Genomic DNA, 56,049 nt, shown 5'->3' with positions numbered 1-56,049 from the left:
TGGTGATCTTCGGCGTGACCGGTGACCTGTCCCGCAAGAAGCTGATGCCGGCCATCTACGACCTGGCCAACCGGGGCCTGCTGCCGCCGGGCTTCGCGCTGACCGGGTTCGCCCGCCGCGACTGGGAGAACGAGGACTTCGCCCAGGTCGTCTACGAGGCGGTCAAGCAGCACGCGCGGACCCCGTTCCACCAGGAGGTCTGGGACCGGCTGGCCGAGGGCATCCGGTTCGTGCAGGGCACGTTCGACGACGACGACGCGTTCGACCGGCTCGCGCAGACCGTGCGCGAGCTGGACGAGCAGCGCGGCACCGGCGGCAACCACGCGTTCTACCTGTCCATCCCGCCGGACGCGTTCCCGGTGGTGTGCAAGCAGCTCGCCCGCTCCGGGCTGGCCAGCCAGGACGGCGACTCGTGGCGGCGCGTGGTCATCGAGAAGCCGTTCGGGCACGACCTGAAGTCGGCCCGTGAGCTCAACCAGATCGTCAACGACGTCTTCCCCGAGGAGTCGGTCTTCCGGATCGACCACTACCTCGGCAAGGAGACCGTGCAGAACATCCTGGCGCTGCGGTTCGCCAACCAGCTCTACGAGCCCATCTGGAACTCCAACTACGTCGACCACGTGCAGATCACCATGGCCGAGGACATCGGCCTCGGCGGCCGCGCGGGGTACTACGACGGCATCGGCGCGACCCGCGACGTGATCCAGAACCACCTGCTGCAGCTGATGGCGTTCACCACCATCGAGGACCCGGTGTCCTTCCAGCCCAAGGCGCTGCGCACCGAGCGGATCAAGGTGCTCTCGGCGACCAACCCGGTCAAGCCGTTCGACGAGACCACCGCCCGCGGCCAGTACGTCGGCGGCTGGCAGGGCGGGCAGAAGGTGCCCGGCCTGCTGGAGGAGGAGGGCTTCCCGCCGGACTCCAAGACCGAGACGTTCGGCGCGATCACCCTGGAGATCCAGACCCGCCGCTGGGCCGGGGTGCCGTTCTACCTGCGCACCGGCAAGCGGCTGGGCCGCCGGGTGACCGAGATCGCGGTGGTCTTCAAGCGGGCCCCGCACCTGCCGTTCGACCAGACCTCCACCGAGGAGCTGGGCGAGAACGCGGTGGTCATCCGGATCCAGCCGGACGAGGGCATCACCATCCGGTTCGGCTCCAAGGTGCCCGGCACCACGATGGAGGTCCGGGACGTCACCATGGACTTCAGCTACGGCCGGGCGTTCACCGAGTCCTCGCCGGAGGCCTACGAGCGGCTGATCCTGGACGTGCTGCTGGGCGAGCCGTCGCTGTTCCCGGTGGCCGAGGAGATCGAGCGGTCCTGGGAGATCCTCGACCCGATCCTCGCGCACTGGGCCTCGAAGGGCCGTCCGGACCCGTACGAGCCGGGCGACTGGGGGCCGAGGTCGGCCGACGAGATGATGGCCCGGACCGGCCGCAAGTGGAGGCACCCGTGATCATCGACATGCCGTCGACGAACACCTCGAAGGTCAACTCCAAGCTGGTGGAGCTGCGCCAGTCCGGCGGCGCGGTGGCGCTGGGCCGGGTGCTGACCCTGGTGATCGTCACCGACGACGGGGAGAAGACCGAGGAGGCCGTCGAGGCGGCCAACGACGCCAGCCGCGAGCACCCCTGCCGGGTGATCGTGGTCGCGCGGGGCGCCCGCAAGGCCGCGTCCCGGCTGGACGCGCAGATCCGCATCGGCGGTGACGCGGGTGCCTCCGAGGTGGTCGTGCTGCGCCTCTACGGTGAGCTGGCCGACCACGGTGACACCTGCGTGATCCCGTTGCTGCTGCCGGACTCCCCGGTGGTGGCGTGGTGGCCGTCCGAGGCGCCGCAGATGCCCGCCGACGACCGGATCGGGCACCTGGCGCACCGCCGGATCACCGACGCGGCCACGGACAAGAACCCGATCAAGGCCCTGGACCAGCGCCGCGGCTCGTACACCGCGGGCGACACCGACCTGGCCTGGACGCGGCTGACCCGGTGGCGCGCCTACCTCGCGGCGGCATTGGACCTGCCGCCGTACGAGAAGGTCAGCGCGGCAACGGTGGTGGGCGAGGCCGACTCCCCCTCGACCGATCTGCTGGCGGCCTGGCTCGCGACGTACCTGAAGATCCCGGTCAAGCGCGCCAAGGGCACGGCGCCGGGCATCAACTCGGTGACGTTGCAGCGCCGGTCCGGGTCGGTGGAGCTGATCCGCCCCGACGGCAAGGTCGGCACGCTGGAGCAGCCGGGCCAGCCATCCCGCCGGGTGGCCCTGTCCCGCCGCTCGGTGACCGACTGCCTGGTGGAGGAGCTGCGCCGGCTCGACCCCGACGAGGTCTACGAGGCCACGCTGAAGAACCTCGACAAGGTCACCCGCGGCCGCACCACCACAACCCCGGCGAAGGCCCCCAAACCGGCCACCCGCCGTGCCGTGAAGGCCACCAAGTAGGCAAGAGCAGACCCCTCGTGAGCGGCTCACGAGGGGTTTCTTGCCGATGGTTTGTTCGGGTTGTTCCGAACAAATAGAATCCGCAGCATGGACGAGCACGGGTTCGCCGATCGGCTGGGGCGGTTCTTCGAGGCCAACGGGTTGCCGCGGGCGGCCGGGCGGGTCATGGGGCGGCTGCTGGTCTGCGACCCGCCCGAGCCGACGTTCGACGAGCTCGTCGAGGCGGTGGGCGCCAGCCGCAGCACCGTGAGCGTGGCGGCGCAGCTACTGATCCGGCTGGATCTGGTCGAGCGGTTCAGCGTGCCCGGGCAACGGCGCGACCGCTACCGGCTCCGGGACGACGCCTGGACCTCGATGCTCAAGCAGGACATCGCGGCGGCGCGGCAGTTGCGGGCGCTGGCCGACGACGGCCTGCGGGTGGTCGGCTCCCAGCCTCCCGCCCGGCAAGCGCGGCTGCGGGCCATGCGGGAGTTCTCCGTGTTCCTCGAGGAGGCATACACACCCATCCTCGCCGAGTGGGAGAAGCGGACATGACCCGCGCGGAACGGTTGCTGTACCACCAGATCCACCCCGCGAAGCTCGCCACGGACGTCGCTACCTCATTCGCGTCCTGCTGGCTGCTATGGGAGGCGCAGTGGGTCGCCGCGGTGGTGGTGGCGTTCGTGCCGTCGGTGGTCATGACGGCACTGCTGGTGTGGCAGGCCGATCTCGAGCGGTTACGCGATACTCCGGCCGGTCGTTATGTCGCCGGGTTCATGACCCGGCGGGTCGAGGCGGTCCGGTTCGGCGGGCAGATCGTCATGTGGGCCGGTGCGGCCGCGCACGTTCCCTGGCTCGTGCCGTTCGGGTTCATGGTCATCGTGTTCGCGTGGCTCGGCGGCTTCTGGACCACGTGACGCCATGGCCTCCCGGCCGCCTCTGAGCCACAAGTCGAGGATCATCGAACCGGTCATCGCGCCACCCCCCAGGCGGTTTCGCCCAGTGTACGGTCAGCGGCTGCCAATCGAGAACCTCTACGTGGCCGACGAAACCGCCCTCCACGAGGTCCGTTCCTCAAACCGGCAGGGAATCCTCATCCGCTCGTCGAGCTGGCGGAACAGGGCGTTGTGGATCGGGCCGCCGATGACGATCAGGTTGCCGCCCAAGGAGTTCGCCTGGAACTGAGCAGACGTGCAGACCGCGTCGACCGCACAGCCGAACTGTTCCACACGAGAGCAGGGACGGCCCGAGGTTTCGGTCGTCCCTGCTCGCTACTTCGGTTACGCCGCGACGGGAGCAGCGGCGGTGGCCGGCTCCAGCGCGAGGTTCAGCACCTCACGCACGTCGCTGACCAGGTGCACGGTCAGCTCCTTGAGCACCGACTCCGGCACGTCCTCCAGGTCCGGCTCGTTCCGCTTCGGCAGCAGGATCGTGGTCAGGCCCGCACGGTGGGCGGCCAGCAGCTTCTGCTTGACGCCACCGATCGGCAGCACCCGCCCGGTCAGCGACACCTCACCGGTCATCGCGACCTCCGAACGCACCGGGCGGCCGGACAGCAGCGACGCCAGCGCCGTGGTCATCGTGACGCCCGCACTCGGGCCGTCCTTGGGCACCGCGCCCGCCGGGACGTGGATGTGGATGTTCCGCTCGGACAGGTCGCCCACCGGCAGCTCCAGCTCGGCGCCGCGGGACCGCAGGTAGGACAACGCGATCTGCGCCGACTCCTTCATCACGTCGCCCAGCTGACCGGTCAACGTGACACCGGTGTGCCCGGTCTCCTTGTCGGACAAGGAAGCCTCGACGAACAGGACGTCACCGCCGACGCCCGTCACGGCCAGACCCGTTGCCACACCAGGAACCGCCGTGCGCTCACCCGACTCCGGCGTGAACTTGGGGCTGCCCAGGTACTCCTTGAGGTCCTTGGGTCCGATGTGGACGGTTTCCTGCTCCTGCTCGGCCACCGCGAGCTTTGTGGTGACCTTGCGCAGCACCCGGGCGATCGCGCGCTCCAGCTGCCGCACCCCGGCCTCACGGGTGTACTCGCCGGCCAGCAGGCGCAGCGCCTCGTCGTCGAACGTGGCGTCCTCGGCGGTCAGGCCGGCCCGGTCCAGCTGCCGGGGCAGCAGGTGGTCGCGGGCGATGACGACCTTCTCGTCCTCGGTGTACCCGTCCAGCTGCACCAGCTCCATCCGGTCCAGCAACGGCCCCGGGATGGACTCCAGCACGTTCGCCGTGGCCAGGAACACCACGTCGGACAGGTCCAGCTCGACCTCCAGGTAGTGGTCCCGGAAGGTGTGGTTCTGCGCCGGGTCGAGCACCTCCAGCAGCGCCGCGGTCGGGTCGCCGCGGTAGTCCGAGCCGACCTTGTCGATCTCGTCCAGCAGCACGACCGGGTTCATCGTGCCGGCCTCCTTGACGGCCCTCACGATCCGGCCGGGCAGCGCGCCGACATACGTCCGGCGGTGACCGCGGATCTCGGCCTCGTCGCGGACGCCACCCAGGGCGACCCGGACGAACTCGCGGCCCATGGCCCGCGCGACCGACTCACCCAGCGACGTCTTGCCGACACCGGGCGGGCCGACCAGAGCCAGCACCGCACCGCTGCGGCGGCCCTGCACCACGCCGAGGCCACGGTCGGCACGGCGGCGACGGACGGCCAGGTACTCGACGATCCGGTCCTTCACGTCGTCCAGGCCGGCGTGGTCGGCGTCCAGCACCGCACGCGCGCCCTTGATGTCGTAGGAGTCCTCGGTCCGGTCGTTCCACGGCATGTCCAGCACGGTGTCCAGCCAGGTCCGGATCCAGCCCACCTCGGGCGACTGCTCGGCGGTCCGCTCCAGCTTGTCGACCTCGGCCAGCGCGGCCTTCTCGACGTGCTCGGGCAGGTTCGCGCCCTCGACCCGGGCCCGGTAGTCCTGCTCCTCGGAGGCGGGCTTGCCGTCCAGCTCGGCCAGTTCCTTGCGGATCGCGGCCAGCTGCTGACGCAGCAGGAACTCCCGCTGCTGGCGCTCCATGCCCTCCTTGACGTCCTTGTTGATCGTCTCGGCGACATCCAGCTCGGCCAGGTGCTCCTGGCCCCAGGTGACGAGCTTCGCCAAGCGCTCGGTCACATCCGGGGTCTCCAGCAGCCACAGCTTCTGGTCCTCGGTCAGGTAGGGGGCGTACCCGGCGAGGTCGGCCAGCGCGGCCGGGTCGGTCACCTGCTTGACCTGGTCGATCACCTGGTAGGCGCCCCGCCGCTGCAGGATGGCGGTCACCAGGTCCTTGTACTCCTTGGCCAGCTCACGGGCCTTTTCACCGACGGGCTCGTCCAGCACCGTCGCCTCGACCCACAGCGCCGCACCAGGCCCGGTGGTACCCGAGCCGATCCGGGCGCGGCCGGTCCCCCGGACCACGGCGGCCTGCTGGCCACCGGGCAGCCTGCCGATCTGCTCGATCTCACCGACGGTGCCGGCCTTGGCGTACTTGCCCTCTAGTCGCGGTACCAGCAGAACCTTGGACTGGCCACTGGCCTGCGCGGCGTCGATCGCGGCGCGTGCCTCCGCCTCGGCGAGGCGCACCGGCACGACCATGCCCGGCAGCACAACCACGTCGTCCAACGGCAGAACCGGGAGGTTCAACGTCTCGCTCACGGCTGTCACGTCCTCTGCATAGAAGATTGAGTCTGACCTGCTCAACTTCGTAGCTCGTCGAATGATTCCACCGTTCGCTCCGAGCGATCACAGGATGTGCCACGCTGGCCCGATGGGGATGAGTGCGGCCGAGTTCGACCGTTGGTATGCCGATCACGCCGTGTCGCCGGCCGCCGACGAGCTTGTGCAACGTGTGCTCGGTCTTCCGCCGCAGGTGCAGTCCACCAGTCTGCTGAGCTGGGACGCGCTCGACGAGGTCGTGGCGGCGCTCGACCTGCACGACGGGCAGGTCCTGCTGGATCTGGCCTGCGGCCGGGGCGGGTACGGGCTGGAGATCGCACGCCGTCGTGGTGCCCGGGTCACCGGGGTGGACTTCTCGGCGGTCGCGATCGAACAGGCCCGGCGCCTGGCCGACGCGCTGGGGCTGGCGGACCGGGCCGAGTTCCGGGTGGGTGAGCTGACCGCGACCGGACTCGGTGCGGCGTCGGCCGACGCGGTTCTCGTTGTGGACGCCATCCAGTTCGCCGACCCGGCAGTGGACGCGCTCCGGGAGTGCCGCCGGGTTCTTGTCCCGGGCGGGCGCGTGGTGATCACCGGCTGGGAGGCCCTCGACCCCACCGACGAGCGGCTGCCGCCGCGCTTGCGGCAGCTTGACCTGGCCGAGCAGCTCGCGCGGGCCGGGTTCGCCGATGTGCGGGTCACCAGCAAGCCCGCGTGGCGCGTGGCCGAACGAGCGTTGTGGGAGGAGGCGCTCACCGTCGACGCGGGCGACGACCGCACGTTGCGGTCGATGCAGGACGAGGCGCGGCAAGTGCTGGCCTCCTTCGACGGGCGGCGGCGGATCCTGGCGACCGCGACCGCGTAGGAGGCGGTGGGCAGGCGTCCGGGGGCTGGGAGAAAATGGCGGCCATGACTGCACCCCAGGTCGTCGTCTTCGCCAACCCGGACCTGCTCGCCGCCGCCACGGCCGCCCGCCTGATCACCCGGCTGACCGACATCCAGGCCGAACGGGGGTCGGCGTCGCTGGTGCTGACCGGTGGGCGGACCGGGACCGCTGTGCTCGCTCACCTGCTGGCCGCGCCCGCGAAGGACGCGGTGGACTGGTCGCGCATCGACTACTACTGGGGCGACGAGCGGTTCCTGCCCGCCGGTCACCCGGACCGCAACGAGACCCAGGCCCGGGAGGCGTTCCTCGACCATGTGAACGCCGACCCGGCCCGGATCCACCCGATGGAGCCGTCCGACGGCCGGTTCGGTGACGACCCCGACCAGGCCGCGGCGGCCTACGCGGAGCTGATGCCGGACGACTTCGACGTGTTCCTGCTGGGTGTCGGCGAGGAGGGGCACACCGCGTCGATCTTCCCGTCCTCTCCAGCGGTGTTCGAGACGTCGAAGGCCGTCGTCGCGGTTCGTGACTGCCCGAAGCCGCCACCCACCCGGGTGAGCCTCACGTTGCCCGCGATCCGGACCGCCGACGAGGTCTGGTTGCTCACCACCGGCGACTCCAAGGCCGACGCGGTGGCGTCCGCCCTGGGTGGCGCGACCGAGGTCGAGATCCCCGCCGCGGGCGCCCGCGGGGTGAGCCGGACGTTGTGGCTGCTGGACCGGACCGCGGCCGCCAAACTTTCGTAGGGGTGCCGGAAAACGGCGATCTACGTGGGTCTAAGCTCGGTGCCCTCGTACTCGTTGATACGAGACCCCTTTGACGGATATTGCATACATAACCCCTGGTTGCGGGTTGTGCATATCGGTGTGCTGTCGATCGGCCGTGTCCTAGCTTCGAGGGATGTCCGACGAATCGGGGATCCGCGTCCTGGCCGGGCGGTACCGGCTGATCACGCGGTTGGGGCATCGGATGATGCGTGGCTGGGACACGCATCTGCGTCAGGTTGTCGCGGTCCGGTTGTTCCCGCCGCCGGATGGTTCCGACCAGGTGGTGGAACGGGCCAGTGCGTTGCTTGAGCTGGCGCATCCGGGTCTGGTGCGTGTGCTCGACGCCGGGAACGCCGACGGTGAGCCGTTCCTGGTGGTGGAGTTCATCGCCGGCACGACGCTGAAGGCGCGGCTGGCCGAGGGCCCGTTGCCGCCCGAGGTGATCGGGCCGATGGGTGCGCAGCTCGCGAAGGCGTTGGCGTACGCGCATTCCCGCGACGTCGTGCACCGGGACATCAGGCCGGGCAACGTGTTGCTGGGTCCGGGCGACGAGCCGTACCTGACCGACATCGCCCTCGCCGAGACCCCCACACCCGCCTACGTCGCCCCCGAACAGATCGAGGGCAGGCCCCCAAGCCCAGCGGCGGACATCTACGCGCTGGGCTTGGTGCTGTTGGAAAGCCTGAAGGGACAGGTGGAGTACCGCGGCGATGACATCGCCACGATGCGCGCGCGGCTGACCCACCCACCCCGGATCCCGCCGGACCTGCCGCTGACCAAGGCCCTCGAGGCGATGACCGCGGCCGACCCCAGTGACCGTCCAAACGCGACAGAGTGCGTCGACCTGCTGCAGGGTTACTCGCGCAAAGCCCGGGTACAGACCAGAACCGTGCTGATCGCCGCGGTGAGCGCCGCCGTCGTCGCCACCGGCGTCGCGTTCTTCGTCAACCAGTCCGACCACAATCCCCCACCCCGCCAGGCAAGCGTCGAGGAACCCCTCCGCCAGGCACCCCCACCCCGCCGCGCGCCGACAACCGGAGCGACGCCCGCGGGCCCAACGGTGTCCGACGCCTCAACCCCCGTGGTCCAGGAACGCCCCATCGCCACAACCACCACCCCAGCAGAACCACCACCCCCACCTCAGCAGCAACTCAAACCCCCACCCCAGCGAACCACGATCACCTTGACCGACAGCAACAACGACGTCTACGTCTACGACCCCCAAGACAACCAGGCCGAGGACCAAGACAGCGAGTACCAAGCCGTGCTGCCCCAGGTGAAGAACCCGCCAAACTGGTACAAGGCGCTGCAGCACTACTGGAAGGTCAAGAAACCCAGGAAGAACAAAGAGACCACCGCCCCACCGCCTCCCTCGTGAGCGGCGCACCGCCCACGAGGGAGGCGACCAGGGCGCCCACTCCCTGAAACAAAGTCGTGCCCTGAGGCCAAACCGGCCTCAGGGCACACTTCTGTTGAACTGAAGACCCGAGGCAGTTCAGGTTCACCGATGGAGCCAAAGGCCCAAGGCGGCTCGGCTTGCGGGTGTGGCCGGATGATCTGGCCGAGTTGAGCCACTTCTGGTGCGGCAGCGCGATTTTGTGCGGGGTGGCGGCGCACATAAGCTTGTCCGCGGGGCAGGTCGCCAGACCTGCCCCCTTTTGTTCTGCCCGTGCGCCGCAGGGGTCCCCGCACAAAATCGCGCTGCCGCACCAGAGCCCCGCCCACCTGAGCCAGCGTGGACGGGGCCAACAACCCTTAACGAAGGCCGTTACGGCGGGCGACGGCGATCAGCATGTCGGGGTCGTCGGAGATGATGCCGGTGACGCCGAGATCAATCGCCTTCTGGATGGTGACCTCGTCGTCCAGGGTGTAGGGCACGACCTTGAGGCCGTACTTCGACGCGAGGGTCGGTGCGTCCGGGCCGAAGTAGTAGGACGGGTCGGTGCGCAGGTACCAGTCGGTGGAGGCGACCTTGGGCTGGTTCGGGTAGTGGACCTGCCAGTTCGCGGAGATCGTCGAGGCGCCCGCGGCGCGGACAAGCTTGCCGACGTCCTTGAACTTCCACCAGTCCAGCCCGCCGGTCCACGGGCTGACCACGGACGGGTCGCCGTACACCGCCTGCAGGGAGCACTCGTCGGCCAGCGACTTGCACTCCTCCGGACCGTACTGCCAGATCAGCGCCACAGTCTCGATCCGGGGGTCGATCGCGTGCGACAGGCGGATGGTCCGCCAGTCGAACGACTGGATCGTGGCCCTACGCGCCAGGCCGTTCTTCTCGATCGCGCCCACCAGTTGGAAGGTGAACTGCCAGAACGGGGCCGTGTTCTGGATGACCGGGCTGAGCTTCGTCTCGATGTTGAAGTGGATGTCGGTCCGGCCGCTGGCGCGGACCAGGTCGAACACCTCGGTCAGCGTCGGGATCTTCTCTCCTGGCTGCGTGACCTGGTCGGGGAAGCCGGGCGCCTGCTTGGTGCCGCAGTCCAGGGTCTTGATCTGCGCCAACGTGAGGTCGTGGATCGGCTTGCCCACATAGGGAAACGACGGGTCACCAACAGAAACAGGGTTGGTGTCCTGGCAGAGCGCCGGGTTGATGGTCTGGTCGTGCGCCACCACGAGCTGGTCGTCGCGGGTGATGCCGATGTCCATCTCCAAAGTGGACACTTCCGGCAGCTTCAGCGAATACCCGAACGACGACAGGGTGTTCTCCGGCCGCACCGACCGGCCACCGCGGTGCGCCTGCACGTCGAACGGCGAAGCGTAAGCCTGCGGCAGGCGGAAACCGCGTTGCTGCAACACCTTCCGCAGCACGTCCGGGTAGTCGGTGATGAGGCCGTCCACACCGTCGTCGATGAGCTTGTTCATCGTGGCGGTGTCGTCGACGGTCCACGGGACGACCTTGATCCCGTTGTCGTGCGCGTGCTTGACCATGTCCCGCGTCACGTAGGGCACGTACCCGGGGTCGGTGACCTTGCCGTTCTGCGGCGTGCCGTGCACCGGCGAGAACGCCGACGCGCCGAACGACTTGACCGCCTTGATCGGGTCGCCGCCGAAGTCGTCGATGTCCAGCCCGCCCAGCCACGGGGAACGGCCCGGCCTGCCGGTCTGCAGGAAGTCGATGTTGGTCAGCGCGACCAGCGGCAGCTTGGGCGCGACCTGACGCATCCGGATCAGCGAACCCCAGTCGAACGACTGGATGGTGACGCGGTCGGCGAAGCCGGCCTTGCGGATCTCCGCCGCCGTGACCTGCACGAACTGCTCACGCGGGGCGGTCTCGTCCGGCGCGCCGGCCTCGACCTTGGTTTCCACGTTCAGCTTCACGCTGCCCGCGCGATACTTCTTCACCAGGTCGAACACCTGGCTCAGCAGCGGCATCCTCGAACCCGGTGAGAGCACCTGGTTCGGGAAGTCCTTCAGCTTCTTCGCACCGCAGTCCAGCGTCTCGACCTGAGCGAGCGTCAGCGTCCTGACGAACTTGCCGACATACGGGAACTCCGGGTCGCCAGGCGTGGCCGGACCGGTGTCCACGCACTTGCTGCCGTCCACCTTGCGGTCGTGCGTGACGACCGCCTGGCCGTCCTCGGTGATCTGCACGTCCAGCTCCAGCGTGCTGACGCCGAGGCGCAGCGCGGCGCCGAACGAGCTGAGGGTGCTCTCGGAGCGCAGGCCGATGCCGCCCCGGTGGGCCTGTAAGTCGAACTCGCCGCGGTTCTGGTTGGCCTGGGCGGGTGCTGCCACCAGCCCTGCGACCAGGGCGAGCGCGAGCCCTGTACCGATCCGTCTCATGGCCCGGGATGCTTTCAACGCGACATGACGCGGATTCAACGGTTCACTGAACTTTTCACCGGACTACACCGAAAGGCGGTTACCTAGGCAACGGGTTACCAGGTTGGCTGTCATCTCGTAAAGTCTTCACCGCCTTGCGGGAGTCCGTCGTGTCACTTCGCCGTGCCTTGCTGGCTTTGCCGCCTCTCCTGGTGTTCGGGCTGGTCACGCCCGCCACCGCAGCCCCCGTGGCCGACCTGCCGGGGGTCGCCTCGACCCGGTCCGCGGTCGACCCGGCGCACCGGATCGAGACGTCGCGGACGTCCAGACCGGTCGCGCCTGGCGTGACCTTGTCATCTTTCGACTGGTATGAGCCCGGTGACGCGGGCGGTTGGGTGCGGGGCGACTCGCTCACCGTCGACCTGGACGCCGGCACCACCGTCGACTACCTCTCCCCCGGCCACGTCACCGACGCCACCGCGGTCTCCACACAGGCCACGGCCAGGCGCGCGGTCGCCGCGGTCAACGGGGACTTCTTCGACATCAACAACTCCAACGCGCCCGAAGGCATCGGCATCCGGTCCGGGTCGCTGGTCAAGTCCGCCGAGAGCGGGCACAACCGGGCGGCCGGGATCGACGCCGCCGGGATCGGCCGCGTGATGGAGGTCTTCTTCGACGGCACGCTCACCACACCGGCCGGGTCGGTGCCGTTGACCCAGTTGAACAGCGCCCGCATCGACGCCAACGGCATCGGCGTGTTCAACCCGGTCTGGGGAACCTACTCACGCGATCGGGCGACCCAGGGTGCCGCGCGAGTCACCGAGGTCATCGTCGCGGGTGACACGGTGACCGAAATCCGGCCCAAGGCAGGCGCGGACGCGTTGCCCGCCAACGGCTACGCCCTCGTCGGCCGCGAAACCGGCGCGGACACGCTGGCCGCGTTGCACGCGGGCGACAAGGTGAAGGTCGGGTACTCCTCGCGGACCAGCGACGGCAGCACGCCGAAGGCCGCGATCGGCGGCAACCAGCTGCTCGTCCGCGACGGCCAGATCGTCGCGCCGGACGACCCGCTGCACCCGCGCACCGCGGTCGGGTTCTCCCAGGACGGCAAGAAGATGTTCCTGCTCACTGTGGACGGTCGCCAAGCGCCGTACCTGTTGGGGCTCAACCTCAAGGACCTCGCGGCGATCATGAAGGAGATGGGCGCCTACAACGCTTTGAACCTCGACGGCGGCGGTTCGTCCACATTGGTCGCGCGGGAGCCGGGCACCGACGAGCTGGAGGTCGAGAACAAACCCTCCGACGGCGGCGAACGCCCGGTGCCCAACGGTCTCGCGCTGTACGCGCCCGCCGGAAGCGGTGTCCTGAAAGGCTTCTGGGTGCAACCGGCGAGCGACCCGGAGAGGTCGCCCGGCGCGAACACCATCCCCGGCGGCCGCCCCGATCGGGTGTTCCCGGGGCTCACGCGGCGTATGCAGGCCCACGGGTACGACGAGACGTACGGCCCGGCCAAGCCCGGACCGTTCAGCTGGCAGGCCCGGGGCGGCGGCTGGATCAGCGCCGACGGCGTGTTCCATGCGACTCGCGCCGGTTCGGTGAAGGTCACCGCCCGGCGAGGTGCGGTCACCGGCGACTCCGACCTGACCGTACTCGGCGCGTTGACCCGCGTCTCCCCCACCACGAACCGGCTGAGCCTGCCCGGCCAGGCGGCGACCAGCACGTTCGGCATAGTGGGCTTCGACGGCGAGGGCTTCTCCGCGCCGATCGAGCCCGCCGACCTCAAGCTCGACTACGACCGGTCCCTGGTCGGCATCACGCCGACCGCCGACGGCTCACTACAGGTGAAAGCGTTGCAGCCGTTGGGTTCCACGGTCGTCACGGCGACCGTCGGTTCCCGCGTTGCCAAGGTCGCGATCACGGTCGGCCTGGAGGAGCGGAATTTCGCCGCTTTCGACGACGGAGCCTCCTGGACTTTCGGCTCCGCACGGGGAACCGGGTCGGTCGCGCCGGTCCCGAATGGACACACCGGCGCCGGTTTGAAGCTCTCGTACGATTTCTCGCTGTCGACCGGAACCCGTACGGCGTATGCGAACCCGCCGCAGCCCATCAAGATCGAGGGTCAGCCGCTCGCCTTGGGCGCGTGGGTCTACGGCGCCGGCAAGGGTGAGTGGACGGCGTTCACGGTGACCGACGCCGCCGGGCAGACCCGTTCGCTCTACGGCCCGTACATCACCTGGACGGGGTGGAAGTACCTGGAGATCGCGGTGCCGGCCGAGCTCGCGTTCCCCATTTCGGTGAACCGTTTCTACACGATCGAGACCAAGGCGGACCGCCAGTACACCGGCGAGGTACTGATCGACGACTTCGTCGCCCGGGTGCCACCGTCGGTGCGGATCCCGCCGGAGCCGGTGGTCACCGACCCGGTAGTGGTCCAGGACGGGACCGTGAACGGCAAGCAATGGCGGTTCGCGGTGATGTCCGACGCGCAGTTCGTGGCCCGCAACCCGGACAGCGACCTGGTGAAGGCGGCTCGCCGGACGTTGCGGGAGATCAAGGCGCAGCACCCGGACTTCGTCGTGGTCAACGGAGACTTCGTCGACGAGGCCGCGCCCGAGGACCTCGCGCTGGCGCATCGCGTGCTCAACGAGGAACTCGGCACCGACGTGAAGTGGTACTACGTGCCGGGCAACCACGAGGTGATGGGGCCGGGCACGATCGACAACTTCCGCCGCGAGTTCGGCCTCACCAACCAGACCTTCGACCACAACGGCACGAGGTTCGTACTGCTGGACACCTCGTCGCTGACCATCCGGGGCGGCGGGTTCGCGCAGACCGCGATGCTCAAGCAGGCCTTGGACTCCGCGCGCACCGACGCCTCGATCCGTTCGGTGGTGGTGATCGAGCACGTGCCACCGCGCGATCCCACGCCCGCCAAGGGAAGCCAGCTCTCCGACCGCCAGGAGGCCGCCGTCCTGGAGCAGTGGCTGGGCGACTTCCGGCACGCCACCGGCAAGGGTGCCGCGTTCATCGGCGCCCACGTCGGCGTGTTCAGCGCGTCCCATGTGGACGGTGTGCCGTACGTGATCAACGGCAACTCCGGGAAGTCCCCCGCCGGGGACAGCACTCTGGGCGGGTTCACCGGCTGGACGATGTTCGGCGTGGACTCGCGCCGGCCGGACTGGTTCGCCGCGGAGATCCGGCCGCACGTGGACTCGCTTTCCGTGGAGGCACCGGCCTCGCTCGACCTGCACTCACGCGGCAAGGTCACGGCGACGGTGACGCAAGGGACGCGCAAGGTCCCAGTGGCGTATCCGGTGAGCGCCGACTGGTCCGGGTCGCCGAACCTGCTGATCGGCGACTGGTCCCAGTGGCGGCCGTGGCACGTCGCCCGTCTCGATCCGGCGACCGGCGAGCTGACTCCGTTGTGGCCAGGGACTTTCACCGTCGCGGTGACGGTCAACGGGGTCACGGCCAAGTCCACTGTGGAGGTTGCGATGCGGAAGGCGGGCTAGCCGATGTGCAGCACGATCTTCCCGTTGGTCTTCCGGCTCAGCAAGGCGTCGATGGCCATGGAGTGGTCGCGCCAGTCACATTCCAGGGTGATGCCGCAGTCCAGCTGGCCGCGCGCGACCAAGCTGCACAACCGGGTGAGGTCCGTGATTCCGCTGTCGTGGGCGGCGATCTCGTCTGGGTTGTTCAGCGTGTAGATCCGCGCGCCCGCTGAGCGGTCGAAGCGGCCGGCCCGGAAGGTGACCTCGCCGTCCGGGTCCGGGGTCGCGATGTTGACCAGGGTGCCGCGTTTGGCCAGGTGCTCGATGGCCTGGCCGAACGTGGCACCGCCAACACAGTCCACAATCAGGTCGTAGTCGCCGGTCATCTCGTCGCCGCGGCCGTGCGCGGTGACTTCCGCACCGCCCAGTCCGGCCAGCTGGACCGCGAACCGGCCCACCCCGCCGGTCGCTCCGGTGACCAGAACCCGTTTGCCCAGCAGGAAACCACCGATCTCGAGGGACCTGAGGGCGGTGATGCCCGCGGTCGGCAGGGTGGCGGCCTGGGCGTCGGTGATGCCGTCCGGGATGGGCGCGAGGGTCCGGGTCGGGATCGCCGCTTTCTCCGCCCAGGCACCGGATCGGACCAGGCCGACGACTCTTGTTCCCGCCGGTGGGCCACTTCCGTCTTGTGCTTGCCGGAGAACGACTCCCGCGGCGTCCCACCCGGTGGTCCGTCCTTCGGGTTTGGCCGCCAGGTCAAGGACTTCGCCGCGGTTGAGGGAGAACGCCTTGACCCGGACCAGGGCCTGGTCGTCTCGCGGGACCGGGTCAGCGGCCTCGGTCAGCTCGACGTACGGGGCCTTCGTGGTCAGCGCGAGCACTGGACGCCCAGCCAGCGCGCGACCGTGTCGGTGATGCTCGCCAGCGCCTTGTCCTGGTCCTGCGGGACCCGGAAGGTGTGATCCGCCCGCGGCACCTCGAAAAGCTCGAACCCCTTGGGCAGCGGCGGGAAGTCTTCAGGCTTGCCGAACGGGTCGAGTCCACCTTGGACGATCAGCGTCGGCAGCCCGGTGTCGTACAGCTCCCCCACATCCCAGACATCGTCCGGCTTTCCGAACCCGTGCAACGGGAACGCCAACGCCAGCACCTTGGCCGCATGCAACCGTTTCGCCGTCCGGGCGGCCACTCGCGACCCCGCGCTGCGGCCACCCGCCACCACCGGCACGCCGACCGCCGCGAACCTCGGCCACACCGTCGCCCAGGCGTGGTCCAGCACCTCGGTGGAGGCCCACCGCCCGCCGGTGACCCGCCACGGCTGCTCCATCAGCACCACCGTGACCCCGCGCTCCGGCAGGGAATTCGCGAGAGTCTGCAGGTCAGGCGTCTCGATCCCGCTCGAACCGCCATGCCCCAGCGCCAGCACGACCTTCGGCGCGTCCGCGCGGAACCACGTCAGCCGCGCATCGCCCACCGGCGTCGCCACCACCTGGATCATGGAATGAGTTTGCCAGCTTCCCGCCCAGGGTAAAGCCCTATTTCATGGGGTTCGAGCCGTTCGACGTCGTCACCTCCGCCACCACGATCCACGGCTGCCGCACCGGCACCGGCCCACCCGTCCTGCTGTTGCACGGCATCCGCGAGACCCATCTGATGTGGCGCCGGGTCACCCCGCTGCTGGCCGAACACTTCACCGTCGTGGCCACCGACCTGCGCGGTTTCGGCCACAGCGGCGTCGCTGGGCCGAACTCGATGCGGGAGCTGGCCCGCGACCAGCTCGAAGTCATGGCTGCCCTGGGGTACGAACGGTTCGCGGTGGCCGGGCACCTTCGTCGACCACATGCTCGACGAGTGGGCCGGTGAGGATGTGTTCCCGCCGGAGGTCCGCGCCGAGTACACCGCCCAGTTCGGCGACCCGGAGCGGGTGCACGCCATCTGTGAGCAGTACCGGGCGGCGGCCACTGTGGACTGTGGACTGTGAACTTGATCTGGCGGAGGGCGGCCCGATCACCTGCCCGACACTCGCGCTCTGGAGCGCCATGGGGCCGTTGGCCGCCTGGTACGACCCGTTGGAGATCTGGCGGGCATGGTGCACCGATGTCCGCGGCCGGCCGGTCGCCGCGGGGCATTTCCTGCCCGAAGAAGCACCCGACGAGGTCACGTTGGAGCTGGTCAGGTTCCTGTCGGGAACTCCGCACGCAGCAGCCGGAGCATCGCCGACGCTTTGACCACGGTCTCGTCGAACTCGTCCTCGGGGACGGAGGGGTCGATGATCGCGCCGCCGACGCCGAAGGACGCCTCGCCGGGGCGCATCACCAGGGTGCGGATCACGATCGACAGGTCCACCGCACCGGACAGGGAGAAGTAGCCGAGCGCTCCGGAGTAGACCCCTCGCGGGCCTTGTTCGAGCGAGTCGATGATCTCCATGGTGCGGATCTTGGGCGCGCCGGTCATCGAGCCGCCGGGGAACGCGGCCTGCACGCACCGCACCGGCGAGACGTCCGGGCGCAGGCGGGCGCGGATCGTGCTGACCAGCTGGTGCACGGTCGCGTACGACTCGACAGCGAAGATCGACGGCACTTGCACCGACCCCACCTCGGCGACCCGGCCCAGGTCGTTGCGGACCAGGTCGACGATCATCAGGTTCTCTGCGCGGTCCTTCTCGCTGGTCGCGAGGTCGTGCCTGAGCCACTCGTCCTGAGCTGGGGTTTCACCGCGCGGGCGGGTGCCCTTGATCGGTTTGGACTCGACCGCGCCGTCCTTGGTGATCTTGAGGAACCGTTCCGGTGAACAGCTGAGCACCGCGCGGTCGGCTAACCGTAAGTAAGCCCCGTACGGCGCCGGGTTGAGCGCCCGCAGGTGCCGGTAGGAATCCCACGGGTCGGCGTCGACACGGGCGGTGACCATGTTGGTCAGGCACACCTCGTAGGACTCCCCCCGGCGGATCGCCTCCTGGCAACGCGCGATCATGTCCAGATACCCGGACCGGCCGTGGCGTGCGAAAACGTCCTCGGCGGCGGCCGGGGGCCGGGCCGGTGCGCCGTCCGGCAGGGCGGCGAGCAGCGCCGAGGTCTCGGTGATCCACTCGTCGTCCACCGACACCAGGTGGACAGTGCGGTTCTCGGAGGTCTCATGGTCGAACACGATCGCGCGGTCGACGTACATGAGCACCGCGTCCGGGTCGGGCGACGTGTACGCCCGGGCGCCGCCGCACTCGGCCTTCAGCTCGTAGCCGAGGTAGCCGACCCAGCCCAGCGTGAACTCGACCGGCAGGTCCGGGATCTCGACCGGCACCGCGAGCGCCTCCTCGAGCCAGTCGAACAAGGACGTACCGGCGGGCTGACCGTCCACCTCGACCCGGCCGGGCCACACCTTGGCCACCCGCGTGGCGGCGCCCATCGCCGACCACGTTCCGTCCAGCCAGAACGCGTAGGGGGTGTCCCGGTACAGCGCCTCGAACGCGGCCTCCGGGTCGACCGGGAAGTCCAACTGGCATGCCCTGATCCGGATGGGCGCGTCCACGAGGCTGGTCTTCTCGGTCACTGGAGCATTGTTCAGGGCCAAACGGACAACTTCCACGTGGGGTGGCACACCTTGAACCGAATGCGCTACCGACGTTCGTCCTGCCGGAATGTGCGATCGCACATTCCTTGCCGACCGGGCGTCCGCGTTCGAGGATCGGACTGTCTTCATAAGGTGACGCACGGCGAACACCCCTTGCCGGCGTCGGAGAGGCCGAGCCAATGCCACGACAAAGACACCGGCCGGCCGGAGAGCATGGCGGGGCCACGAGCCCAGGCGATGTTCCCCGGCAACGAGGTGGCTCCCCCACGAGGTCACCGGCGACCGGGGACAGCCAACTGCCGATCCTCCAGGACACGCAGGCCCAACCGAGGGGTACCACGGTGGTCACGCACACTTTGACAGCCGGGCAGACAGGGGACGTGGTCGACAAGGTCACGAACGCCCGCAACCGTTTCGCGAGCCTCGACCGGATCGCGACCTTCCACCGGCATCCAGTCGCCAGGGGGCTGATGCTGGACGCCATCGCGGTGATCGTCGCGGTGGCCGACGTCTGGCTGGTGATCCCGCAGAAGGCGCAGACGTACTCGATCGTGCTGTCGGCGTTCGCCTGCACCGCGATGATCTTCCGGCGGCGCTGGCCGTTCCTCGCGGTCCTGGTCACCGTGCCCGGCTACCTGGCGGGATGGGCGCAGCTCGCGTCCATGATCGCCCTGGGCACGCTGGCGCGGCGCAAGCAGTGGATGTGGCAGACCATGATCGCGGCCGGGCTGGTGTGGACCTGCCGGTACGTGAAGTGGCCGCTGGACGAGTTCTTCGACCTCAGCTGGCGCGCGCACATCCTGAATGGCATCTACGGGATCCTGGTGGCGGGAATGCCCGTGGCGATCGGACTGCTCATGGCCCTGCGTGTGCAGCTCTCGCAACGTCTCGCCGAACTGGCCGCCAGCCGCGAACGCGAACAGCGCCTGCACGAGCAGACCATCCGCGCGGCCGAACGCGCGAGCCTGGCCCGCGAGATGCACGACGTCGTGTCCCACCAGGTCACGCTGATCGCCATGCAGGCCGGCGCGCTGGTCGTGTCCGCGCAGGACGACGAGTCCCGCCAGGCCGCGAACACCATCCGGCAGCTGAGCAAACGCACCCTCGACGAGCTGCGCGACCTCGTCGGCGTGCTGCGGTCGGGCATGGACGACGACTTCCACCCGGGGCTGGAGGAACTGCCGCAGCTGCTGCGCAACTCCGAGGTGCCGGTCGAGCTGCTGGAGAAGGAGGTCCCGGATCCCGTGCCGCCAGCGGTGTCCCGGGCCGCGTACCGGACCGTCCAGGAAGCCCTGACCAACATCAACAAGCACGCCCACGGTTCCCGGGCCACGATCCGGATGTTCCCGTGCGGCTCGGCCCTGATCGTGGAGGTCGCCAACGACCGCCCCTCGTTCACCCTCGACGGCCCCTCCGCGCACCTCCCGTCCGGCGGCCATGGCCTGATGGGCGTCCGTGAACGCACCGTCCTGCTCGGCGGCACCTTCCACGCCGGCCACACCCCCGACGGAGGCTTCCGCCTCTGCGTCACCTACCCCCTCGACACCACCAAATAGCGCGGTTTTCCTTTTGGGGCGGCCGGACATCCGGCCGCCCCAACTTCCGCGCACGCCGCGACGAGGGTCCCCGCCAGGGGGATCCCCTGCTTTCACGGTTTCACGGGGAGGCGACAGTTCGCGGGCGTCGGGGTCTCACGGGCCGCGAGTTGTCCACAGGGGAGGGTTGTCCACGGTTCAGTGTTCGCGGGCTTGCCTAGTAACCCCTGGGCGGGTAGCCGTTGGGTGGGTATTGCGGCTGCGGGTATTGGCCGTACTGGGGTTGCGGGTGTTGGGGCTGTGGGAAGCCTTGGGGGGCCGACGGCAGGGGCTGCGCGGGTGGGTACGGCATCGGCTGCGGGGCTGAGGGCTGGGGGTAGGGCTGCTGACCCATGGGCGCCGGTTGGGGGTTCGCTGGGACCATCGGGAACGGTGGCTGGGCCATCGGTCCGGGTTGCTGAGCCGGTTGCATCGGAAACGGCTGGGATGCGGGTGACTGGGCCGCTGGCTGCATGGGGAAGGGCAGCGATGTGGGTGCGCCGGGTGCGGGGAATGGCTGGGATACGGGCGGCTGCATGGGGAAGGGCTGGGAAGCGGGGTACTGGCCCATGGGCGGCATTCCCGGGGCGAGGCCGGGTTGTTGCGGGGCGGCCGGGTAGCGCTGGAGAAGCTGCTCGGGGAGGCTTCGGGCCAGGGCTGTCACCGTGCGGCCGATGTCGATGATCTCCTGCGGCGTTGTGCGCGTGAAGGTGTTCACCATGGCGTAGATCAGCTCGTTGCCGACGATGGCCCATTGGGATAGGCGCAGTTGGCGCATGGTGGCGATCACTTGGGGTGTGAACAGCTCCGCGGCCAGGTTCAGGTCGCCGTCGAGGATGTGCTGCTTGTTGAAGTCCAGGTCGGGGGTCTGGGGGTGGGGGGCGTTGCCGGCCCAGATGCGGCGCGGGCCGATGTGCAACGGCGGCAGGACGTTCGGCAGTTTGACGACCCAGACGGTGTTGACCTCGTTCGAGTCGTTGTAGACCACCGAGCCGTAGGAGGTGACCTTGGTGCGGCGCTGGTAGTCGAACACCGTCACGTGCGCGCCGTCGAGGGGGCCGCTGATCACGCCGAACACCACCCGGCGGTCACCGCGCTCGGTGAACGGCGGGATCTGCCCGTAGGTCTGCAGCAGCTCCGGCGCGTACGGCACGAACTGCCAGCCCTGGCTCATCGCGAACTGCTGGCGCTCCGCGTTCTTGATGTCCTGGCGTTTGCGCAGGAACTGCCGCGGCAGCACCAGGGTGAACACGTTGATCAGGGCGAAAACCCCGACGATCCCGATGATTGCCAGCACGACCAGCACAGCACAGACCCCCAGGTCTCGTCCCCCAGCCGAACCGAGAAAGTCCGGCAGTTCGCCCGAGAACCTACCTCACGCGTGCCCGTCGCGCGGCGCAAGCACACAAAGAGGGGCAAAGATGAAAACGCGGTGAAGCCGGACCGGGTGTCCACTCCCGGTCCGGCTTCACCGCGAAAGCCTCAGCCCTCGCGCTGGGCGCGGAGCTTGGCCAGCGCCTCGGCGAGGATGGCCTCACCGTCGGCGTCCGACCGGCGCTCCTTCACGTACGCGAGGTGCGTCTTGTACGGCTCGTTGCGGGGCGCGTTCGGCGGCGCCTCCCGGTCCTTGCCGCCGGGCAGGCCGCAGCGTGGGCAGTCCCACGACTCCGGCTCCTCGGCGTCCACGGCGAACGACGGACGCGACTCGTGCCCGTTCGCACACCAGTAGGACACCCGGCGTCTCGGCGCGGACTCACCGCGCTCCGACTCGCCCATCGGTCCAGCGCCGACCCGGGTACCCCGAATCGCGTTTCCACCAGCCATCGATCCTCACACCCCCATCACACGGCAACCGAGTTGATCGCCTGACTTCGCCGATCCCCAGCGGCCGGCCTGATCACTGGATCTTGATCAGCAATCCGAGCCCGATGATGCAGATGAGCCAGATGACGCCCACGATCAGCGTCGCCCGGTCCAGGTTCTTCTCGACCACGCTGGAACCGGACAAGCTCGACTGCATCCCGCCGCCGAACAGCGAGGACAGACCACCACCGCGACCCCGGTGCAGCAGCACCAAGAGGATCAACAGCACGCTGGTGACGATCAAACCGATTTGCAGAGCCAGTTCCATTTCATCCTCGCTGTCGCACGGCAGGAACCACAGGTTACCTCGTACGTGTCGCGGTTTGACCACGGCCCGTACAATTCCCGGAACAGTTGCGTGACGAAACCAATCGTCGGCCCTGCCGCTGGGGGCGAGCCGAGCCAGATCGGGGTTTGCCGGATTTCGCACGAAGACCCCTGCGGCGCACGGGCAGGGCAACAGCGGCCAGGGCTCCGCCCTGCCCACCGGAAAGCGTATGTGCGCCGCTACCCGCACAAAATCCGGCCCCGGCCCCGCTTTCGCGGGCCGGGGCCGCTTGTCCATCAGACGAACGGGCCGCCGGCGGCCATGGCGGAGAGCTTGGTGAACTCCTCGCCGTCCAGGCTCGCGCCGCCGACCAGGGCACCGTCGATGTCCGACTGGGCCATCAGGTCCGAGACGTTGCTGGACTTGACCGAACCGCCGTAGAGCACGCGCACGGCGCTGGCGATCTCGGCGCCGTACTTCTCGTCGAGCTTCTTGCGGATGGCGGCGCAGACCTCCTGGGCGTCGGCGGGGGTGGCCACCTTGCCCGTGCCGATCGCCCACACGGGTTCGTAGGCGATCACGATGTTGGTCACCTGCTCGGCCTTGAGGCCCTTGAGGTCGGCGGTCAGCTGGTCGCTGCAGTGCTCGACGTGGCCGCCCGCCTCGCGGACGTCGAGCTTCTCGCCCACGCACAGGATGGGGGTGATCCCGTGCTTGAGGGCGGCCTTGACCTTCTTGTTGATCAGCTCGTCGCTCTCCTCGTGGTACTCGCGGCGCTCGGAGTGGCCGACGACCACGTAGTGGCAGCCCAGCTTGCTCAGCATGGGGCCGGAGATGTCACCGGTGTAGGCGCCCGAGTCGACCGGCGAGAGGTCCTGGGCTCCATACTTCAGCTTGAGCTTGTCGCCCTCGATGACGTTCTGCACGGCGCGGATCGCGGTGAACGGCGGCAGCACCGCCACCTCGACCTTCGCGTAGTACTTCTCCGGCAACGAGAACGCGATCTTCTGCACCAGCGCGATGGCCTCGAGGTGGTTGAGGTTCATCTTCCAGTTGCCCGCGATCAGCGGCGTGCGTGCCATTTCGTGTCAGTCCTCCAGAACCGTGACGCCGGGCAGTTCCTTGCCCTCCAGGAACTCCAGCGACGCGCCGCCGCCGGTGGAGATGTGCGAGAAACCGTCCTCCGGCAGGCCGAGCTGGCGCACCGCGGCCGCGGAGTCGCCGCCGCCGACCACGCTGAACGAGTCGCCGTCGACCAGCGCCTGCGCGACGGCGCGGGTGCCGCCCGAGAACGCCTCGAACTCGAACACGCCCATCGGGCCGTTCCAGAACACGGTGGCGGCGTCGGCGAGCTTGGCCGCGAACAGCTCCCGGGTCTCCGGGCCGATGTCCAGGCCCTCCCGGTCGGCGGGGATCGCGTCGGCCTTGACCACCTCGAACTCGGCGTCCGGGGCGAACCCGGTCGCGGCGAGCACGTCCACCGGCAGCACCAGCTCGACGCCGCGCTTCTCGGCCTCGGCCAGGAAGCCCGACACCTGCTCCAGCTGGTCTTCCTGCAGCAGCGAGTTGCCGACCTCGTGGCCCTGGGCCTTGAGGAAGGTGTACGCCATGCCGCCGCCGATCAGCAGCCGGTCGACCTTGGTCAGCAGGTTCGCGATGACGCCGAGCTTGTCGGACACCTTCGCGCCGCCGAGCACGACGACGTACGGGCGGGCCGGGTCCTCGGTGAGCTTGCGCAGCACCTCGACCTCGGCCAGCACCAGGCCACCGGCGTAGTGCGGCAGCCGCTTGGCCACGTCGTACACGGAGGCCTGCTTGCGGTGCACGACCCCGAAACCGTCGGACACGAACACGGTCGCCAGCGCGGCCAGCTCGTCGGCCAGCGCGCCGCGCTCGGCCTCGTCCTTGCTCGTCTCGCGCGCGTCGAACCGGATGTTCTCCAGCAGCGCGACCTCGCCGTCGGCCAGCGAGTCCACAGTGGACCTCGCCGACGCACCGACCACGTCGGCGGCCAGCTTGACCGGGGTGCCCAGCAGCTCACCGAGCCGCCTGGCGACCGGGGCGAGCGAGTACTTGGGCTCGGGCGCGCCCTTGGGGCGGCCCAGGTGCGCGGCGATGACCACGCGGGCGCCGGCGCCGGTCAGCTGCCGGATGGTCGGCAGCGACGCGCGCACACGGCCGTCGTCGGTGATGGTCTCGCCGTCGAGGGGGACGTTCAGGTCGGCGCGCACCAGCACGCGCCGACCCGCGACACCCTCGGCCAGCAGATCAGCCAGGGTCTTCATGGTGGTGTACTCAGCCCAGCTTCGAGGCCACCAGGGTGACCAGGTCGGCGAGGCGGTTGGAGTAACCCCACTCGTTGTCGTACCAGCCGACGACCTTGACCTGGTTGCCGATCACCTTGGTCAGCGGCGCGTCGTAGATGCAGGACGCCGGGTCGGTGACGATGTCGGCGGACACGATCGGGTCGGTGTTGTAGCGCAGGTACTTCGACAGCGCGCCCTCAGCGGCGGCCTTGTACGCGGCGTTGACCTCGTCCAGGGTGACCTCGCGGCCCACGGTGACGGTCAGGTCGGTGGCCGAGCCGGTCGGCACCGGCACGCGCAGCGCGTAGCCGTCCAGCTTGCCCTTCAGCTCCGGCAGGACCAGGCCGATGGCCTTGGCCGCGCCGGTGGAGGTGGGCACGATGTTCAGCGCGGCGGCACGGGCCCTGCGCAGGTCCTTGTGCGGCGCGTCCTGCAGGTTCTGGTCCTGCGTGTAGGCGTGGATGGTGGTCATCAGGCCACGCTCGATGGTGAACGCGTCGTGCAGCACCTTGGCCAGCGGGGCCAGGCAGTTGGTGGTGCAGGAGGCGTTCGAGATGACGGTCTGCGTGCCGTCGTACTTGTCGTCGTTGGCGCCGAGCACCACGGTCAGGTCCTCGCCCTTGGCCGGGGCGGAGATGATGACCTTCTTCGCGCCACCCTCGTCGACGTGCTTGCGGGCGTCGGCGGCGTTGGTGAAGAAGCCGGTCGACTCGACCACGACGTCCACGCCGAGGTCCTTCCAGGGCAGCTTGCCGGGGTCCCGCTCGGCCAGCGCCTTGATGGTCTTGCCACCCACGACGATGCCCTCGTCGGACACGCTGACCTCTTGCGGCAGGCGGCCGAGGATGCTGTCGTACTTGAGAAGGTGGGCCATGGTGGCGACGTCGCCCAGGTCGTTGAAGGCCACGATCTCGATGTCGTGCCCGCCAGCCTGGATGGCGCGGTAGAAGTTGCGGCCGATCCGGCCGAAGCCGTTCACACCTACCCGGACCGTCACGGTGTGTCTCCTCTGCTCAGCTGTCAGCTCTCTAGCTCTTCTTTGTCGGCGCGAGCCAGCCTAGTGCCCTGGTCGTAGCGTCGGGCATGAAGTGCCGACGGCGTCACTTTATCGAATCAGAACACGGATGGTTGAACCGGGTTTGACCGCGAGGCGTGATCTTGGGGCAAGACCGGACTGCATACTGCACACCACCACACCCTGGAGTTGTCTTGCCGGATCCCACCCGCCGCACCGTGATGTGCGGCCTGCTGCTCGGACTGGTCTCGCCCGCGGCGCTGGCCGCCTGCTCGTCGCAGTCCCCGGCGCCTGCCTCGTCGTCGGGCTCGGGCGGCGGCGCCTCGGGCACCACCCTGGCCAAGCTGTCGGACGTGCCCGTGGGCGGCGGCAAGATCGTGACCGGCCCGTCGGGCAAGGTCCTGCTGGTGCGGCCGAGCGAGAACGAGGTGCACGGCCTCGACCCGGTCTGCCCGCACATGGGCGTGACCGTCGACCCGCCCAAGGGCGGCACCATCACCTGCCCGGGTCACGGCAGCGTGTTCGACGGCGCCAGCGGCGACCTCAAGAAGGGCCCGGCGACCACCGGCCTGACGAAGATCGCCGTGAAGATCAACGGCGACTCGATCGTCACGGCCTAGCAGGCGGGCGCTGGGATCGCCGTCGGGTTGCTCAGCCGCGGCGGCCCTCGTCCCAGCCACGGCCGGACTTCAGGCCGGCGGTGCCCCCGGCGACGGTCGCCTGCCGACCGACCTCGGCGTACACCATCGCCCGCGGCTTCGACGGGTTGCCGGAACGCTCCACGACCGACACCACGACGTCGGACTCCTCGTTGCCAACGCCGTCGGAACTAGTACGCGGGGATGTCGGTGGCGGCCGGGCTGCTGCTCGTTCCGTTGAGGACGACGGCCTGGCTGGACGTGACAGTGAACGCCGTGGGCTGGCTGAAAAGCATGAAGGAGCAGCTCAGGGTGAAGCCGCGGCGGCTCTCGTCCCAGTCGCGGCCGGACTTGAAGTAGACCAGGTACAGCCCCTCGGCCCCCGGGATCCCGGTAATGCCGGGGAACCCGGTGATGGTGGCCTGACGACCGGCCTGGACGTACATCATCACCTGCGGCCGCGACTCGTTGCCCTGCATGTCGACGACCGACACCACGGCGTCGAACTCCTGGTTGTTGGTGATGGTGAGCGTCCCAGGCCCTTTGGCGCCGCTGCGAACGAGCACATGGCCGTTGTCGTTCCTGCGGTCCAAGGGGGCCGGTGGTGGCGCCGGGGGCGGGACGGTGATGGTCACCGGGAATCCCCGATCGCCCATCGCTTTCAGTTGCGGCTCAAGGGGTCGGAGCACCGCGTTGACGTCCTCGCGGTCGAGGGCGGCCCAGTAGGCCTCGTTCCCGCAGGCGTCGGTGGCCGGCTCGTTCTTGCGCGGCCCGTCCCAGATCCGTGCGGCGGTCTGTGCCAACGCATCGGCCAGCGCGGTGTTCGCCTCGACCAGCTCGTCCGGCACGGTCAGCATCCGGACCCGGTTCTCGCCGTCGTGGAGCCGCTGCCACAGCTCGTTGGTCGCGCCCGCCACATCCCGCTGCGACCGCGCGTTCTGCAGCGCGGTGATCGCGGTTGTGAGCACCGTTCCCACCCCGGACATCTCCATCCGGTACTCGTCCAGACTCAGCGTCCTGGGCGGTTCCAGCGGCGGAAGGCACGCACTCAGCAGTCCGGTTGCCGCCAGCACCAACACGATCCGACGTGACCGCACGGCGGCCTCCTTCTTCATTCAGCAAGCGGGACTGGGGGTCAGTAGCCGGGAACCGTGCTGGTGGACGCGTTGCCGCCGGCGGACTGGATCAGGCTGATCTCCCAGTCGGACTTCTGGTCGAAGGACTGGTCGAACTTCTCGTAGTGGCAGTCGCGGGTGAAGCCACGGCGGCCCTCGTCCCAGTCGGTGCCGGACTTGAAGTACACCTGGTAGGTACCGGAGATCCCGGTGACCGTCGCACCTTGACCCGCCTGCACGTAGACCATCACCTGGGGTTTGGCCGGGTTTCCGCCGGTGACAACGGAAATCGCCACATCGCTGGTGTCCGAGTTGGTGATCTTCAACCGGCCGCGGCCCTTCGGCCCGGACCGCAGGAGGACCTTTCCGTTGGCACCACGGCGGTTCTGCTCGGGTGTCGCCGGCTCGTCCGGGATGAACGCGCTCACCGGATAGCCCGCGTCGTTGAGCACCTTCATCGGGCCCGCGAGCGTCCGGATGTCCACATTGACGTTCTCCCGCGCGTACGCGAGCTGGTCCACCGGGTTGTTGCAGGCGTCAGCCGGAGGTGTCGCGTTCACGTCGACGGACTTCAGGCGCAGCGCGGCGCTGGTGAGGGCGTGGAACATCGAGTTGTTCAACGGTTCGGCGGGCGCGGGCGGGTTCAACGTGGACAACCGGTTGCCCTCGGACTGGAGCACCTGCTGCACCGCGAGGCGCGCGTTGTCCAAGTCCGGCAACGATCCCGCGTTCTGCACGGCCGCGACCGCCGGGGCGACGGTCTTCTCCATCACGCCGATCTGCGCCTGGTACTCGGCGGTCGTCATCCGGGCCGGGGGCGCCGAGGTCGACGGCAGCGAGGAGATCACCGTCTCGCCGCCGCCACTGCACCCCGCCAGAACCACGACGGCCACCGCAAGCGTCCACCGCATGACTCCCCCACCCCCGTACGAGTCGCTTTCCAGCAACGAAAACGTACCGGCCGGAGGTGGGGAGCGGTCCCACCGTAAGGGCTATACCTCTTCTTCCAACATCTCCGCGGTGACGGCGGACTCGGTCGAGGGCAGGCCCAGGTCCTTGGCGCGTTTGTCGGCCATCGCCAGCAGACGGCGGATCCGGCCGGCGACGGCGTCCTTGGTCATCGGCGGCTCGGCGAGCTGACCCAGCTCCTCCAGCGATGCCTGGCGGTTGGCCAGCCGCAGCTTGCCCGCGGCGGTCAGGTGCTCGGGCGCCTCGGGGCCGAGGATCTCCATCGCGCGCTGAACGCGTGCGGCCGCGGCGACGGCGGCCCGCGCGGAGCGGCGGAGGTTGGCGTCGTCGAAGTTGGCCAGGCGGTTCGCGGTCGCCCGCACCTCGCGGCGCATCCGGCGCTCCTCCCACGCGAGCACGCTGGAATGCGCGCCCAGGCGGGTCAGCAGCGCGCTGATCGCGTCACCGTCCCGGATCACCACCCGGTCGGCGCCGCGCACCTCACGCGACTTGGCCTGGATGCCCAGCCGGCGGGCGGCGCCCACCAGCGCGAGCGCGGCCTCCGGCCCCGGGCAGGTGACCTCCAGCGCGGAGGACCGCCCCGGCTCGGTCAGCGACCCGTGCGCCAGGAACGCACCACGCCACGCGGCCTCGGCGTCGCACACCCCACCGGACACCACCGCGGCGGGCAACCCGCGCACCGGGCGTCCACGGGGGTCGAGCAGGCCGGTCTGCCGGGCCAGGCCGTCGCCGTCCTTCACCACACGCACGACGTACCGGGTGCCCTTGCGCAGACCACCGGAGGTGATCACGTGCACGTCCGCGTGATGCCCGTACAGCTCGTGGATCTCCTTGCGCAGCCGCCGGGCCGCCGAACCGGTGTCCAGCTCGGCCTCCACCACCACGCGCCCGCCCACGATGTGCAACCCGCCCGCGAACCTCAGCAGGGAGGACACCTCCGCACGGCGACAACAGGTCTTGGACACAGCCAGTCGGCTCAGCTCGTCCTTGACTGCCGCGGTCATCGCCACGTGTCCTCCTCTCCCCCGCGGGGCTCACGCCCTGCGTATCCCACCATCTCCCGGCCGCGCGCGCTCCTTGTCTCGGTCAACGCGTGCAGCAGGCTTTGCGCGAGCGCACCGGGATCGTGCCGGTCGGCCGACCCTGGCGTGCTCACCGAGGCCAGCAACGCCTGCGCGCCGAGCCCGGCGGCGGCCCGCCGCAGCCGGTCCGGCGTGGGCACCGCGTCGACATCGGCGATGACCGCGTCGACCCGGAGCTCCGGAGCGTGCTCGCAGAGTACGTCCAGATGCTGTTCGGGCGAGAACCCAGCCGTCTCGCCCGGCTGCGGCACCAGGTTGAGCACCACCACACGCGCCGCCTCGGTCTCCACCAGCGCCCGGTGCAGGTCGGGAACCAGCAGGTGCGGCAGCACACTGGTGAACCACGAGCCCGGGCCGAGCACCACCATGTCGGCCGCGCGCACGGCGGCCAACGCCTCCGGGCACCCTGTCGGGACGTCGCCGGAACTCGTTAGCAGCCGGATCCGCCGGACCTGGCCGGGAGTGGTCGCCACGGCGACCTGACCCCGGATCCGGCGAATGACCGCCGGGTCGGAGTTCAGGCCGGTCACGTCCGCCTCGATGTCCAGCGGTTCGACCGACATCGGCAGAACCCTGCCGGTGATGCCCAGCATCCGGGCGGCCTCGTCCAGGGCCGCGACCGGGTCGCCGAGGACCTCGATCAGCCCGGACAGCACGAGGTTGCCCACCGCGTGCCCGGCCAGCGCGCCGGTGCCGCCGAAACGGTGCTGGAACACCGTGTTCCACAGCTTGCCATTGTCGCCGGTCCCGGCCAGGGCCACCAGTGCCTTGCGCAGGTCGCCCGGCGGGAGCATGCCCAGCTCGCGGCGCAACCGCCCGGACGACCCGCCGTCGTCGGCGACCGTCACCACCGCGGTCACCTCCGGTGTGATCTCCCGCAACGCGCTGAGCGTGGCATGCAGACCGTGCCCGCCCCCGAGTGCGACCACTCTGGGGGCGCCCACGTTCGAAACCCGTGGGGTCTGCCCGTTCGCCCGGCCCGACCCGGACTGCCTTTCTGTCACCCGCGCCCCAAATCCCTTTTCATCGAAGCAAACCAGCCCGCCCGCGCCGTCGCGTCGGATTGCGCGGCAAACCGCCCGAAAGTACTCACTCGCGCCCGAGGTCGCGGTGCACCACCTTGACCGCCACTCCGTCCTCTTTGGACAACCGGGTCGCCAGTTCCTCGGAGATGGCGACGCTGCGGTGCTTCCCGCCGGTGCAGCCCACCGCCAGCGTGAGGTACCGCTTGCCCTCCCGCCGGTAGCCCGCGCCGATCAGCCGCAGCAGCTCGTGGTAGCGCTCGAGGAAGTCCTCGGCACCCTCCTGGGACAGCACGTAGTTGCGCACCTCGGCGTCCAGGCCGGTCTGCTCGCGCAGCTCCGGGATCCAGAACGGGTTGGGCAGGAACCGCACGTCCATCACCAGGTCGGAGTCCATCGGCAGGCCGTACTTGTAGCCGAAGGACAACACGGTCACCCGGGTCTGGGTCTCGGTGCCGCCGCCGAACGCGTCCTCGATCTTGGTGCGCAGCTGGTGCACCGACAGCGACGTGGTGTCCAGCACCAGGTCGGCGGTCTCGCGCAACGGCGCCAGCAGGTGCCGCTCGGCCTTGATGCCGTCGGCCAGGCGCCCGTCGCCCTGCATCGGGTGGCTGCGCCGGACCGCCTCGAACCGCCGGATCAGCAGCTCGTCGGTGGCCTCCAGGAACAGCACCCGCGGCTTGTACCCGCGCGCGTCCAGGTCCTTGATGATCGCGGACAGGTCGTCGGTGAACGCGCGGCTGCGCACGTCCATCACCACGGCGACCTTGGTGATCGCGCCGCGCGCCTGCACGCCAAGCTCCACCATGGTGGCGATCAGCTCGGGCGGCAGGTTGTCCACCACGAACCAGCCAAGGTCCTCCAGGCACTTGGCGGCCGTGCTGCGGCCGGCGCCGGACAGGCCGGTCACCACCGCCACTTCGATTCCGGTCTTGCCGGCCCCGGTCCGGCCGGTCTGGCCGGTGTCGTCTTCGGACACGTCAGTTCCCCTCTGGTTCCCGTGCTGAGCTTTCCGCCGGTTTGTCGGCGGTCAGGGCGGCCGCCACGGCCTCCGCGGTGCGCCGGCCCACGCCCGGCACGCCGCTGATCTCGTCGATACTCGCCGCCCGCAGCCGTTTCAGCGAGCCGAAATGCTTGATCAGCGCGGTCTTGCGGGCCTCGCCGAGCCCGGGCACGGTGTCCAGCGCGGAGGTGGTCATCCGCTTGGCCCGCTTCTGCCGGTGGTAGGTGATGGCGAAGCGGTGCGCCTCGTCACGCACGCGTTGTAAGAGGTAGAGCGCCTCACTGGTGCGCGGCAGGATGACCGGCTCGCTGTCGGCCGGCAGCCACACCTCCTCCAGGCGCTTGGCCAGCCCGACCACGGCCACGTCCGCGATGCCCAGCTCGGTCAGCACGTCGGCGGCGGCGTTGGCCTGCGGGCCCGCACCGTCCACGACCAGCAGGTTCGGCGGGTAGGCGAACCTGCGCGGCTTGCCGGTCTCCGGGTCGATGCCCGGCGTCGGCCCGGCCTGCACGGCCTCCCGCTCGGAGGGTGGCTCGTTCAGCATCCGGGCGAACCGGCGGCGGACGACCTCGGCGATGGACGCCACATCGCCCTCGGTGGCCGCCTCGCGGATGGCGAACCGCCGGTACTCGGACTTGCGGGCCAGGCCGTCCTCGAACACCACGAGTGATGCGACGACGTCACTGCCCTGGATGTGACTGATGTCCACACATTCGATACGTAGCGGAGCCGTGTCCAGGCCCAACGCGTCCTGCAACTCCTGCAGGGCGGCCGAGCGGGCGGTCAGGTCACCGGCGCGCTTGAGCTTGTGCTGGACGAACGCCTCCTTGGCGTTGCGCTCGACCGTCTCCATCAGCGCGCGCTTGTCGCCGCGTTGCGGGACGCGCAGCTGGACCCGGGATCCGCGCAGGCCGCTGAGCCATTCCGCGATGGCCTCGTGGTCGTCCGGCAGCTCCGGCACGAGCACCTCGCGCGGCACGGCGGTGCTCTCGATGCTCTCCGTGCTGTCGTCGGCGTCGGCCTGGTCGCCGTAGAACTGGCTGAGGAACTGGTCGACCAGGCCGTCCGTGCCGGTCTCCTCGACCTTCTCGATCACCCACCCGCGCTGGCCGCGGACACGTCCGCCGCGCACGTGGAACACCTGGACGGCGGCCTCGAGGTCGTCCTGCGCGAACGCGACGACATCCGCGTCGGTGCCGTCGCCGAGCACGACCGCCTGCTTCTCCATCGCGCGGCGCAGGGCGGACAGGTCGTCGCGCAGCCGGGCCGCGCGCTCGAACTCCAGCTCGGCGGACGCCTCGTTCATCTCGCGTTCGAGGCGTTTCATCATGATGTCGGTGCGGCCGGCGAAGAAGTCGCAGAAGTCCTCGACGATCTGCCGGTGCTCATCCGCGGTGACCCGGCCCACACACGGCGCCGAGCACTTGCCGATGTCCCCCAGCAGGCACGGCCGCCCGATCCGGGCCTGGCGGCGGAACACATCCCGCGAGCAGGTCCGCGCCGGGAAGACCCTCAGCAGCAGGTCGAGCGTCTCCCGCAGCGCCCACGCATGCGCGTACGGCCCGAAGTAGCGGACCCCCTTGCGGCGCGCGCCCCGGTAGACGTGCAGGCGGGGGAACTCCTCGTTCATCGTGACCGCGAGCACCGGGTAGGACTTGTCGTCCCGGTAGCGGACGTTGAACCGGGGATCGAACTCCTTGATCCAGTTGTACTCGAGCTGCAGCGCCTCCACCTCGGTGGACACCACGGTCCACTCCACCCCGGCCGCTGTGGTGACCATCTGCGCGGTGCGCGGATGCAGCATCGTCACGTCGGCGAAGTACGAGTTCAGCCTGCTCCGGAGACTCTTGGCCTTGCCCACGTAGATCACGCGGCCGGCGGAGTCCCGGAACTTGTACACACCAGGGGCGTCCGGGATGGTTCCCGGCGCAGGTCGGTAGGTCGACGGATCGGCCACCCACCAAGCCTATGCGCAGCCACCGACACCCAGACGGGTGACCGCCGCACCTACATGATCACCAGGCCCTTCGGGTGGGTCAGCCCCAGACGGCGGCGGCGGTTTCGGCGATGAGGGTCAGTTTGGCGACCTGTTCGTCGTAGGTGAGGGTGTTGCCTTCGACGGTCGAGGAGAAGCCGCATTGGGGGGACAGGCAGAGTTGGTCGAGGGGGACGTACTTGGCGGCCTCGTCGATGCGGCGGCGGAGGTCGTCCTTGCTCTCGAGGGTGCCGCGTTTGGTGGTGACCAGGCCGAGGACCACCTGTTTGCCGGGTGGGACGAAGCGCAGCGGTTCGAAGCCGCCGGACCGTTCGTCGTCGTACTCGAGGAAGAACCCGTCGACGTTCAGCTGGGTGAACAGGGCCTCGGCGACGAAGTCGTAGCCGCCTTCCGCGACCCAGGAGGAACGGAAGTTGCCCCGGCACATGTGGGTGGTCACGTGCAGGCCCTCGGGACGGTCGGCGAGGGCGGCGTTGATCTGGCGGATGTAGCGCTCGTGCTGGTGCAGGGCGTCGCCGCCGCGGGAGGTGACCATCTCGCGCTGTTTGGGGTCGTTGAGGTAGGCGAGGCTGGTGTCGTCGAGCTGGAGGTACGTGCAGCCGAGGCCGGCGACCCGCTGGACCTGCTCGGCGTAGGCCGACGACAGGTCGGTCCAGAACTCCTCCTCGTCCGGGTAGACGTCCGGGGAGATCGCCGCGCGGCCGCCGCGGTAGTGGATCATGCTCGGTGACGGGATGGTCAACTTGGCGGTCTGCGAGGCGGACACGGTGTCCCGCAGGAAGCTGAACGCGTCACCGAAGATGGTGTCCCGCAACGTGATCCGCCCGTCGACCCGCAACGCCGAGGCCGCGAACTGCAGCACCCCGGAGGCGTTGCGGAACTCGACCTGGAGCTTCTCGTCGAGCTTGCTGACCCCGCCCAGCGCGTAGATGAAGTCCATGTGCCAGGAGGTGCGCCGGAACTCCCCATCGGTGGCGGTCCGCAGGCCCACGTCCTCCTGCATCCGCACGACCTGCCGGATCGCGTCGTCCTCAGCCTGCCGGAGCGAGTCCGCGCCAATCTCGCCGCGCGCGTGCTGCTCCCGGGCGGCGAGCAGCGCGGCGGGCCGCAGCAGACTGCCCACGTGGTCGGCGCGGAACGGTGGCGTGGTTCGGACGGCTGACATCGTTGAAGCCCTCCTCGCAGTCGAAAAGAAACTGGATGAGCTCTCAACTTAGTCCGTTGGACGCCACCGAGTCAGCGGGAGCGGAAACGTGGTTTCCGCTCCCGCCGCTGCCGGGGGTTATTTCGTGAGGTCGTAGACCGTCTGGCCGCCGATCGTCGTCGCGGTGTAGTTCTCCGCGACCCAGGCGGAGATCTCGCTGTTGCCGCCGCCCGGGCCACCACCGCGGCCGCCCGCGATGAAGTAGTGGATCTGGCCGCTGGCGACGTACTGCTGGAACTCGGCCAGGGTCGGCGCCGGGTCGCTGCCGGTGAACCCGCCGATGGCCATCACCGCCTTGCCGCTGGCCAGCTGCAGGCTCGCCGAACCCTGCGAGCCCATGCTCGCCGCGGCCCAGCGTTCCGTGGTCGCCTTGAGGGCCTGCACCAGCGCGGTGTCCGCGGACTCCCCGCCAAACCCGCCGAACCCGCCGGGGCCGCCGCCGAAACCGCCCATGCCTTCCCCGCTGGGCCCGGAGATCGGGATCGACCCGGTGTGCGGCTGGGCCGCGGTGTCCACGGCGTAGGCCGCGGTCCCGCCGATCCCGGCGAACAAAGCCACCGCGAGGACCACAGTGGCAAACCGGCGGCCGCCCCACGCGATCACCCCGGAGATGAACAGCCCGGCGATGAGCAGGGTCCAGCGCAACGCGGGCAGCCAGGTCCCGGTCCGGCTCAGCAGCACGAACGACCACATCGCGGTCGCCATCACCATGGCCGCCAACGCGAACCGGGCGCCTGGGTGCTGCCTGCCCTGCCAAAGCTTGACTGCGGGGATGCCGATCAGCGCGGCGATCCCGGGAGCCAGCGCGACCGCGTAGTAGGGATGCACGGTGCCCTGCATGTAGCTGAACACCAGCGCTGTCACCAACGTCCAGCCGCCCCACAGGATCAGCGCGGCCCGGGTCCGGTCGGTGCGTGGCGCCCGGCGGGTGAACCACAGCCCGGCCACCAGCCCGATCAGCGCGGCGGGCAGCAGCCAGGAGACCTCGGTGCCGAAGGACGCGCCGAACATCCGGCCGATCCCGGCCTCGCCACCGAACGCGGTGTTCCCACCACCGCCGAAACCACCACCGCCGAAACCACCGCCTCCGCCGCGGTTGCCCTCGCCGCCGAAGATCCGGCCGAGTCCGTTGTACCCCAACGCCAAATCGAGCACGGTGTTGTTCGTCGACCCGCCGATGTACGGCCGGGAGGACGCGGGCCACAGGTCGGCGACCGCGATGTACCAGCCCGCGGACACGACGACCGCGAGAACGGCACCGCCGAGGTGCAGCAGCCGACGGCCGAGACCGGTGGGCGCGGCGATCAGGTACACCAGGCCGAACGCGGGCAGCACCAGGAACGCCTGCATCATCTTGGCCAGGAACCCGAACCCGACCGCGACCCCGGCGAGCATCAGCCACCTCGGGCTCGCCTTCTCGGTAGCCCGCACCACGCAGTACGCGCCCGCCACCAACAGCAACACGAGCAGCGCGTCCGGGTTGTTGAACCGGAACATCAACGCCGCCACCGGAGTCAGCGCGAGCGCGGCCCCGGCGAGCAGCCCAGCCACCGGACCGGACCAGCGCTTGACGGCCGCGTACAGCAACGCCACCGCCCCAACGCCTTCCAGCGCCTGCGGAACCAGCATGCTCCAGCTGGAGAACCCGAAGATCCGCCCGGACAACCCCATCACCCACAACGAGGCCGGCGGTTTGTCCACGGTGATGGCGTTCCCGGCGTCGAGCGAGCCGAAGAACCACGCTTTCCAGCTCTGCGTGCCCGCCTGCACGGCCGCGGCGTAGAAACTGTTGGCGGTCCCGGAAGCCCCGAGATCCCACAAGTACAGGACCGCGGTCCCGATGAGCAGGGCCCAGAACGACGGCCGCACCCAGCTGGGCTGGGTCGCGACCGGCAGTGCCCGGTCCCGTGGCGCCGCGTCACGTGTGATTGTCATGGCGGACATCAGGTTTCTCCTCAACGAAAGTCGATCAGTGACGGGCGCGGAACACCCAGCCGCGCAACAGCAGGAACCGCAGCAGGGTCGCGGCGAGGTTGGCCGCCACCAACGCCATCAGCTCGATCACCCGGCTCGCCGGCGGCAGCAAGGCAAGCGCGCCGCTGGTGAGCCCGAGGCCGAGCGCGAACACGATCAAGCCCTGGAACTGGTGCCGCACGGCACCACCAGACCCTCGGACGCCGAACGTGAGCCGCCGGTTGGCCGCCGTGTTGCCGATCGCGGTCACCAGCAGCGCCACGAGGTTCGCGGCCTGCGCGCCCATCCCGTTGCGCAGCCACACGAACAGCAACAGGTACGCGACCGTGCTGACGATCCCGATGGCGCCGAACCGGACCAGCTGCCGCAACAGTCCATTCTGGACTTCAGGCTCACGGCCGAGCTGGTCCCGCAACCGCGCCAGCGGGATCGCACCGGTGGCGAACCCCTTGACCAGGCGGGCGATTCCGCGCAGATCGGCGAGAGCTGTCGAGACGATGTCGACCCGGCTGTCCGGATCGTCGACCCAGTCCACCGGCACCTCGTGGATCCGGGCACCGGACCGCTGGGCCAGAACCAGCAGCTCGGTGTCGAAGAACCACCCGGTGTCGATCACGTGCGGCAGCAGCTCGTGCGCCACATCCGCGCGGATGGCCTTGAACCCGCACTGCGCGTCGGAGAACCGGACCGCCAAAGCGCCGCGCAGCACCAGGTTGTAACAGCGCGAGATGAACTCGCGCTTGGCGCCGCGCACGACGCGGGCGCCACGGGCGAGCCGGCTGCCGATGGCGACGTCCGAGTGCCCGGAGATCAACGGCGCCACCAAGGGCGACAACGCCGCCAGGTCGGTGGACAGGTCGACGTCCATGTAGGCCAGGACTTCCGCGTCCGAGGCGAGCCACACCGTGTGCAGCGCCCGGCCGCGGCCCTTCTGCTCCAGCCGGACCGCGGTGACCTCGGGCAGCCGTGCGGCCAGGTCCTCGGCGACCGGCCAGGTGCCGTCGGCGCTCGCGTTGTCGGCGATGGTGATCCGGAAGCTGTACGGGAAGTGGTCCGTGAGGTGATCGCGCAGCCGCCGGACACACGGTTCGAGGTCCCGTTCCTCGTTGTGGACCGGGATGACCACGTCCAGGACCGGTGCCGCGCCCGCGGTCTGCACCGGGCGGCGCGCCTGCAGAGGTGCGATCGCTGTCATGCCACCAACGATCGCGGGTCTTCCTGGGTGGTCGATGTGCTGAACCTGTGTGTCAGCTATGCGCTGGGCAACCGCACGGTGAACCGGGTCGCGCCGGGCCGGCTGGCCAGGCTGATCTCGCCGTGGTGGGCGTGCACGACCGCGGCCACGATGGCCAGCCCGAGGCCGGTGCTCCCGGCCGCGCGCGAGCGGGAGCCGTCCCCGCGGGCGAACCGTTCGAAGACCTCGTTCTGCAGGTGGTGCGGGATTCCGGGGCCATTGTCGGTGACCGCCAGCTCGACCCATTCGTCCACAGTGGACAGACTGGTCAGCACGGTGCTGCCCGGCGGGGTGTGGGTTCGCGCGTTGGCGAGCAGGTTGGCCAGCACCTGGTGCAGCCGCAGTTTGTCGCCGCGCACGGCAAGGGGTTCCGCGGGCAGGTCGAGCCGCCAGACGTGCTCCGGCCCGGCCGCGCGAGCGTCGCTGACCGCGTCCACCACCAGCTGGGAGATCTCGACCTGTTCCTGGTCGAGCGGGCGCCCGGCGTCCAGCCGCGCCAGCAGCAGCAGGTCCTCCACCAGGCTGGTCATCCGGATCGCCTCGGACTCCACGCGGCTCAGCGCGTGCGCGACCTCGGGCGGGAGCTCGTCCTGGCGGCGTTCGGCCAGCTCGGCGTACCCGCGGATAGCCGCGAGCGGGGTGCGCAGCTCGTGGCTGGCGTCCGCGACGAACTGCCGCACGCGCATCTCGCTGGCGTGCCGCACGGCCAGGGCGTTGCCGATGTGGCCGAGCATCCGGTTGAGCGCCGACCCCACCTGGCCGACCTCGGTCCGGGGATCGGTGTCGGCCTCGGGCACCCGCACGGACAACGCGATCTCGCCGCGGTCCAGGGGCAGTTCGGCGACGCGGCTCGCGGTGGCGGCGACCCGGGTGAGCGGCCGCAGAGTCCGCCGGATGATCAGCGCACCGGCGACACCGGTGATCACCAGGCCGGCGAGCGACACCCCGCCGAGGATGAGCGAGATGGTCAGCAGCGTGGACTCGGTGGCCTGCAGCGGCAGCCCGGTGATGAGGGTGTCGCCCCGGCGGCTGGTGACCGCCACCAGCCGGTACGCCTCCAGGCCGCCGGGCAGGTCGAAGGTGTGCGGGCGGCCGTCGGGCGGCACCTCGTGCAGGCGGTCGAAGACCTGCTGGCTGAGGGCGCTCGGGGTGGCGGTGCCCGGCTCCAGCCGGCCGCCGACGTCGTCTCCGGACGCCCGCAGCAGTGCGCTGAGCGTGCCCGGGGCCTGGCCGCCGACGCCGATCGGTGGCCCGGGCTGCCCTTCCCCGGGTCCGTTTCCCATCCGGCCGAGCCCGGGCGGACCGCCGCCGTCGAGGCCGGTGATCGCGCGGTTGCTCGACCCGACCACCTGCTCGTCGAGCCGGTCCATCAGCAGCGCGCGCGTCGCGAACACCGTGGCCACGCCGATCACCAGGCACACCAGGGCGAGCAGGGCCAGCTGTTCGGCGATCAGCCGGGCGCTGAGCGTGCGCCGCCTATCCCGCAGGTTTGAGAACATAACCGGCGCCGCGCATGGTGTGGATCATCGGCTCGCGGCCGGAGTCGATCTTCTTGCGCAGGTAGGAGATGTACAGCTCGACGATGTTGGCCTGGCCGCCGAAGTCGTAGCTCCACACCCGGTCGAGGATGTGGCTCTTGCTCAGCACCCGGCGGGGGTTGCGCATCAGGAACCGCAACAGGTCGAACTCGGTCGTGGTCAGCTGGATCTCGGTGCCGCCGCGGGTCACCTCGCGGGCGTCCTCGTCCAGCACCAGGTCGCCGACCACCAGCAGCGAGCCGGACCCGGCCTCGGCCACGCCGGTCCGGCGCAGCAGCGCCCGCAGCCGCAGCACGACCTCCTCGATGCTGAACGGCTTGGTCACGTAGTCGTCGCCGCCCGCGGTCAGCCCGGCCAGCTTGTCCTCGATCGCGTCCTTGGCGGTCAGGAACAGCACGGCGATGTTCGGCGTGTTCGCCCGCATCCGGCGCAGCACCTCGAGGCCGTCCAGGTCGGGCAGCATGATGTCGAGCACGACGACGTCCGGCCGCAACTCCCGGGCCTCCTTGACCGCGGCCAGGCCGTTGTGCGCGGCCCGCGCCTCCCAGCCCTCGTAGCGCACCGCGAGTGTGACGAGCTCGGCCAGCGTCGGCTCGTCGTCGACGACGAGGACGCGGACCGGGCTGCCGTCCGGGCGGCGGAGCTGCGGGCGCTGGGGGTTCATCGGCACTCCTCCATCCTCAGCGGCCTCAGTGTGCCCCGGCTGTGAGGTTCCTGTGTATCAGCTGTGCGCCGTTTCGCCAGCTGACCGCGCTCATAGCCCTCGCCCAAGGCAGACACAGCGGACACACAGGCACGCCGCTGAACCTGGTCGGGCACGACTCGAACAGGAGGACGAGATGACCGAGCAGCAGCACACCACCCCGGTTCCGCCCGCCGACCAGGAACTCGCCTGGGGCGGCCGGCAGCCGCGGCGGCCGAAGCAGAAGTGGTCCGGCAAGAAGACCGCGGCGGCGATCGCGATCGCGGTGGCCGTCGCCGGGGCCGGCGGTGTCGCGGTCTACGCGGCCAGCGGGTCGGCGGGCGCGGCTTCGCCGTCGATGGGCGGTCCCGGTGGGATGGGTGGGATGGGTGGCCCGCGTGGCGGCATGGGCGGCCCCGGCGGCGGCCTGATGAACGCGGTGCACGGCGAGTTCACCATCTCCGACGGCAACGGCGGCTACAAGACCGAGCTGATGCAGACCGGTCAGGTCACCGCGATCAGCAGCACGTCGGTGACCGCCAAGAGCGCGGACGGCTACACGAAGACATACACGATCAGCAGCAGCACGACGTTCGGCAACGGATCCGTGTCGGACATCCAGAACGGCGACACGGTCATGATCACCGCCACGCCTTCGGGTGAGGCCGCCACGGCCGACACCCTCATCGAACGCGACCAGAACGCCCAGGGCGGACCCGGCGGTGGCATGCCGCCCGGCAATGGCCAAGTTCCGCAAGGAAACTGACGTGGACGCCCGGGAGAACGGCCGGCGCAACGTCGGACTGCTGACCGCGGCTCTGGCGGCGGTCGGTGTGGCCGGGACCTTCGGCGTGGTCGCCATCGTGCACAACGCCGACGCGACCACGACCACGACGTCCACATCCTCGGATTCCTCGAATTCGTCTACTTCGGACAGTGGCGTGTGGTCCGGCGGGAATGTGTCGTCGGGCGGCGGTCACGCTCAGGCCCAGTCGGGTGCGTCATGATCCTGGCTACCGGACCGGATACCTCGGAGTGGCCGGTGTGGACGACCACGGCCCGGATCGTGGTGACCGAACCCCGGGCGCTGAGCGAGGCGGCCACTCTGGTCAAGGCGATGCTGGCCGAGATCGACCGCGCGGCCAGCCGGTTCCGCCCGGACTCCGAGCTGAACCGGGTGCCCGCGGGCGTTGCGACGCAGGTCAGCCCCCTGCTGGCGGAGATGGTCCGGGTCTCGTTGTCGGCTGCGGACCGGACGCGCGGCGCGGTCGACCCGACGGTCGGCGCGGCGATGGTAGCCCTGGGGTATGACCGTGATCTCGCGGAAGTCTTGGCGGACAAGGGAAAGCCGCGGGTCACGGTCGTGCCGGGGTGGCGGTCGGTCCACCTGCGCGGTACCGAACTGACCGTGCCGCGCGGGGTCGTGCTCGATCTGGGCGCGACCGGGAAGGCGTTCGCGGCCGACCGATGTGCCCGGCTGATCAGCCAGTTGTGTCACATCGGCGTCCTGGTGAGTCTCGGTGGTGACATCGCGACCGCCGGTCCGGCACCCGATCGGGGCTGGCAGGTCCACCTCGAGGGCACCGATCAGGTGATCTCGTTGCCCGCCGGGGCCGCGATCGCCACCTCCAGCACGGAATCGCGGACCTGGCGCCGGGACGGGCGGGTGCTGCACCACGTCCTCGATCCCTCGACCGGGCTGCCCGCGCGGCGGATCTGGCGCAGCGCGAGCGTTGTCGCGGACCGGTGTGTGGACGCGAACATGCTGTCCACGGCCGCGCTCGTGTGGGGCGGCTCCGCGCCCCGGAAGTTGCGGGAGTTCGGGGTTCCAGCGCGGTTGACCGCCGCCGACGGGTCCCCGCGGTTGTTGGGCGGATGGCCGTGAACGAGGCGCTGTGGTACCTCGGGCGCGGAACGGGCTTGATGGCGTTGCTGTTGTTGAGCGTCGCCACGGCTTTGGGCATCGCGACGAGTACCGGACGGGTGCTGCCGGGGTTGCCGCGGTTCGCGGTGACCGCGTTGCACCGCAACGCCGGCCTGACCGCGGTCGTGTTCGTGATCGTCCACATTGGAACGTTGCTGCTCGACCCGGAGGCGCAGTTACGCCTGGTGGACGTGATTGTCCCGTTCGTGGGTGACTACCGGCCGTTCTGGCTGGGACTGGGCACGTTGGCGTTCGACCTGTTGCTGGCAGTGATGATCACCAGCCTGTTGCGTCAGCGGATCGGGTGGAAAGTGTGGCGGATCGTGCACTGGGCCGCCTATGCGCTGTGGCCGGCCGGGTTGCTGCACGCGATCGGCACGGGCACCGACGCCACCCAGGTCTGGTACTGGATCGCCGCCGCCCTGTCGGTGATCACTGTCGGCGCCGCGTTCCTGTGGCGGCTCGTCCCCACCGGAGGAGGAAGAGCATGAAAACCCTGGTCGCCCGGGTCCTCACCGCGCCACGCGCGGAAGTCCCGTGGCAGGGCGGGCCGGGCCGGTTGATCGCACTCGCCCAGGAGGCGGGCCTGACCGGCCGCGGCGGCGCCGGGTTCCCTGCCTGGCGCAAGCTCACCGAGGTCGCGACCGCGCACCGCCCGGTCGTGGTGGCCAACGCCGCCGAGGGTGAACCGGCCAGCAGCAAGGACGCGGAGTTGCTCGCCCGCAACCCACACCTGGTCCTCGACGGCCTGCAGCTCGCGGCCGAGGCCGTCGGCGCGGCGAAGTGCCACCTCTACGCGTCGCGAATCAGCGCCGGGCACGCACGCCATGCATTGGACCAAAGAAAAGACCGCTGGCCAGTCACCATTGTCGAGGCACCCGATCTGTTCGTCGCCGGTGAAGAATCCGCGGTTTTGTCCGCTGTAGACGGTAAGCGGGCACTCCCCCGCGACAAACCAAAGCTCCCGGTACATCAGGGATTCTTGGTACAGAATGTAGAAACGCTCGCACACCTGGCCTTGATCGCCCGGCACGGCCCGTCCTGGTTCCGCCGTGAAGGAACCCGGGACGAGCCCGGCACGTTCCTCGCCACGCTGAGCGGGGCCGTGGCGAACCCGGGCGTGCACGAGGCCCCTTTCGGCATCCCACTGAACGAATTGCTCCAGCCGGCCGAGCCCATACAGGCCGTCCTGGTCGGCGGCTACCACGGCCGATGGGTGCCGTGGACAAGCGAACCCGTGTCGCGGCCGGGCGCGGGCGTGTTCGTCGCGTTGGCGGAATCGGTGTGCGGCCTGGACTTCAGCGCGCAGGTCCTGACGTATCTGGCCGGGCAGAGCGCTCGTCAGTGCGGGCCGTGCCTGAATGGGTTGCCGCGCATCGCGACCCTGCTGACCGCGGTGGCGCGACGGCGAGCGACAGCCGGCACGGTCACGGATCTGAACACATTGGCCGGTTTTGTCATCGGCCGCGGCGCGTGCCGTCATCCCGATGGCAGCGCGAGGTTTCTGCACAGCACGCTGACCACATTCGATCATGAGATCGCCGCACACCTGCGCGGGACCTGCCGGAGCCGTAGATGAGCCGCCTTCACGTTGACTGGACCGCATGTGCGGGCCGCGGCCTGTGCCATGAACTGTTGCCCGAGGTCCTCGGCAGCGACCCGTGGGGCTACCCCGTGCCGCGGGACGGCAGCCGGGAACCCGAGGTCCCAGAAGGACTTCGCCAGCACGCGAACACCGCCGTGGCCCTCTGCCCTAGACTGGCCATCCGGCTGATCAGTTGACCGGATTGCTCCATTCGTGGTTTCAGCGCACGTCGCTGCGGCCACTCAGGGATCCGACGACTACGGTGATGCACCTGGCGAAGCGGCCTTCTGGAGGCGCACATGGGTGAGACCGGGTCTCACGACCGGCGATGGATGGGTGTCGCCCGATCGGGGGACACTGACTCACGGACGGCGGGATCGGACGCTGCCCTGGAGGCGATCACCGGCCCGGATCCGAAGCTGCTGATCGTGTTCTTCTCGATCAGCCACGATCCGCACGCCCTGCTCGACGGGATCCGGGCGGCCGTGCCGGACATCCCCATCGTCGGATGTTCCACGCACGGCGAGATCGCCCCCGGCGGCCCGACCGACGGAACCGTTGTGGTGACCGCGATCGGCGGACCGGGCCTCGCCGTGTCGACCGCCGCCGTGCGGTCGGTGTCCGGGCGGCAGCGTGAGGCGGGCGCGGAGATCGCGCAGTGCGTCGCGCAGGTGCCGGACCTGCCGCACCGCGTGCTGATGATGCTCACCGACGGCAAGATCCGCGAGCAGGAGACCATCCTGCGCGGCGCGTACGGTGTGCTGGGCGCGAGCATCCCGTTCGTCGGCGGCGCGGCGGGCGACGGCTGGCGGATGGCCAACACCCTGGTGCTGCACGACGACCAGGTGCTGACCGACGCGGTCGTCGGCGCCACGATCGCCTCGGAGGCGCCGCTGTCGGTGGCGTTCGGGCACGGCTGGCAGAAGACCGGCGAGCCGATGATCGTGACCAGCAGCCACGACGGCCGCGTGTTCACATTGGACGACAAGCCGGCCATGGACGCCTACCTGGACCGGCTGGGCGCGCCGATCGAGGCGTACACCGACGCGGAGGCGTTCCGCGACTTCGCGCTGGCGCGGCCGCTGGGTGTGCAGCGGCGCAGCGGGGTCGAGGCGCGCAACCTGTCCACCGGGATCGACCTGGAGGGCCGGTCGATCGGCAGCGCGGGCGCGATCGACCACGGCGGGCTGACCTGGGCGATGACCGGCGACGAGACCTCGATCCTGGCCGCCACCGACACGGTCTGCGAGAACGCGCTGGCCGAGCTGGGTGAGCGCGAGCTGGTCGGGATGATCGCGTTCAGCTGCGCGGCGCTGCGGGCGGTGCTCGGCGACGACGGCATCAAGCGGGAGAACGAGCGGATCGCCAAGTGGGTCCGCGACGCGCCCTTCGCGGGGTTCTACACCTATGGGGAAATCGCCCGGATTCGTGGCATCGACGGCTTCCACAACCAGACCCTCGCGGTGTTGGCTATCTCCTGAGATGACCGACGACGAAGACGGTTGGATTCACGGCCAGCAACTCCTCGAACTGCTGGCCGTGGTCTCGTCGTACCCGGACGAGGACTCCGCGATCCGCGGCGCGGCCGAACGCGCGGCGCAGGCCCTGGAAGCCGAGGTGGCGGCGGTCGTGTTCGGCGACCGCGTGGCAGCCTCGGTCGGCTTCCCGCTCGGGCACGTGCCCGAGGCCGAGCTGGTCGCGGTCGCCCGCGGGGAACAGGAGAAGCTCGAGGTCCCCGGGGTCGGCGACTGCGAGACCGTGTCCGCCAAGTGGGGCGGCACGCACCCGGGCAACCTCCTGCTGGCCCGGTGGGGCGAGAGCTTCACGGTGCAGGAGCAGAGCCTGGTCCGCGGCATGGCCAGGTTGCTGGAGCTGACCCTGACCATGCTGCGGACGTTGCAGCGCAGTGAGCGGCAGGCGGCGGAGAACGCCGAGCTGCTGAACTCGTTGCGGCAGCGGCAAAGGCTCGTGGAGCACCTGTTCGAGATCCAGCGCGCCATCTCCCGGCGGCGGCCGCTGCAGCAGATCCTCGACATGATCACCAAGGCCGCGCAGGACCTGCTCGGTGACGAGATCGTGGGTCTGTGGCTGCGTGAGTCGCCGGACGGGGTCGATGCCAAGCTGGTCGCGTACGTCGGCCTGCGCGCCGAGATGGCCCGGCACCGGCCCGTCCTGCCGTTGGTCGAGGCGGGGTCCGCGGGCGAGGCGATGCTCACCGACGACGTCGTTGTCCTGCACGGGTATGCGGAGACCTCGACGTTGATCGCGGAGCTGACCGACGGCCGGCTCTGCGCCTCGATGGCCGCGCCGGTGCACGACAGTGGCACGGTCACCGGCAGCCTGATGGTCGGCTCCCACCGCCAGACCCGCGCCTACACGGCCTCGGATGTCCAGACGCTGCGGGCGTTCGCCGAACACGTGTCGCTGGCCCTGACCGACGCGAACACCGTCGACCGCATGTACCAAGCGTTCCACGATTCCCTCACGGGCCTGGCCAGCCGCGGCCTGTTCCTCGAGCAACTCGCGAAACGCCTCGGCGCCGCCGAACACGAGACCAAGCGGATCGCGTTGCTGTTCATCGACCTCGACCGGTTCAAGGCCGTGAACGACACCCTCGGCCACGCCGCCGGCGATGACCTCCTGACGATCACCGCCGGCCGTCTCAAGGCCCAGCTGCGCGCCACCGACGTCGCGGCCCGGTTCGGCGGCGACGAGTTCGCGGTGCTCCTGTACGGCGTGGCCACCGCCGCCGACGCCGCCCGCGTCGCCGAACGCATCCTCCGCACCCTCGGCGAGCCGATGCCCATCGCCGGTCGCCAGCTACGGGTCAACGCCAGCATCGGCATCGCGCTGAGCACCCCCGGCATGCCCGACCCAGCCGACCTCATGCGCCGCGCCGATGTCGCGATGTACCAAGCGAAACGCAACGGCCGCGGCCGCCTGGAGATCTTCGCCGACGAGATGCTGCTGTCCTTCCCGCATGAGGTTTGACGCCGGACTTCAGCAACACCCGCGCCCACAGGCCGGGCCTGCTGTCCGTCCTCCGGACCGCGGTCATCGGCGTGCCTGCTGAGCTTGCCGCACGAGGCTGACACCTAGTCCTGGCCGGTGAACATGGCGAGGAGCCTGTCGGGGATGTCGTCGCCGAACAGGCTTTCCTTGAGCAGGTCGCCGTCGAGGGCGGCTTCGCTGCCGCGGACGAACATCGCCTCCTCGTACTCCGCCAATGCGGCCTCGATGTCGTCGGGGTGGGTGGCCAGGAGTTTGCCCAGTTCCGCGCCGTCGAGCATGGCGAGGTTGGCGCCTTCGCCGTTGGGTGGGGCGAGGTGGGCGGCGTCGCCGACGAGGGTCACACCCGGGACACGGTCCCACCGGTGTCCGATCGGGAGGGTGTAGTGCGGGCGGTGGACCAGTGGGGTGTCGCCGTCGGTGATCAGGGCGGTGAGTTCGGGGGCCCAGCCCTCGAATTCAGCGGCGATCCGGGCCTTGGCCGTGGGGGTGTCGGTGAAGTCGATGGCGGCGAACCAGTCCAGCGACTGGGTGAACTCCACGTAGGTGTGCAGGGTGTCGCCGCTTTCGCGGTGGGCGAAGATGCCCTTGTCCTTGGCCGGGACGATCAGCATCCCGCCGCCGACCGCCTTCGCCGCGGCGGGGTGCCGGGTGTCGGCGTCGTACAAATACGTCTCGACCATCGACGTGCCGTTGTACTCGGGCGTGGCGGAGGACAGCAGCGGCCGGACCCGTGACCAAGCCCCGTCGGCGCCGACCAGCAGGCGAGTGACGACGGTGCTGCCGTTGTCGAACGCCACCTCGTAAGAGTCGCCGAGGGCGCGGACGCTGCTTACCTTGTGCCCCCACCGCACGGTGCCGGGCGGCAGCGAGTCGATCAGCATCTGCCGCAGGTCGGCCCGCTGTATCTCCGGACGCCCGCCGGTGCCGTCGTCGTCCTTCGAGTACAGCAAGCCGCCGTCCCGGTCGAGGATCCGGATCGCCTGCCGGCCCTCGACGATCAGGCCGCGGAACTCGTCCATCAGCCCGGCCGCCTCGACGGCGAGCTGTCCGTTGTAGTCGTGGATGTCGAGCATCCCGCCCTGTGCGCGTGACGTCGGCGACGGCTCGGCTTCGTAGACGGTGGCCGGGATCCCGTGGACGTGCAGGACGCGGGCCAGTGTGAGGCCACCGAGCCCGGCGCCGGCGATCGTGACTGGAGTGTTCATGACGTACCCCCTTCGCTCTGGAATGACATTCCAATCTTGGAACGGCATTCCAGATGTGTCAAGATGACCCGCGTGACACCACGAACGCGCCGGTCGGAAGCGCTCTCCCGGGAGCGGATCGTCGAGGCGGCCATCGAGCTGCTCGACACCGTGGGCGAGGACCGGCTGACGTTCAAGGTGCTGACCGAGCGCCTCGCCACCGGCGCGGGCGCGATCTACTGGCACGTCGCCAACAAAGGCGAGCTGCTCGACGCCGCGACCGAGGCTGTCATCGCCGCGGCTCTGACCATCGAGCCCGCCGGATCGCCCAGGGCCGACATCCACGCGGTCGCGCTAGCCCTGTTCGAGGCGATCGACGAACACCCCTGGCTGGCCACTCAACTCGCCCTGCAGCTGTCCCGCAGTCCATCGGGGACGGTGACCCCGCGGATCTTCGAGAGCATCGGCCGCCGGGTCAGCGCGTTGGACGTACCCGAGAGCACCTTGTTCACCGCGAGTTCGGCGTTGATGCACTACATCCTCGGCGCGGCGGGTCAGAACGCCGCCAACGCCCGCTTTCTGGGGCCGGACGGCGACCGCGCGGAGTTCCTCGCCGCCGCGTCGAAGGCATGGGAGGCGCTCGACCCCGAGGAGTACCCGTTCACCCGCGCGATCGCGGCCCAGATGCGCGACCACGACGACCGCGAGCAGTTCCTCGCCGGGATCGACCTCATCCTCACCGGCATCCGCTCCTGACTACGGGGCCATTGGGGTTCCTGGGTGGGGTTCCCGCTGTCCAGAGTGGGGAAAAACGCCCGCGAAGGGACGGCAGCCGTGCGAGTAATGCTGATCGGAGCGACCGGAGTGCTGGGCAGGGCCGCACTGGGCCCGTTGCAGGCCGCCGGCCACCAGGTGACCGGCCTGGCCAGGAACGACGCGCGGGCGGCCGCGGTCGCGGCGCAGGGCATCGACCCGGTGGTGGCCGACCTGTTCTCCGCCGAGTCGCTCGAGGCCGCGTTCAGGGGCCACGACGCGGTGATCAACCTCGCGACCCGGGTTCCGGTGGGTGGCAAGCTGATCCGGCAGTCCAGCTGGCAGGAGAACGGCCAGATCCGCGTCCTGGGCAGCAAAGCCGTTGCCGCCGCGGCGAAGTCGGCCGGGGCCGGGATCCTCGTCCAGGAGGGCGTCGCCCTGGTGTACGCCGACGGCGCGGACGCCGAACTGGACGAACAGGCCACGCTCGACCCCACCGGTCCGCCACGGACTTCCCTGCTGGCACAACAGAACGCCGAACGCTTCGCCAGTGAGGGCCGGACCGCGGTGTGCCTGCGGACCACCCACCTGCACGGCGACGACCCGATCACCCGGTGGATCCTGAAGGGCGCGAGCGGCCGTGGCCCGTCGTACTTCGGCCGCAAGGATGGCTGGATCACGCCAATCCACCCGAGCGACGCCGGAACCGCGATCGCGGCGGCCCTGAATGCCCCCACTGGCGTGTACAACGTCGGCGCGACACCCGTGCGCAAGCAGGACTTCGGCGCGGTGATCACCAGTGCGGCCGGGGGGAAGAAGGCAAGGACGCTGCCGTTCAAGATCGGTTTCCTGAAGATCCTGGCCCGGTCGCAGCGGGTCGTCTCCACCAAGCTGACCGAGGCCACCGGCTGGAAGCCCGAGCACCCGCAGATCGCCACCGACTGGTTCCCCCGGATCGGCTGAGGGCTGCCTGACTAGCCTTGGGCCTTCCGCGTCCGGCAAAATTCGTCGGATGGGAGAACGGCTTAGGGTTCAGCGCGGCGGTTCGGGCGACGCGGCGGTACTGCTGCTGCACGGGCTGGGCGCGACCGGCGATGTCTGGCAGGGCGTGCACGAGCAGCTGGCAGACGCCTCGTTTCGCTGGATCACCCCCGACCTGCCTGGTCACGGCGGTTCGGCGCCGTTGGACCGCTACACGTTCGGGCACATGGCCGCGGCCCTGGTCGACCTGATCGACGACGAGGAGCACGTGGTCGTCCTCGGCCACTCGCTCGGCGGCGTGCTGGGCCTGGCGCTGGCCAGCGGCTGGTTCGGCGGCTCGATCGACCGCGCCTGCGGCCTGGGCATCAAGGTGGCCTGGTCCGCGGCGGAGCTTTCGGGCGCCAAGGCCTACGCCGAACGACCCAACAAGCTGTACTTCGGCCGCACCGAGGCCGCGGACCGCTACCTCAAGGTCTCCGGCCTCGGCGGCCTGGTCGACGCCGACGACCCCCGCGTCAACGCCGGCCTCGTGGGAACACCCGACGGCTGGCGCCTCGCCTGCGACCCCCAGACATTCGCCGTGGGCCGCCCCGACGTTCCGGGCCTGCTGGCCGCCAGCCAAGCCGAGACCGTCCTGGCCGTCGGCGAACACGACCAGATGTGCAGCCCCGAGCAACTGAAGGAAATCGACCCCAACGCCGTCGTCCTGCCCGGCCTGGGCCACAACGCCCACGTCGAGGACCCCAGCGCCATGGTCAAGCTGATCCACACCCTGCTCAGCTGAGGTTCAGGGCCACCACCGATGCACGGCCTCGATGGTGGCCTTCAGCTCAACACCCATATCCGGCCCCGCATACCGCGCCAGTGCCGGCAGGCAGTCGTACAGCGCCTCGAAGCAGGCGATGCGCCCGCCCCCGGCCGAAAACGGCGCGGAGCAACAGGACACACGTTTCCGCGTCCCGCTCCGCGGCGATCGCCACCAGGTCGGTGAGCATGCGCCCGCGCGGTCGCGGGCGATCACCTCGGCCACCGCGGCCCGGAAGTCCTCAGTGGACAGATGCGGGGCAAGCGTGCGCAGGTCGAATGTTGGTCAGGCGTCGGCGGTGTGCGCGGACTTCAGGCGCCGGAGTTCGCGGATGGCGGCGACCGAGCGGGCGCCGTCGTTCGCGGGAATGGCCATGATGGTCACGTACTCGTCGTCCGGCAGTTCCAGCCGGGCCCAGGAGGCGCCATCGGGGAACGAGACGTGCTCGACCTGGTCCCAGTCGAACCGCCGCACCCCAACGACATTGCGCACCTCGATGCCCTTGGTGTCGGCACGCACCCGCGAACGGGTCAGCATCAACGCCGCGCCACCCAGCAACACGCCGATGCCGATCATCGCGACCTGGTCGGACACCTCGAAGTACGCGCCGGTCCACGAACTGCGCAACAGAATCGCGGCCACCGTGAAGGCAGCCACCAAAACCAGGGCCAGGCCAACGGCCACGAACCGGATCCGCCGGGGGCTCGACTGGAACACCTGCGACTCCGAAGTCACTCGAACCCACGCTCCGTCCACGGCTGCCGCAACCCGCGCAGCACCAGAGCCGCCTCCAGGGCCGCGACGCACGCCTCGAACCCCTTGTCCTCCACGGAGTCCGCGAAACCCGCCCGCGCGAGGGCCTGCTCCTCGTCGTTGGTCGTCAGGACTCCGTTGCCGACCGGGGTGCTCTCATCCAACGAGACCCGCAGCAGACCGGCCGTCACGGTGTCGCACACGTACTCGAAGTGCGGGGTGCCGCCGCGGATCACCACGCCCAGAGCGACGACGGCGTCGTGATGCTTGGCGAGCGCCTGGCAGACCACGGGCAGCTCGATCGCGCCCGCCACGCGGACCACGGTCGGCTCGTCGACCTTGGCCTGCTTGGCCGCCACCAGGGCTCGTTCCACCAGGTTGTCAGTGATCTTCGCGTGCCACTTGGTGGCCGCGATGGCCAGCCGGATGCCCTCGCACTCGGGGGCACTCGCCTCGGGCCTGCCCTCGCCGCTCACTGAACCTCCTCGGTGCCGAACTGGTCCAGGTCGCCCAGCTCGTGCCCCATCCGATCCCGTTTGGTGCGCAGGTACCGCAGGTTCTCCGGGTTCGGCCACACCGACAGCGGCACCCGGTCGACCACGGTCAGCCCGTAGCCTTCCAGGCCGACCCGCTTGGCCGGGTTGTTGGTGAGCAGCCGCATGGTCTTCACACCGAGGTCCGACAGGATCTGCGCACCCGTACCGTAGTCGCGCGCGTCTGCGGGCACACCGAGGGCCAGGTTCGCGTCCACTGTGTCCGCGCCCGCGTCCTGCAACTGGTAGGCCTGCAGCTTGTGCATCAGGCCGATGCCGCGGCCTTCGTGCCCACGCATGTACAGCACGACCCCGCGGCCCTCGGACGCCACGGCCTCCAGTGCCGCGTCGAGCTGCGGGCCGCAGTCACAGCGCAGCGACCCGAAGACGTCCCCGGTCAGGCACTCGGAGTGCACCCGGACCAGGACCTCCTTGCCGTCGCCGATCTCGCCGTACACCAGCGCCACGTGCTCGATGCCGTCCAGCAGGCTGTCGTAGCCGACCGCGCGGAACGTGCCGTGCGCCGTCGGGATCCGCGCCTCGGCGACCCGCGCGACCTGGCGTTCGTTGCGGCGGCGGTAGGCGATCATGTCGGCGATCGAGATCAGCGCGAGGTCGTGTTCGGCGGCGAACACCTCCAGCTCGTCGCGCCGCGCCATGTCACCTTCGTCCTTCTGCGACACGATCTCGCACAGCACACCCGCCGGCCGCAGCCCGGCCATCACGGCCAGGTCGATCGCGGCCTCGGTGTGACCCGGTCGGCGCAGCACGCCGCCTTCCTTGGCACGCAACGGAACCACGTGCCCGGGCCGGGTGAAGTCGGCCGGCTTGGAGTCCGGGTCGGCCAGCAGCCGGATGGTGTGCGCGCGGTCCGCGGCCGAGATGCCGGTCGAGACGCCGCTGGCCGCGTCCACGGTCACCGTGTACGCCGTGCCGCGGCGGTCCTGGTTGGTGTGGAACATCGGCGGCAGATCAAGGCGGTCGCAGTCTGCCTCGGTGAGCGGCACGCAGATGTACCCGGACGTGTAGCGGACCATGAAGGCCAGCAGCTCCGGGGTGGCCTTCTCGGCCGCGAAGATCAGGTCGCCCTCGTTCTCCCGGTCCTCGTCGTCCACCACGATCACCGGACGGCCCGCGGCGATGTCCCTGATCGCGCGCTCTATGTCCCTGGCTGCCACCCTGTGCCTCCCTAGTTCTCAGACCGCGGCGATGTGCGGCTGCGCCAGCCGCTCGACGTACTTCGCGAGCACGTCGACCTCGAGGTTCACCACGTCCCCAGTCTGACGCAGGCCCATCGTGGTCAGCTCAAGCGTCGTCGGTATCAGGGCCACAGCGAACTCGTCCCCCTCGACGGCGGCGACCGTCAGGGAGATACCGTCGATCGCGATCGACCCCTTCTCCACCACATAACGGGACAGCTCGGCGGGCAGTTCGAACTTCGTGAGCCCCGTCTCATCGCGCGAGCGGAAGATCCCGGTGCCGTCCACGTGCCCCTGCACGATGTGACCGCCCAGCCGGTCGCCCAGCGCCATCGCGCGCTCCAGGTTGACCACGTCACCGGCGTGCGCCTTGGCGAGGCTGGAGCGCAGCAGCGTCTCGTGCACGACGTCGACGGTGAACGCGCCGCCGGAGACCTCCACCACGGTCAGGCAGACGCCGTTGACCGCGATCGAGTCGCCGTGCTTGGCGTCCTGGGTCACCAGCGGGCCGGCGACGGTCAGCCGCATCGCGTCCGGCAGCGGCTCGACCGCGACGATCTCGCCGCGCTCCTCGATGATCCCGGTGAACATTGGCTCAGGCCCCTTCTTTCGCACGCGCCGCGCGGTCACGCAGCGCCGTGATCGCCTTGGCCGGGTCGTCGGCGTTGTAGACCGCGGACCCGGCCACGAAGCAGTCCACGCCGGCCTCGGCGGCCAGCTCGATGGTGTCGCTGTTGATCCCGCCGTCGATCTCGACCAGCACGTTGAGGTGGCCGGTGTCGACCAGGCGGCGCGCCGTGCGGACCTTGCCCAGCACGTCGGCCATGAACGACTGGCCGCCGAAGCCGGGCTCGACCGACATCACCAGCAGGGTGTCGTAGTGCTTGAGCGCCGGGACCCACGGGTCCAGCGGGGTGCCGGGCTTGATCGACAGGCCGGCCTTGGCGCCGGCCGCGCGCAGGTCCCTGGCGATCTTGACCGGGTCGGCCGCGGCCTCCGCGTGCACGGTCACGTTGTACGCGCCTGCCTCGGCGTAGCCGACCGCCCAGCGGTCCGGGTCGTCGATCATCAGGTGACAGTCCATCGGGATGTCGGTCACCTTGAGCAACGCCTCGACCACGGGGAGTCCCAGCGTCAGGTTGGGCACGAAGTGCGCGTCCATCACGTCCACGTGCACCCAGTCCGACCCTTCGACGGCTTCGAGCTCGTCGGCCAGCCGGGCGAAGTCGGCGGACAGGATGCTCGGCGCGATCATGGGTTCAACAGGCACATACGAAGTCTATGGTTCTCCGACCATAGGCGTGTGTAGGGCGTCGAGCACACTGGTCCACGGTTGGTCGGCCGCGAGCCGCGTCACGTTCACCCCGGCGTCCCGCAACGTCCGGAGATGCCCTGGCCAGGCGGGATGCCGCTGCTGGGCGTCGCTGAGCTGGGCGCCGACCACCACCCGGGCCGCGCCGATGGCCTCGCACAACACCGTCAACGCCTGGTTGTCGGCGATGCCGAGGGCCAGTTTGGCGGTCGAGTTCGCGCTGGCCGGGGCGAACAGGAAGTGCGCGGGGTCCGGGTGCGGCCGGGGCTCGGCGGGCAGCCGGGCGGTGCTGCGGACCGGCAGGTCGGTGAGCGCCGCCAGCCGGTCCAGCTCCCCGGTCTCGGCCAGCCAGCGCTCGGCCGCCGGGGTCAGCGTGATCGCGAGCCGCCAGCCGCGTTCGGCCGCGGGCAGCGCGATCTCGTCACACAGCCGCCGGTCGACGCCGTAACAGGCCGATGCGACCAGTCCCAGTACCTCGGTTATGACTCGTCCTTCTGTTCACGCTGCTTGGCCATCCGGCGCTGCTCCTCCGCGCGCTCACGGCACTTGCGGAGGAACTCGTCATCGTCGTCCGCGTTCTGGGCGACGTGCCGGCCCGGCCGATCGTATTCCGGGTACCGGCTGGTGTTCGACGGCGGCCGGTAGCGGTGCGGCGACTCCGGGCGGCCGGCCACGAGCCACAGGATCGAGCCCACCAGGGGCAGGATCAGCACGATGAACAGCCAGCCCATCTTGGGCAGGTTGCGGGTGGTGCCGTCGACCGTCGTGATCACGTCGACCAAGCAGAAGATCCACAGGCCCATCACGATGAGCCCGAACGCGCCGAACCCGAACAACGGCATGACATCTCTCCCCAGAGGAGCCGAATGAAGGGCCGCCAGTCTGCCAGTGCTTGTCCCAAAGGGCGGACTTGGGGGTCAATGTCCCACCGTGCCCGGGATCGGACGATTGAATGACCCCATGACGACACGACGCACCGCGGTCGCCGGGATGGTCGCCGCGCTCATGCTCGGCCTGACCGCCGCCGGCACCGCAGCTCCGTCCACTATGGACACATCGGCCACCGCACCGCCCGGCGAGTCGTGGCGCCGCACCGAGTTGTTCTTCGGCGGCAACCGGCCCGACGGTTCCGTAGTCACCCCAGCCGACTTCGAGAACTTCCTGGACAAGGAGGTCACGCCGGCCTTCCCGGACGGCCTGACCTGGCTGCCCGTGCACGGCCAGTGGATGGGTGGCAAGGAGAACTCCTACGAGCTGATCCTGCTGTACCCGTTCAGCAACCACAAGGCCAACAAGGACATCGAGGAGATCCGCACCGACTACAAGAAGCAGTTCCAGCAGGAGTCCGTGCTGCGCGCCGACTCCGTGGAGAAGGTGTCGTTCTAGTCCTGCTTGGTGAGCAACGCGGTGGCGGCCTTGCGGAAGGCCGCCACCAGGCGGCTGCGGTCGTCGGCCCGGGTCGCCAGCACGACATGCCCGGGTCCGACGTCCTCCAGCGGGATCTCCACCAGGTCCGCGCGGATGGTCTTGAACCCGCGGCTGGCCGGGACGATCGCCACCGCCTCCCCCGCCGCCACGAACTCGAGTTTGTCCTCAATGGCCTCGACGAACGGGCCATCCGGGGCGCGGCTGCCGTCCGGCCGGGGATCGATGCGCCAGTAGGCGTTCCACTCCGCGTCCGGCAGACGCGGCAACGGCTCGTCGGCGATGTCCGCGAGGGTCACGGATTCCTTGCCCGCCAAGCGATGGTCCGGTGAGACCAACAGCACCCGCGGCTCGTCGTACAGGATCGTCACGTGCAGGCCCTCGGTCGACAACGGCAGCCGGGTCACGACCGCATCCACGCGACGGTCCAGCAGCGCCTCGCGGGGCTTGTTCCACTCGACGTGAATGGTCTGGACGTCGGCGTCCGGGTGCAGGCGGCGGAGTTCGCGCACGGCCGGGGTGACGATCACATTGATCGTGTAGCCGATGACGATCCGGCTGGGTTCGGCCGCCGCCTTGGCGTGCAAG

57 protein-coding genes and 2 pseudogenes (2 of these 59 cut by a window edge) are annotated in these 56,049 nt (G+C 69.8%); 25 read left to right on the top strand and 34 right to left on the bottom strand.

From position 1 onward, the window contains the following. The 4 genes from zwf to AB0J95_RS08700 form a co-directional block, all read left to right on the top strand. On the top strand, window positions 1–1,454 hold the 3' portion of the coding sequence (gene zwf, locus AB0J95_RS08715; protein ID WP_364754350.1) for a glucose-6-phosphate dehydrogenase. 79 nt of this gene lie to the left of the window's left edge; only the last 1,454 of its 1,533 coding nucleotides appear in the window; its start codon lies beyond the left edge, outside the window; it ends in the stop codon at window positions 1,452–1,454. Beyond that, the gene (gene opcA, locus AB0J95_RS08710) at window positions 1,451–2,434 is read left to right on the top strand and encodes a glucose-6-phosphate dehydrogenase assembly protein OpcA (protein WP_364754348.1); all 984 of its coding nucleotides are present in this window, start codon (window positions 1,451–1,453) and stop codon (window positions 2,432–2,434) included. Before zwf ends, opcA begins: the two co-directional genes overlap by 4 nt. Window positions 2,435–2,521: 87 nt before the next feature. Then, the gene (locus tag AB0J95_RS08705; RefSeq protein ID WP_364754346.1) at window positions 2,522–2,968 is read left to right on the top strand and encodes a hypothetical protein; all 447 of its coding nucleotides are present in this window, start codon (window positions 2,522–2,524) and stop codon (window positions 2,966–2,968) included. Then, window positions 2,965–3,330: a hypothetical protein gene (locus AB0J95_RS08700; protein WP_364754343.1), complete on the top strand. Its 366-nt coding sequence runs from the start codon at window positions 2,965–2,967 to the stop codon at window positions 3,328–3,330. Before AB0J95_RS08705 ends, AB0J95_RS08700 begins: the two co-directional genes overlap by 4 nt. A 117-nt stretch (window positions 3,331–3,447) precedes the next feature. Here the strand turns inward: AB0J95_RS08700 and AB0J95_RS08695 are convergent, their stop codons facing one another. Together AB0J95_RS08695 and lon are read right to left on the bottom strand one after the other, a co-directional pair. Continuing rightward, window positions 3,448–3,642: a hypothetical protein gene (locus AB0J95_RS08695; protein WP_364754341.1), complete on the bottom strand. Its 195-nt coding sequence runs from the start codon at window positions 3,640–3,642 to the stop codon at window positions 3,448–3,450. Between the two features lie 51 nt (window positions 3,643–3,693). Further along, a complete protein-coding gene (gene lon / locus AB0J95_RS08690) occupies window positions 3,694–6,045 on the bottom strand; it encodes an endopeptidase La (protein WP_364754338.1) in 2,352 nt (783 codons plus the stop codon). A 112-nt stretch (window positions 6,046–6,157) separates the two neighbouring features. Here lon and AB0J95_RS08685 point away from each other — a divergent pair, with 112 nt between their 5' ends. The 3 genes from AB0J95_RS08685 (at window position 6,158) to AB0J95_RS08675 (ending at window position 9,076) form a co-directional block, all read left to right on the top strand. Continuing rightward, complete coding sequence (locus AB0J95_RS08685) at window positions 6,158–6,910, top strand: class I SAM-dependent methyltransferase (RefSeq protein WP_364754335.1); 753 nt, start codon at window positions 6,158–6,160, stop codon at window positions 6,908–6,910. 44 nt (window positions 6,911–6,954) lie between these two features. Next, complete coding sequence (pgl, locus tag AB0J95_RS08680; RefSeq protein ID WP_364754332.1) at window positions 6,955–7,677, top strand: 6-phosphogluconolactonase; 723 nt, start codon at window positions 6,955–6,957, stop codon at window positions 7,675–7,677. Between the two features lie 154 nt (window positions 7,678–7,831). After that, the gene (locus AB0J95_RS08675) at window positions 7,832–9,076 is read left to right on the top strand and encodes a protein kinase (RefSeq protein WP_364754329.1); all 1,245 of its coding nucleotides are present in this window, start codon (window positions 7,832–7,834) and stop codon (window positions 9,074–9,076) included. Between the two features lie 377 nt (window positions 9,077–9,453). Here AB0J95_RS08675 and AB0J95_RS08670 read toward each other — a convergent pair. Together AB0J95_RS08670 and AB0J95_RS08665 are read right to left on the bottom strand one after the other, a co-directional pair. Then, window positions 9,454–10,419: pseudogene (locus tag AB0J95_RS08670) on the bottom strand (glycerophosphodiester phosphodiesterase family protein); the annotation flags it as partial. A gap of 36 nt (window positions 10,420–10,455) precedes the next feature. Further along, a pseudogene (locus AB0J95_RS08665) lies at window positions 10,456–11,481 on the bottom strand (glycerophosphodiester phosphodiesterase family protein); the annotation flags it as partial. Window positions 11,482–11,630: 149 nt separating this feature from the next. Between AB0J95_RS08665 and AB0J95_RS08660 the strand changes: the two are divergent. Then, complete coding sequence (locus tag AB0J95_RS08660; RefSeq protein WP_364754326.1) at window positions 11,631–14,972, top strand: phosphodiester glycosidase family protein; 3,342 nt, start codon at window positions 11,631–11,633, stop codon at window positions 14,970–14,972. Here AB0J95_RS08660 and AB0J95_RS08655 read toward each other — a convergent pair. Both AB0J95_RS08655 and AB0J95_RS08650 read right to left on the bottom strand, forming a co-directional pair. Next, entirely contained in the window at window positions 14,969–15,832 is an 864-nt protein-coding gene (locus tag AB0J95_RS08655) for a zinc-binding dehydrogenase (RefSeq protein WP_364754323.1), read from the bottom strand. The two genes, AB0J95_RS08660 and AB0J95_RS08655, sit on opposite strands and share 4 nt — an antisense overlap. Then, complete coding sequence (locus AB0J95_RS08650) at window positions 15,820–16,446, bottom strand: alpha/beta family hydrolase (protein ID WP_364754321.1); 627 nt, start codon at window positions 16,444–16,446, stop codon at window positions 15,820–15,822. The genes AB0J95_RS08655 and AB0J95_RS08650 overlap by 13 nt, the downstream gene beginning before the upstream one ends. 44 nt (window positions 16,447–16,490) lie before the next feature. On the opposite strand from AB0J95_RS08650, the gene AB0J95_RS08645 reads away from it, so the two are divergent. Genes AB0J95_RS08645 through AB0J95_RS08635 form a run of 3 tightly spaced genes read left to right on the top strand, consistent with a single transcriptional unit; the run spans window position 16,491 to window position 17,176 of the window. Continuing rightward, window positions 16,491–16,811 (top strand): alpha/beta fold hydrolase, encoded by a 321-nt coding sequence (locus tag AB0J95_RS08645; protein WP_364754318.1) that lies wholly within the window; start codon window positions 16,491–16,493, stop codon window positions 16,809–16,811. Further along, window positions 16,789–16,929 (top strand): hypothetical protein, encoded by a 141-nt coding sequence (locus AB0J95_RS08640; RefSeq protein ID WP_364754316.1) that lies wholly within the window; start codon window positions 16,789–16,791, stop codon window positions 16,927–16,929. Before AB0J95_RS08645 ends, AB0J95_RS08640 begins: the two co-directional genes overlap by 23 nt. Beyond that, on the top strand, window positions 16,919–17,176 hold the full coding sequence (locus AB0J95_RS08635) for a hypothetical protein (protein WP_364754314.1): 258 nt from the start codon (window positions 16,919–16,921) through the stop codon (window positions 17,174–17,176). The genes AB0J95_RS08640 and AB0J95_RS08635 overlap by 11 nt, the downstream gene beginning before the upstream one ends. Here the strand turns inward: AB0J95_RS08635 and pabB are convergent. Beyond that, window positions 17,121–18,491, bottom strand: a complete 1,371-nt coding sequence (gene pabB / locus AB0J95_RS08630; protein WP_364754311.1) for an aminodeoxychorismate synthase component I — start codon at window positions 18,489–18,491, stop codon at window positions 17,121–17,123. The two genes, AB0J95_RS08635 and pabB, sit on opposite strands and share 56 nt — an antisense overlap. A gap of 491 nt (window positions 18,492–18,982) precedes the next feature. Here pabB and AB0J95_RS08625 point away from each other — a divergent pair, with 491 nt between their 5' ends. Further along, complete coding sequence (locus AB0J95_RS08625) at window positions 18,983–20,068, top strand: histidine kinase (protein ID WP_364755026.1); 1,086 nt, start codon at window positions 18,983–18,985, stop codon at window positions 20,066–20,068. Window positions 20,069–20,264: 196 nt separating this feature from the next. Here AB0J95_RS08625 and AB0J95_RS08620 read toward each other — a convergent pair whose 3' ends face one another. From AB0J95_RS08620 to gap, 6 genes are all read right to left on the bottom strand, one after another. Then, window positions 20,265–21,392, bottom strand: a complete 1,128-nt coding sequence (locus tag AB0J95_RS08620) for a hypothetical protein (RefSeq protein ID WP_364754309.1) — start codon at window positions 21,390–21,392, stop codon at window positions 20,265–20,267. Window positions 21,393–21,568: 176 nt separating this feature from the next. Beyond that, on the bottom strand, window positions 21,569–21,910 hold the full coding sequence (locus tag AB0J95_RS08615; RefSeq protein ID WP_364754306.1) for an RNA polymerase-binding protein RbpA: 342 nt from the start codon (window positions 21,908–21,910) through the stop codon (window positions 21,569–21,571). Between the two features lie 73 nt (window positions 21,911–21,983). Continuing rightward, window positions 21,984–22,217, bottom strand: coding sequence for a preprotein translocase subunit SecG (gene secG, locus AB0J95_RS08610; protein ID WP_364754303.1), 234 nt, complete (start codon window positions 22,215–22,217; stop codon window positions 21,984–21,986). A 296-nt stretch (window positions 22,218–22,513) separates the two neighbouring features. Next, complete coding sequence (tpiA, locus tag AB0J95_RS08605; RefSeq protein WP_364754300.1) at window positions 22,514–23,299, bottom strand: triose-phosphate isomerase; 786 nt, start codon at window positions 23,297–23,299, stop codon at window positions 22,514–22,516. Between the two features lie 6 nt (window positions 23,300–23,305). Continuing rightward, window positions 23,306–24,502, bottom strand: a complete 1,197-nt coding sequence (locus AB0J95_RS08600; protein WP_364754298.1) for a phosphoglycerate kinase — start codon at window positions 24,500–24,502, stop codon at window positions 23,306–23,308. Window positions 24,503–24,512: 10 nt separating this feature from the next. After that, complete coding sequence (gene gap / locus AB0J95_RS08595) at window positions 24,513–25,520, bottom strand: type I glyceraldehyde-3-phosphate dehydrogenase (RefSeq protein ID WP_364754296.1); 1,008 nt, start codon at window positions 25,518–25,520, stop codon at window positions 24,513–24,515. Window positions 25,521–25,732: 212 nt separating this feature from the next. Between gap and AB0J95_RS08590 the strand changes: the two genes are divergently transcribed. Then, on the top strand, window positions 25,733–26,158 hold the full coding sequence (locus tag AB0J95_RS08590) for a Rieske (2Fe-2S) protein (RefSeq protein ID WP_364754293.1): 426 nt from the start codon (window positions 25,733–25,735) through the stop codon (window positions 26,156–26,158). Window positions 26,159–26,189: 31 nt separating this feature from the next. On the opposite strand, the gene AB0J95_RS08585 is transcribed toward AB0J95_RS08590, so the two are convergent. From AB0J95_RS08585 to AB0J95_RS08530, 12 genes are all read right to left on the bottom strand, one after another. Further along, entirely contained in the window at window positions 26,190–26,333 is a 144-nt protein-coding gene (locus tag AB0J95_RS08585; RefSeq protein WP_364754291.1) for a hypothetical protein, read from the bottom strand. Window positions 26,334–26,367: 34 nt separating this feature from the next. Next, on the bottom strand, window positions 26,368–27,273 hold the full coding sequence (locus tag AB0J95_RS08580) for a hypothetical protein (RefSeq protein WP_364754289.1): 906 nt from the start codon (window positions 27,271–27,273) through the stop codon (window positions 26,368–26,370). Window positions 27,274–27,311: 38 nt separating this feature from the next. Continuing rightward, entirely contained in the window at window positions 27,312–28,202 is an 891-nt protein-coding gene (locus AB0J95_RS08575) for a hypothetical protein (RefSeq protein ID WP_364754287.1), read from the bottom strand. A gap of 81 nt (window positions 28,203–28,283) precedes the next feature. Next, entirely contained in the window at window positions 28,284–29,270 is a 987-nt protein-coding gene (whiA, locus tag AB0J95_RS08570; protein WP_364754284.1) for a DNA-binding protein WhiA, read from the bottom strand. Next, window positions 29,261–30,286, bottom strand: coding sequence for a uridine diphosphate-N-acetylglucosamine-binding protein YvcK (yvcK, locus tag AB0J95_RS08565; RefSeq protein WP_364754281.1), 1,026 nt, complete (start codon window positions 30,284–30,286; stop codon window positions 29,261–29,263). Before yvcK ends, whiA begins: the two co-directional genes overlap by 10 nt. 145 nt (window positions 30,287–30,431) lie before the next feature. Further along, on the bottom strand, window positions 30,432–31,289 hold the full coding sequence (gene rapZ, locus AB0J95_RS08560) for an RNase adapter RapZ (protein ID WP_364755023.1): 858 nt from the start codon (window positions 31,287–31,289) through the stop codon (window positions 30,432–30,434). A 55-nt stretch (window positions 31,290–31,344) separates the two neighbouring features. Beyond that, window positions 31,345–33,324, bottom strand: coding sequence for an excinuclease ABC subunit UvrC (uvrC, locus tag AB0J95_RS08555; protein WP_364754278.1), 1,980 nt, complete (start codon window positions 33,322–33,324; stop codon window positions 31,345–31,347). Between the two features lie 79 nt (window positions 33,325–33,403). Next, window positions 33,404–34,528: a 5-methyltetrahydropteroyltriglutamate--homocysteine S-methyltransferase gene (locus tag AB0J95_RS08550; RefSeq protein WP_364754275.1), complete on the bottom strand. Its 1,125-nt coding sequence runs from the start codon at window positions 34,526–34,528 to the stop codon at window positions 33,404–33,406. A gap of 117 nt (window positions 34,529–34,645) precedes the next feature. Next, entirely contained in the window at window positions 34,646–36,502 is a 1,857-nt protein-coding gene (locus AB0J95_RS08545) for a glycosyltransferase family 39 protein (protein ID WP_364754272.1), read from the bottom strand. A gap of 34 nt (window positions 36,503–36,536) precedes the next feature. Further along, window positions 36,537–37,736 (bottom strand): bifunctional glycosyltransferase family 2/GtrA family protein, encoded by a 1,200-nt coding sequence (locus AB0J95_RS08540; RefSeq protein WP_364754270.1) that lies wholly within the window; start codon window positions 37,734–37,736, stop codon window positions 36,537–36,539. A 56-nt stretch (window positions 37,737–37,792) separates the two neighbouring features. Beyond that, complete coding sequence (locus tag AB0J95_RS08535) at window positions 37,793–39,274, bottom strand: ATP-binding protein (RefSeq protein ID WP_364754268.1); 1,482 nt, start codon at window positions 39,272–39,274, stop codon at window positions 37,793–37,795. Next, window positions 39,252–39,977, bottom strand: a complete 726-nt coding sequence (locus AB0J95_RS08530) for a response regulator transcription factor (RefSeq protein WP_364754265.1) — start codon at window positions 39,975–39,977, stop codon at window positions 39,252–39,254. Before AB0J95_RS08530 ends, AB0J95_RS08535 begins: the two co-directional genes overlap by 23 nt. A 175-nt stretch (window positions 39,978–40,152) precedes the next feature. On the opposite strand from AB0J95_RS08530, the gene AB0J95_RS08525 reads away from it, so the two are divergent. From AB0J95_RS08525 to AB0J95_RS08490, 8 genes are all read left to right on the top strand, one after another. Further along, the gene (locus tag AB0J95_RS08525; RefSeq protein ID WP_364754263.1) at window positions 40,153–40,761 is read left to right on the top strand and encodes a hypothetical protein; all 609 of its coding nucleotides are present in this window, start codon (window positions 40,153–40,155) and stop codon (window positions 40,759–40,761) included. A 1-nt stretch (window position 40,762) separates the two neighbouring features. Then, entirely contained in the window at window positions 40,763–41,002 is a 240-nt protein-coding gene (locus AB0J95_RS08520) for a hypothetical protein (protein ID WP_364754260.1), read from the top strand. Further along, window positions 40,999–41,880, top strand: a complete 882-nt coding sequence (locus tag AB0J95_RS08515; RefSeq protein ID WP_364754257.1) for an FAD:protein FMN transferase — start codon at window positions 40,999–41,001, stop codon at window positions 41,878–41,880. The genes AB0J95_RS08520 and AB0J95_RS08515 overlap by 4 nt, the downstream gene beginning before the upstream one ends. Continuing rightward, window positions 41,871–42,410, top strand: coding sequence for a ferric reductase-like transmembrane domain-containing protein (locus AB0J95_RS08510; protein WP_364754254.1), 540 nt, complete (start codon window positions 41,871–41,873; stop codon window positions 42,408–42,410). Before AB0J95_RS08515 ends, AB0J95_RS08510 begins: the two co-directional genes overlap by 10 nt. Beyond that, window positions 42,407–43,498 carry an NADH-ubiquinone oxidoreductase-F iron-sulfur binding region domain-containing protein gene (locus AB0J95_RS08505; RefSeq protein WP_364754252.1) on the top strand — a complete coding sequence of 364 codons (1,092 nt, stop codon included), beginning with the start codon at window positions 42,407–42,409 and terminating at the stop codon, window positions 43,496–43,498. The genes AB0J95_RS08510 and AB0J95_RS08505 overlap by 4 nt, the downstream gene beginning before the upstream one ends. Then, a complete protein-coding gene (locus AB0J95_RS08500; protein WP_364754250.1) occupies window positions 43,495–43,701 on the top strand; it encodes a ferredoxin in 207 nt (68 codons plus the stop codon). The genes AB0J95_RS08505 and AB0J95_RS08500 overlap by 4 nt, the downstream gene beginning before the upstream one ends. Window positions 43,702–43,803: 102 nt before the next feature. Further along, entirely contained in the window at window positions 43,804–44,985 is a 1,182-nt protein-coding gene (locus AB0J95_RS08495; RefSeq protein ID WP_364754247.1) for an FIST N-terminal domain-containing protein, read from the top strand. A 1-nt stretch (window position 44,986) separates the two neighbouring features. Next, entirely contained in the window at window positions 44,987–46,495 is a 1,509-nt protein-coding gene (locus AB0J95_RS08490; protein WP_364754246.1) for a sensor domain-containing diguanylate cyclase, read from the top strand. Window positions 46,496–46,599: 104 nt separating this feature from the next. Here AB0J95_RS08490 and AB0J95_RS08485 read toward each other — a convergent pair whose 3' ends face one another. Continuing rightward, the gene (locus AB0J95_RS08485; RefSeq protein WP_364754243.1) at window positions 46,600–47,721 is read right to left on the bottom strand and encodes an NAD(P)/FAD-dependent oxidoreductase; all 1,122 of its coding nucleotides are present in this window, start codon (window positions 47,719–47,721) and stop codon (window positions 46,600–46,602) included. Window positions 47,722–47,784: 63 nt separating this feature from the next. Between AB0J95_RS08485 and AB0J95_RS08480 the strand changes: the two genes are divergently transcribed. The 3 genes from AB0J95_RS08480 (at window position 47,785) to AB0J95_RS08470 (ending at window position 50,218) form a co-directional block, all read left to right on the top strand. Next, window positions 47,785–48,456 (top strand): TetR family transcriptional regulator, encoded by a 672-nt coding sequence (locus AB0J95_RS08480; protein ID WP_364754241.1) that lies wholly within the window; start codon window positions 47,785–47,787, stop codon window positions 48,454–48,456. 87 nt (window positions 48,457–48,543) lie between these two features. Further along, window positions 48,544–49,416 carry an NAD(P)-dependent oxidoreductase gene (locus tag AB0J95_RS08475; protein WP_364755021.1) on the top strand — a complete coding sequence of 291 codons (873 nt, stop codon included), beginning with the start codon at window positions 48,544–48,546 and terminating at the stop codon, window positions 49,414–49,416. 49 nt (window positions 49,417–49,465) lie between these two features. Continuing rightward, on the top strand, window positions 49,466–50,218 hold the full coding sequence (locus AB0J95_RS08470; protein ID WP_364754239.1) for an alpha/beta hydrolase: 753 nt from the start codon (window positions 49,466–49,468) through the stop codon (window positions 50,216–50,218). Window positions 50,219–50,524: 306 nt separating this feature from the next. On the opposite strand, the gene AB0J95_RS08465 is transcribed toward AB0J95_RS08470, so the two are convergent. Genes AB0J95_RS08465 through AB0J95_RS08435 form a run of 7 tightly spaced genes read right to left on the bottom strand, consistent with a single transcriptional unit; the run spans window position 50,525 to window position 54,878 of the window. Next, window positions 50,525–50,956, bottom strand: a complete 432-nt coding sequence (locus AB0J95_RS08465; protein WP_364755018.1) for a PH domain-containing protein — start codon at window positions 50,954–50,956, stop codon at window positions 50,525–50,527. A gap of 14 nt (window positions 50,957–50,970) precedes the next feature. Next, window positions 50,971–51,468, bottom strand: a complete 498-nt coding sequence (gene ribH, locus AB0J95_RS08460) for a 6,7-dimethyl-8-ribityllumazine synthase (protein WP_364754236.1) — start codon at window positions 51,466–51,468, stop codon at window positions 50,971–50,973. After that, complete coding sequence (locus AB0J95_RS08455; RefSeq protein WP_364754233.1) at window positions 51,465–52,703, bottom strand: bifunctional 3,4-dihydroxy-2-butanone-4-phosphate synthase/GTP cyclohydrolase II; 1,239 nt, start codon at window positions 52,701–52,703, stop codon at window positions 51,465–51,467. Before AB0J95_RS08455 ends, ribH begins: the two co-directional genes overlap by 4 nt. Window positions 52,704–52,721: 18 nt before the next feature. Continuing rightward, window positions 52,722–53,315, bottom strand: a complete 594-nt coding sequence (locus AB0J95_RS08450) for a riboflavin synthase (RefSeq protein WP_364754231.1) — start codon at window positions 53,313–53,315, stop codon at window positions 52,722–52,724. 4 nt (window positions 53,316–53,319) lie between these two features. Further along, window positions 53,320–53,979 (bottom strand): ribulose-phosphate 3-epimerase, encoded by a 660-nt coding sequence (rpe, locus tag AB0J95_RS08445; RefSeq protein ID WP_364755016.1) that lies wholly within the window; start codon window positions 53,977–53,979, stop codon window positions 53,320–53,322. A 24-nt stretch (window positions 53,980–54,003) separates the two neighbouring features. Continuing rightward, a complete protein-coding gene (locus tag AB0J95_RS08440; RefSeq protein WP_364755014.1) occupies window positions 54,004–54,519 on the bottom strand; it encodes a flavoprotein in 516 nt (171 codons plus the stop codon). Then, entirely contained in the window at window positions 54,516–54,878 is a 363-nt protein-coding gene (locus AB0J95_RS08435; protein WP_364754229.1) for a PLD nuclease N-terminal domain-containing protein, read from the bottom strand. The genes AB0J95_RS08440 and AB0J95_RS08435 overlap by 4 nt, the downstream gene beginning before the upstream one ends. A 118-nt stretch (window positions 54,879–54,996) precedes the next feature. Between AB0J95_RS08435 and AB0J95_RS08430 the strand changes: the two genes are divergently transcribed. Next, window positions 54,997–55,422: a DUF3574 domain-containing protein gene (locus tag AB0J95_RS08430; RefSeq protein WP_364754226.1), complete on the top strand. Its 426-nt coding sequence runs from the start codon at window positions 54,997–54,999 to the stop codon at window positions 55,420–55,422. On the opposite strand, the gene AB0J95_RS08425 is transcribed toward AB0J95_RS08430, so the two are convergent. After that, window positions 55,419–56,049, bottom strand: partial view of a LysR family transcriptional regulator gene (locus tag AB0J95_RS08425; RefSeq protein WP_364754223.1) — the 3' portion only. The gene runs 251 nt beyond the window's last position; only the last 631 of its 882 coding nucleotides appear in the window; its start codon lies off the right edge, out of view; its stop codon occupies window positions 55,419–55,421. The two genes, AB0J95_RS08430 and AB0J95_RS08425, sit on opposite strands and share 4 nt — an antisense overlap.

It is taken from the genome of Actinocrispum sp. NPDC049592, from assembly GCF_040675465.1.
In the GTDB taxonomy this organism is placed as follows: Bacteria; Actinomycetota; Actinomycetes; order Mycobacteriales; family Pseudonocardiaceae; genus Kibdelosporangium.
Note: the sequence above shows the minus strand (reverse complement) of the source record. Positions and strands in the feature narration are given on the sequence as shown.

Bases quoted from the DNA above. Each gene is read 5' to 3' on its own strand.
- AB0J95_RS08705 (WP_364754346.1), top strand. From the start codon at position 2,522: ATGGACGAGCACGGGTTCGCCGATCGGCTGGGGCGGTTCTTCGAGGCC.
- AB0J95_RS08700 (WP_364754343.1), top strand. From the start codon at position 2,965: ATGACCCGCGCGGAACGGTTGCTGTACCACCAGATCCACCCCGCGAAG.
- AB0J95_RS08685 (WP_364754335.1), top strand. From the start codon at position 6,158: ATGGGGATGAGTGCGGCCGAGTTCGACCGTTGGTATGCCGATCACGCC.
- pgl (WP_364754332.1), top strand. From the start codon at position 6,955: ATGACTGCACCCCAGGTCGTCGTCTTCGCCAACCCGGACCTGCTCGCC.
- AB0J95_RS08675 (WP_364754329.1), top strand. From the start codon at position 7,832: ATGTCCGACGAATCGGGGATCCGCGTCCTGGCCGGGCGGTACCGGCTG.
- AB0J95_RS08650 (WP_364754321.1), bottom strand. From the start codon at position 16,446: ATGATCCAGGTGGTGGCGACGCCGGTGGGCGATGCGCGGCTGACGTGG.
- AB0J95_RS08645 (WP_364754318.1), top strand. From the start codon at position 16,491: ATGGGGTTCGAGCCGTTCGACGTCGTCACCTCCGCCACCACGATCCAC.
- AB0J95_RS08640 (WP_364754316.1), top strand. From the start codon at position 16,789: ATGCTCGACGAGTGGGCCGGTGAGGATGTGTTCCCGCCGGAGGTCCGC.
- AB0J95_RS08625 (WP_364755026.1), top strand. From the start codon at position 18,983: ATGCTGGACGCCATCGCGGTGATCGTCGCGGTGGCCGACGTCTGGCTG.
- AB0J95_RS08615 (WP_364754306.1), bottom strand. From the start codon at position 21,910: ATGGCTGGTGGAAACGCGATTCGGGGTACCCGGGTCGGCGCTGGACCG.
- secG (WP_364754303.1), bottom strand. From the start codon at position 22,217: ATGGAACTGGCTCTGCAAATCGGTTTGATCGTCACCAGCGTGCTGTTG.
- tpiA (WP_364754300.1), bottom strand. From the start codon at position 23,299: ATGGCACGCACGCCGCTGATCGCGGGCAACTGGAAGATGAACCTCAAC.
- AB0J95_RS08600 (WP_364754298.1), bottom strand. From the start codon at position 24,502: ATGAAGACCCTGGCTGATCTGCTGGCCGAGGGTGTCGCGGGTCGGCGC.
- AB0J95_RS08575 (WP_364754287.1), bottom strand. From the start codon at position 28,202: ATGCGGTGGACGCTTGCGGTGGCCGTCGTGGTTCTGGCGGGGTGCAGT.
- AB0J95_RS08550 (WP_364754275.1), bottom strand. From the start codon at position 34,528: ATGTCAGCCGTCCGAACCACGCCACCGTTCCGCGCCGACCACGTGGGC.
- AB0J95_RS08545 (WP_364754272.1), bottom strand. From the start codon at position 36,502: ATGACAATCACACGTGACGCGGCGCCACGGGACCGGGCACTGCCGGTC.
- AB0J95_RS08540 (WP_364754270.1), bottom strand. From the start codon at position 37,736: ATGACAGCGATCGCACCTCTGCAGGCGCGCCGCCCGGTGCAGACCGCG.
- AB0J95_RS08535 (WP_364754268.1), bottom strand. From the start codon at position 39,274: ATGTTCTCAAACCTGCGGGATAGGCGGCGCACGCTCAGCGCCCGGCTG.
- AB0J95_RS08530 (WP_364754265.1), bottom strand. From the start codon at position 39,977: ATGAACCCCCAGCGCCCGCAGCTCCGCCGCCCGGACGGCAGCCCGGTC.
- AB0J95_RS08525 (WP_364754263.1), top strand. From the start codon at position 40,153: ATGACCGAGCAGCAGCACACCACCCCGGTTCCGCCCGCCGACCAGGAA.
- AB0J95_RS08515 (WP_364754257.1), top strand. From the start codon at position 40,999: ATGATCCTGGCTACCGGACCGGATACCTCGGAGTGGCCGGTGTGGACG.
- AB0J95_RS08510 (WP_364754254.1), top strand. From the start codon at position 41,871: ATGGCCGTGAACGAGGCGCTGTGGTACCTCGGGCGCGGAACGGGCTTG.
- AB0J95_RS08505 (WP_364754252.1), top strand. From the start codon at position 42,407: ATGAAAACCCTGGTCGCCCGGGTCCTCACCGCGCCACGCGCGGAAGTC.
- AB0J95_RS08500 (WP_364754250.1), top strand. From the start codon at position 43,495: ATGAGCCGCCTTCACGTTGACTGGACCGCATGTGCGGGCCGCGGCCTG.
- AB0J95_RS08495 (WP_364754247.1), top strand. From the start codon at position 43,804: ATGGGTGAGACCGGGTCTCACGACCGGCGATGGATGGGTGTCGCCCGA.
- AB0J95_RS08490 (WP_364754246.1), top strand. From the start codon at position 44,987: ATGACCGACGACGAAGACGGTTGGATTCACGGCCAGCAACTCCTCGAA.
- AB0J95_RS08485 (WP_364754243.1), bottom strand. From the start codon at position 47,721: ATGAACACTCCAGTCACGATCGCCGGCGCCGGGCTCGGTGGCCTCACA.
- AB0J95_RS08480 (WP_364754241.1), top strand. From the start codon at position 47,785: ATGACCCGCGTGACACCACGAACGCGCCGGTCGGAAGCGCTCTCCCGG.
- AB0J95_RS08475 (WP_364755021.1), top strand. From the start codon at position 48,544: ATGCTGATCGGAGCGACCGGAGTGCTGGGCAGGGCCGCACTGGGCCCG.
- AB0J95_RS08470 (WP_364754239.1), top strand. From the start codon at position 49,466: ATGGGAGAACGGCTTAGGGTTCAGCGCGGCGGTTCGGGCGACGCGGCG.
- AB0J95_RS08450 (WP_364754231.1), bottom strand. From the start codon at position 53,315: ATGTTCACCGGGATCATCGAGGAGCGCGGCGAGATCGTCGCGGTCGAG.
- rpe (WP_364755016.1), bottom strand. From the start codon at position 53,979: ATGATCGCGCCGAGCATCCTGTCCGCCGACTTCGCCCGGCTGGCCGAC.
- AB0J95_RS08435 (WP_364754229.1), bottom strand. From the start codon at position 54,878: ATGCCGTTGTTCGGGTTCGGCGCGTTCGGGCTCATCGTGATGGGCCTG.
- AB0J95_RS08430 (WP_364754226.1), top strand. From the start codon at position 54,997: ATGACGACACGACGCACCGCGGTCGCCGGGATGGTCGCCGCGCTCATG.